Origin of the sequence: Streptomyces sp. A1136 (genome assembly GCF_004795055.1) — a bacterium.
In the GTDB taxonomy this organism is placed as follows: domain Bacteria; phylum Actinomycetota; class Actinomycetes; order Streptomycetales; family Streptomycetaceae; genus Streptomyces.
This window is the reverse complement of sequence record NZ_SSBJ01000022.1, coordinates 56686-114356: the sequence shown is the minus strand read 5'-3', so window position 1 is coordinate 114356 and position 57671 is coordinate 56686. Positions and strand designations below refer to the sequence as shown.

Genomic DNA, 57671 nt, shown 5'->3' with positions numbered 1-57671 from the left:
CTCCAGGCTCGGCGTGGCCAGGGTGAAGTCGTCGAGGGCGGCGAAGGCCGGCCCGCCGGTCACGGCGGCCACGGCGGCGCGCGCCCGGTCGGGGCTGAGCCGCAGCACCCATCGCCGCCCGGACACGGCGGCGGCGGGGGCCAGCTCCGCGACCTCCGGCACCTCCAGCGGCGCGGCGGTCCGCCACACCAGCTCCAACCGGACCTCGCCGGACACCGTCGTCTTGAGGCCGGCGGGAGTGTCGCAGGCGATGACCTTGCCGTGGTCGATGACGGCGACCCGGTCGAGTACGGTCTCGGCCTCGATGACGTTGTGCGTGACCAACAGGACGGTGGCTCCCTGGCGGGCGCGACGCCGGTCGACGGCGCTCCACACGGCGCGCCGGGCGACCGGGTCCATTCCGGTGGTGGGTTCGTCGAGGACCAGGACGGGCCGCTCGCCGACCAGCGCGGCGGCGAAGCAGGCCAGGCGCCGCTGGCCGCCGGAGAGCTTCTTCAGGGGACGACCGGCGAGCGCGGTAAGACCCAGCTCCTCCAGTACCGAGTCCCGTGCGGCGCGCGCCGCACGGGCGTCGAGCCCGCGCAGCCGGCCGGTGGTCTCGGCGGCGAGCGCCACGGTGAGCTCGTCCAGGGCCGTGGACTCCTGCCCCAGGTACGCCAGGAGCCGCGAGGCCCGCTCGGGGTGGCGTACGAGGTCGTGACCGAGCAGCGACACGCTTCCGGCGTCGGGCCGCATCAGGCCGGTGAGCTGTCGTACGAGGGTGGACTTGCCGGCGCCGTTGGGGCCGAGCAGCCCGAAGATCTCGCCGCGCCGGATGTCCAGGCAGATCCCGTCGTTGGCGCGGGTCTCGGGCAGGGCGGGGGCCCCGCGCCGGCCGCGCACGGCCGGGTAGGTCTTGACGAGGTCGCGCACCGCGCAGACGACGTCGCGGGCACCCGCCTCGGAGGTCACAGCCGCGGCCGGTGCCGTGTCCTGTTTCGCGCCTGCTGTGCCCGTGCTCACGAGGGAGCAGCCTACGCGGCTTTCATCCCTCGTCGGCCGCCGGGGTCACCGGCGCCCCCGATGCGGCGGCGCCCGGGGCCGCGACGTGCTCGGCGGCGGCGCGCACGTCGATCTCGCGCCAGAAGCCGGCGCGGATGGCGTAACGGTCGTGCTCGTCGATCTGATCGTCCTTGTGCGCGAGGAGGCCGAACCGGGCGGCGTAGCGCAGCAGCTCCCCGTCGATGCGGTGCGGGATGCGCGGGTACATGGTGGCGAGTTTCTGCAGGTGGACGGTTTCCGGGAGTCGTTCCATCCAGCGCCGGGCGAACACCTGGCCGACCTCGAAGGGGTCGCCGCCGACGGTGGTGATGTCCTCCTCCCGGTCCGCCCAGCGCTGCTCGGCGCTGGTGAGCTGCGCGAGCGTGGGCAGGGAGGCGGTCTCGGCGGGCTCTCCGAGCGGTCCGGCCCGGTCGATCCATCCCTTGTCGGAGGACCAGCGAAGGGCGCTGCCGGCCGGGCCGGCCGCCGAGCCGGACGCGTTCTGCGGGGCGGCGACGGCGCCGGGGGCGCGCAGGGCGGCGAGGTCCTTGGGGGTGGGTACGGGTCTGGCCCCCTCGGCGGCGCTCTCGGCGGCGGGCGCCGGTACGGGTGCGGGGCGCTCGGCGGTGTCGGCGGGCGCGGCGGGCGCGCCGTTGCGGGCGGCTTCGGCGAGCGCCGCCTCGGGCAGCGGGGCGGAGAGGATGGCGGCGATCTCCGGGCGCGGCGCGGGCGCCGGGGAGCACAGGCCGGTGAGGTCCTTGGCGCGGACGGCCCGGGTGATCCACGCCCGGTCCAGCACGCGGCGTTCGTCGGCTTCGGCGACGAGGTCCTCGGACTGGTTGTAGTCCCCGTCGGCCGCCTGGACGGCCCACAGGTGGACGGCGACCCCGTGTTCCTTGGCGGACATCAGTCCGGGCAGCAGGTCGCCGTCGCCGGTCACCAGGACGACGTCCGAGCAGGCCCGGTTGCGGGCCAGCTCGGTGAGTTCGGCGTGCATGGCCGCGTCGACGCCCTTCTGTGCCCAGCGGCCGTCGCTTCGGGTCAGGGCGCCGAGGCGGACGGTGACCCGGGGCATCACGCGCAGCCGCCGGTGCTCGGGTTGGGGGACCCGGTCGGGGGCGCCGTCGAACCAGTAGATCCGCAGCAGCGGCTGCTGGGTGTCGGCCTCGGCGCGTTCGCGCAGGCCCTGGATGAGGGCGGCGTGGTCGACGGTGATGCGGGAACGGGACGGCTCCCCCGCGAGAAGGCTGGCGGCGGCGCCCAGCAGATAGCCGGCGTCCACCAGGACGACGCAGCGGTCCACGCGTTCCACCCTCTTCCCTGGGGGTCCTTGACAGGTTTTCCCCGAGTCTGCCCGACCGCAAGGGTGTTGAAGGCCGGAACTCGATCATCGGCGTGGCGTATCTCACTCCGGACCCGCCGCCGGTCCTCGCCGGCGCACGGTGATGATCCAAAATGCGCGGTTTCCGGTGCTGTGTGAGTGTGAAGGCGGCCCTGGCCCCTACACCCCTCACGGAGGCTTCCCATGGCCAAGAACAAGAACACCCGGCAGCCCGCCAAGACCTCGGACCGCGCCCAGGCCCAGGATCAGTCGAAGAGCTCGGTGCAGTCCTCTCCCGAGCCGTCGTCGGCGCCGAGCCCGATGCACATGGCGGGCAAGCGCAAGGAGAAGAAGTTCGGCCACAACTGACGGTCCCCACGACCGACGGTTCCCCGCACCCGCGGGAAAGGCGCGCCCGGAGCACCGGGCGCGCCCTCGCGCGTGTGGACCGCTCCCCCTAGCCGGCCAGGCAGGACGGTCCGAGGAGCACCTTGAGGTCGCCGAAGAGCGCCGGGTCGGGCTGGACCCGGTGCTTGTCGAGGCGCAGGACGGTGGTGGTGCGCGGCCCCTGGAGCTTGATCCGTACCTCGGTGTTGCCCCTGTGGTGGCGCAGGATCTCCCCCAGACGGGTCACCATCGGCGGGGTGACCTTGACGGTCGGGATGGTCAGGACGACGGGGGCGTTGGTCCCGGCGGAGGACAGGTCGGGGACCATCATCTCCATCGCGACCAGGCGGGGCACGTCCTCGCGCTTGTCGAGGCGGCCCTTGACGAAGACGACCGTGTCCTCGACCAGCTGGGTGGAGACGAGCTGGTAGGTGGCCGGGAAGAACATGCACTCGATGGAGCCGGCCAGGTCCTCGACGGTGGCGATGGCCCAGGCGTTGCCCTGCTTGGTCATCTTGCGCTGGAGACCGGAGATGATGCCGCCGATGGTGACGACCGCGCCGTCGGAGTGCTCGCCTCCGGTGAGCTGGGAGATGCCGGCGTCCGTCTTGTCGGACAGCACGTGCTCCAAGCCGAAGAGCGGGTGGTCGGAGACGTAGAGGCCGAGCATCTCGCGCTCTTGGGCGAGCAGGTACGACTTCTCCCACTCCACGTCCGAGAACTCGACGTCGAGGCCGAAGCCGGGCTCGTCGCCGGCGTTCTCGTCACCCATTCCGCCGAAGAGGTCGAACTGGCCCTCGGCCTCCTTGCGCTTGACCGCGACCACGTTGTCGATCATGGATTCGTGGTGGGCGACCAGGCCCTTGCGGGTGTGGCCCATCTCGTCGAAGGCACCGGCCTTGATCAGCGACTCGACGGTCCGCTTGTTGCAGACGACGGCCTCGACCTTGTCCAGGAAGTCGGGGAAGGAGGAGAACTTCCCCTTGGCCTTCCTGGTCTTGATGATCGAGTCCACGACGTTCTGGCCGACGTTGCGGACGGCGGTGAGGCCGAAGAGGATCACGTCGTCGCCCTGGGCCGCGAAGTTCGGCTCGGACTCGTTGACGTTCGGCGGGAGCACCTTGATGCCCATGCGCCGGCACTCGTTCAGGTAGATCGCGGACTTGTCCTTGTCGTCCTTGACCGAGGTGAGGAGCCCTGCCATGTACTCGGCCGGGAAGTTCGCCTTGAGGTAGGCGGTCCAGTAGGAGACGAGGCCGTAGGCGGCGGAGTGCGCCTTGTTGAAGGCGTAGCCGGCGAAGGGGACCAGCACGTCCCACAGGGCCTGGATCGCCTGGTCGCTGTAGCCGTTCTTGCGGGCACCGGCCTGGAAGATGGTGAAGTTCTTCGCCAGTTCCTCGGGCTTCTTCTTGCCCATCACGCGGCGCAGGATGTCGGCTTCGCCGAGCGAGTACCCGGCGATGATCTGGGCGGCCTTCTGGACCTGCTCCTGGTAGACGATCAGGCCGTAGGTGACCGCGAGCACCTCTTCGAGCGGCTCTTCCAGCTCGGGGTGGATCGGGGTGATCTCCTGCTGCTTGTTCTTGCGCAGGGCGTAGTTGGTGTGCGAGTTCATGCCCATCGGGCCCGGCCGGTACAGGGCGGACACGGCGGAGATGTCTTCGAAGTTGTCGGGCTTCATCAGGCGCAGCAGCGAGCGCATGGGGCCGCCGTCGAACTGGAAGACGCCGAGGGTGTCGCCGCGGCCGAGGAGCTCGAAGGTCTTCGGGTCGTCGAGCGGGAGGGCCAGGAGATCGATGTCGATCCCCTTGTTGGCCTTCACCATCTTGACGGCGTCGTCCATGATCGTGAGGTTGCGCAGGCCGAGGAAGTCCATCTTCAGCAGGCCGAGCGACTCGCAGCTCGGGTAGTCCCACTGGGTGATGGTGACGCCGTCGGTGTGCCGCACCCAGACGGGTACGTGGTCGGTGATCGTCTCGCTGGACATGATCACGCCGGCGGCGTGCACGCCCATCTGGCGGACGAGGCCCTCGACGCCCATGGCGGTGTCGATGACCTTCTTCACGTCCGGTTCGTTCTCGTACATGCCCCGGATCTCGCCGGCCTCGCCGTAGCGCGGGTGCTTCGGGTCGAGGATGCCGGAGAGCGGGATGCCCTTGCCGAGGACGTCGGCGGGCATGGCCTTGGTGAGCCGGTCGCCCATCGCGTACGGGTAGCCGAGGACGCGCGCGGAGTCCTTGATCGCGTTCTTGGCCTTGATGGTGCCGTAGGTGCCGATCATGGCGACCTTGTCGGCGCCGTACTTCTCGGTCACGTACCGGATCACCTCGACGCGCCTGCGCTCGTCGAAGTCGATGTCGACGTCGGGCATGGAGACGCGCTCGGGGTTCAGGAAGCGCTCGAAGATCAGACCGTGGGTGAGCGGGTCGAGGTCGGTGATGCCCATGGCGTACGCGACGATCGAACCGGCCGCCGAGCCTCGGCCCGGGCCCACCGCGATGCCCTGGTTCTTGGCCCACATGATGAAGTCGGCGACGACGAGGAAGTAGCCCGGGAAGCCCATCGAGATGATCGTGTCCATCTCGTACTCGGCCTGCTTCATCCGGTCCTCCGGGATGCCTCCCGGGTAGCGGCGGTGCATGCCGCGCATGGTCTCCTCGCGGAACCAGGTGACCTCGGTGTAGCCGTCCGGGATGTCGAACTTCGGCATCAGGTTCCGGAACTGGAACATGCCCTCGGTGTCGATCTGGTCCGCGACCAGCTTCGTGTTGGCACACCCCTCCTGCCAGGCGTCCGAGGAGTCGATCGCGTACATCTCGTCGGTCGACTTCAGGTAGTAGCCGGTGCCGTCGAAGCGGAAGCGGTCCGGGTCGGAGAGGTTCTTGCCGGTCTGGATGCACAGCAGGGCGTCGTGGGCGGTGGCCTCGTGCGCGTACGTGTAGTGCGAGTCGTTCGTGACCAGCGGCGGGATGCCGAGCTTCTTGCCGATCTCCAGCAGTCCGTCGCGGACGCGGCGCTCGATCTCGATGCCGTGGTCCATCAGCTCCAGGAAGTACCGGTCCTTGCCGAAGATGTCCTGGTACTCGGAGGCCGACTTCAGGGCCTCGTCGAACTGGCCGAGGCGCAGCCGGGTCTGGAGTTCGCCGGAGGGACAGCCGGTGGAGGCGATGAGCCCCTCGGACCACTTGGAGATGGTCTCCTTGTCCATGCGCGGCCACTTCGTGAGCCAGCCCTCGGCGTACGCGTCGGAGGACAGCCGGAAGAGGTTGTGCAGGCCGGTGGCGTTCGCCGCCCAGATCGTCTTGTGGGTGTAACCACCGGAGCCGGAGACGTCGTCCCGCTTCTGGTGGGGCTGGCCCCACTGGATGCGGCGCTTGTTGCGCCGGGACTCGGGGGCGACGTACGCCTCGATGCCGATGATCGGTGTGACCCCGGCCTTCTTCGCCGAGTGGAAGAAGTCGTAGGCGCCGTGCAGGTTGCCGTGGTCGGACATCGCGATGTGCGTCATGCCCATCTCGTTGCAGGCGTTGAACATGTCCTTGAGCCGCGCGGCACCGTCCAGCAGCGAGTACTGGGTGTGGACGTGCAGGTGCGTGAACGGCGGCTTGGTCACGGTGGGGGTCCTCCGGCGACGGGAGTGGGGGGCGACTTCGAATCCTACGTCGGCCCGATGACACTTCCGGGGCACCGACCGGTACGGTCAGGCGTTGCACCGGCCAGGAGCACCTGTCCGAAAACCGATTGGCACACGCGCCACCAGGAGGAACCCGCCATGGCGGTCCCCGAGACGACGAACGAGCAGCGCGCCGAGCAGATACTCGACGTGTTCGACACCGCTTTCGGTGAGCTGCTCGCCGCCGACCCCGCTGCCTTCCAGGTGAAATTCCGGAAGATGGCGGCCTCCGCCTTCGCCTTCTACCGCGGAACGGCCTGCCTGTTCTACGCCGACCTGGAGCGGGACCGGCACGGCGGCCCGTACCTGGACGAGCGCACCGGCCGTGTGTGGATCCACGGCGACCTGCACGCCGAGAACTTCGGCACGTACATGGACTCCAACGGCCGGCTGATCTTCAACATCAACGACTTCGACGAGGCGTACGTCGGCCCCTTCACCTGGGACCTCAAGCGGTTCGCGGCCTCCGTCGCCCTGCTCGGCTACACCAAGGCGCTCAGCGACGGGCAGATCAGCGAGCTGGTGCGGACCTACGCGGGCGCCTACCGCGAGCGCATCCACCGGCTGGCGACCGGCGCGAAGCACGAGGAGGTCCCCTCCTTCACCCTGGACACCGCGGAGGGGCCGCTGCTGGGGGCCCTGCGCGCGGCCCGGTCGCGGACCCGGTTCGAGCTGCTCGCGTCGATGACCGAGATCAGGGACTACGAGCGCCGCTTCACCTCCGGTCCCGGCACGCTGGAGCTGGACGCGGCCACCCGCTACAAGGTGCTGGCCGCCTTCGACGGATACCTGGAGACCCTGCCGGAGGAGTCCCTCGTGCGGCCGGACTCCTACCGGGTCAAGGACGTGGTGGGTCGGCGCGGTGTGGGGATCGGCTCGGCCGGGCTGCCCTCGTACAACATCCTGCTGGAGGGGCACAGCGACGCCCTGGAGAACGACGTCGTGATCTACCTCAAGCAGGCGCAGACCCCGGCGGTGTCGCGGCACATCACCGAGCGGGCCGTACGGGAGTACTTCCTGCACGAGGGGCACCGCACGGTGATCTCCCAGCGGGCCCTCCAGGCGCACGCCGACCCGTGGCTGGGCTGGACCGAGCTGGACGGCGCCGGGCAGCTGGTGGCGGAGGTCTCCCCGTACGCGGTGGACCTGGACTGGTCGGACCTCGACGACCCCGAGGAGATCGCGGCCGTCGTCGCGGACCTGGGCCGGGCGACGGCGACCATGCACGCGTCGGCGGACGAGGCGGAGAGCGGCCACTCCCTGGTCCCCTTCTCCACCGAGCGCGCCATCGACGCGGCGATCGCCGCCGACGAGGAGGGCTTCGCCGAGCTCCTCGTCGACTTCGCCCACGCCTACGGGGCCCGGGCGCGAGCGGACCACCAGATCTTCGTGGACCTGTTCCGCAACGGCCGTCTCACCCCCTGACCGGCCCGCCCACGCCGCGGCCGGTGCTCTTCGGCCAAGGCGTGGGTCCCGTGCCGGCCCCGGACCCTGATTCACAGGGAGTCGTGGCAGACTCGCCGGGATGGACATATCCGGTGCAGGACTTAGAGGGCTGCGGGCCGCGCTGTTCAGCGCGCTCGTCGTGCTGCTCTCGACGGGCTCGCACGTCCTGTTGTCCCGGGCGCCGCTGCCGCCGGTGCTGGTGGGCGGGGCCTTCGCCGCCGTGTTCGCGCTCGCCTTCGCGGTGGCCGGCCGGGAGCGGGGCTTCGGTGCGATCGCCGGGCTGCTCGTGCCGCTGGAGCTGGCGGCCGACACCGCCTTCACCGCCGGGCAGCACTTCTGTTACGGCCCGGCGGGCGGTCCGGTCGCCGGGCCGCTGCACGCGCTGGGCCTGGACGGGCTCTGCGGCGGCGCCCCGGTGGGCGGCCCGCTGACCGGGATGACGCCACCGCCCGCCGACCCGGCCGCGCCGCTGGCGACGCCCGGGCCGTGGACGCCCTGGCTGCTGCTGGGCGCGCACGTGTCGGCGGGCCTGCTGGCGGCCGCGTGGCTGCGGTACGGGGAGCGGGCGCTCGGCCGGCTGCTGCGGGCGGTGGGCGTCCTGGCCTTCCGGCCGCTGCTGCTGGCGGTGGCCTCGGTGGTCGCGGCCGCAGGGCCGGCGCGGCGGCCGGTGCCCCCGGCTCCCGGGGACGCGGGCGCCCGTACCCGGTTCCCGGCGCATTCCGTGGGACGGAGGGGACCTCCCGTACGTCGTGGGGCGCTCGCGAGCGCCTGACCCGTACGGCAGACCCCCTTTCCTTTCGCACCACGGCATACCCACGGAGATCGACATGAGTGCACGCAACAACCAGGCGAACAAGGCGGCCGCCCGCGAGCGGCTGCGCGTCGAACGCGAGAAGCAGGCCAAGAAGGCCAGGGCCCGCCGCCAGGCGCTCGTGGCCTGCGCCGTCGTCGGCGTCCTCGCGGTCGCGGGCGGCGTCGGCTACCTGGTCGTGCAGAACACCAAGCCCTCCCACTGGGAGAAGGCCGCCACGGCGGAACTGGTGAAGCCGAAGAACACCGCGGGCGACGACGGCCTGACGGTCGTCGTCGGCAAGGCGGACGCGAAGAAGACCCTGGAGCTCTACGAGGACCCGCGCTGCCCGGCGTGCGCCGCCTTCGAGCAGTCGGTCGGCGCCCAGGTCCGCAAGGACGTCGACGCGGGCAAGTACAAGCTCCGCTACATCGGCGCCACCTTCATCGACAACGGCGCCAAGGGCGAGGGCTCGAAGAACGCGCTGAGCGCGTTGGGCGCGGCGCTGAACGTCAGCCCCGAGGCCTTCCTCGACTACAAGGCCGCGCTGTACTCCAAGGAGCTGCACCCGGACGAGACGGTCGACAGCTTCGCCAAGGACGACTACCTGATCAAGGTCGCGGACACGGTTCCGGCGCTCAAGGGCAACGCCGAGTTCAAGAAGGCCGTCGAGGACGGCACGTACGACCGGTGGGCCATGGACATGGCCAAGTCCTTCAACGACTCCGGGGTGAAGGGCACGCCGACGCTCAAGATGGACGGCAAGAAGATCGACACCCCGTCGACGCCCGAGGCGTACACGGCGGCGATCGACAAGGCCCTGGCGGGCTGACCTCCCTGCGGGCAACGGGCGGGCGAACTCCTGGAGTTCGCCCGCCCGTTGCCTTACCGAGGGTATCTTCGAAGCCATACCGGTCAGTAATATGATCGGCCGTGACCAGTCATCTCTCTTCTGCCGCCTCGGCACATCCCCGCCGCCGTACGGTCGTCAAGGCCGCGGCCGCCACGGCCGCGCTGGCGCCGATCGTGACGCTGGGCGCCACCGCCGCCCACGCGGCGGAGCCCGCCCCCGCCTTCCTGCACGGCGTCGCCTCCGGCGACCCGCTGCCCGACGGGATCCTGTTGTGGACCCGCGTCACCCCGACCGCCGACGCCGTGCCCGGCTCCGGCGTGGGCCCGGACACCCGGGTCGGCTGGGAGGTCGCGGAGGACAAGTCCTTCTCCCGCGTCGTCGCGAGCGGGTCCGTCACCGCGACCGCCGCCGCCGACCACACCGTCAAGGCGGACGTGCGCGGCCTGCGCCCCAAGACCGTGTACTGGTACCGGTTCACGGCCGGCGCCGCCGTCTCCCCCGTGGGCCGGGCCCTGACCGCCCCGGCCGCCGACACGAGCACGCAGGGCGTCCGCTTCGGCGTGGTCTCCTGCGCCAACTGGGAGTCCGGCTACTTCTCCGCCTACCGCCACCTGGCCGCCCGGGCCGACCTCGACGCGGTCCTGCACCTCGGCGACTACATCTACGAGTACGAGAGCGGGGGTTACCCGGAGGCCAAGTACGTCGTACGCCCACACGTGCCGAAGCACGAGATCGTCGACCTCGCCGACTACCGCACCCGGCACGGCACGTACAAGACGGACGTCGACCTCCAGGCGCTGCACGCCGCGCACACGATCATCGCGATCTGGGACGACCACGAGTTCGCCAACGACTCCTGGTCGGGCGGGGCGCAGAACCACACGCCGGGCACCGAGGGCGACTGGTCGGCCCGCGCGGCCGCCGCGAAGCAGGCCTACTTCGAGTGGATGCCCGTGCGCCCCTCCATCGCCGGCACCGTCTACCGTCGGCTGCGCTTCGGCACCCTCGCCGATCTGCACCTGCTGGACCTGCGCACCTTCCGCTCCCAGCAGGCCTCGATCGGCAGCGGCGCGGTCGACGACCCGGAGCGCACCATCACCGGGCGCGCCCAACTGGACTGGCTCAAGTCGGGGCTCTCGGCCTCGCGCGCTACCTGGCAGCTGGTCGGCACGTCGGTGATGATCTCACCGGTGGCCTTCGGCTCGCTGCCCGCGCACCTGCTGCAGCCGCTCACCAAGCTGCTCGGGCTGCCCGAGGGCGGGATAGCGGTCAATGTGGATCAGTGGGACGGCTACACCGACGACCGCAGGGAACTCCTGGGCCACTTGAAGGACCGGGGCATCAAGAACACGGTGTTCCTGACCGGCGACATCCACATGGCGTGGGCGAACGACGTCCCGGTGGAGAAGGCGACCTACCCGGCTTCCGGCTCGGCGGCGACCGAGTTCGTGGTGACGTCGGTGACTTCCGACAACATCGACGATCTGCTGCACGTGCCGGCCGACACCGCCTCGCTGGTCGCCGAAGCGGCCATCAAGGCGGCGAACTGGCACGTCAAGTGGCTGGACATGGACGCGCACGGGTACGGCGTCCTGGACGTGACGGCCGAGCGCGCGCAGATGGACTACTACATCGTTTCGGACAAGCGGCGCCAGGACGCCACCTCGGCGTGGGAGCGCTCGTACCGCACCCTGAACGGCACTCAGAAGGTGGAACGGGCCGACCGCCCGGTTCGCTGACGTAACGTCAAATTTGCGGTCGACGAGGGGGCCTGGCTCATACCAGGCCCCCTTTCCGCGTCATCGGCAACAAATCTTTAACCTACGAGATCTTGCCATTCTGATGACATGCACACGTAAGCTGCGCGTCAGCGTGAGGACGTACCTCACCCCCCACCACGCTTCGCGAGGAGTCAACGTGCGCGCCACCGCCCGCATATCCCCCCTGCTCCGCCGCCGCCTCATGGGTACGGCCGTCCTGGCCGGCACCCTGGCCTTCGCCCCCCTGACGGCTCCCACGACCGTCGCCGCGGCCAAGTCCGCCGAGGCCTGTACGCCCGGCCAGTCCACCGGGGCCCCGGCCGCCGCCCGTGTCGCGCGCCCCAAGGACCACCACGCGGCCGACCCCAACGAGATCTCGGACGCCCAGGTCAAGTCCATGGACGCCGACCTCAAGAAGAAGCTGTCCCAGCTCGGCCCCCAGCAGCTGGAGGGCATGCGCGCGAGCGCCACCACGGCCACCACCATCCCGGTGTACGTGCACGTCATCACCTCCGGCACCGCCGGCAAGCTGACGGCGACCGACATCAACAACCAGCTGTCCGTCCTGAACGCCGCCTACAGCGGCAAGGGCACCGGCAACGTGGACTCCGGCTACCAGTTCAGCCTGGCCGGCACGGACTACACGGACAACGCCGCCTGGTACAACGTCTCCGACGGCACCCAGGCCGAGAAGGACATGAAGAACGCCCTGCGCAAGGGCGGCAAGAACGCGCTGAACCTCTACACCGCCAACCTCGGCGGCGGGCTGCTCGGCTGGGCCACCTTCCCCAGCTCCTACGCCTCGCAGCCGACGATGGACGGCGTGGTCATCCTCAACACCTCGCTGCCCGGCGGCTCCGCCACCAACTACAACGAGGGCGACACCGCGACCCACGAGGTCGGCCACTGGATGGGCCTGTACCACACCTTCCAGGGCGGCTGCTCGGGCAGCGGTGACTCCGTGGCCGACACCCCGGCCGAGCAGAGCGCGGCCTTCGAGTGCCCGACCGGCCGTGACAGCTGCACCAACAAGACCGGTGTCGACCCGATCCACAACTTCATGGACTACACGTACGACTCCTGCATGTACCAGTTCACCGCCGGCCAGGTGGCCCGCATGAAGAGCATGTGGACCGCCTACCGCGCCTGATCAGCACCTACCGTGCCTGATCGGCGCCCGTCGCGGCGGCGGCGGACGGCGGCCACGTGAACAGGGGCCCGGCCCGGCGAAAGCCGGACCGGGCCCCTGCCCGCGCTCTCCCCGGACGCGCCTACAGGCTGTCGAGGAACGCCAGCGCGACCTTCCACGTCTGCTCGGCGGCCTCCGCGTCGTAGTCGTCGAGCCCCGGATCGGTGAACAGGTGCCCGGCGCCCTGGTAGCCGTGGACCTCCACGTCCGCCCCGGCCCGCCGCATCCGCAGGTACCAGGCCGTCAACCAGTCGTGCGGCTCGAACGGATCCGGGTCGGCCACGTGCAGCTGCACCGGCAGGCCGTCGACCGAGGCGTCCTCCTCCAGGTCCGAGGTGCCGTGCAGGAGCAGCAGCCCGCGCGCCTTCTCGTCGTGCAGTGCCAGGTGCTGGGCCAGCGAGGCGCCGAACGAGAAGCCGGCGTAGACCAGCCCTTGGTCGGAATGGGGGGCCGCGGCCAGGACGGCCCGCCTGAGCAGCTCGTCACGGCCGATCTCGTCCTGGTGGGCCATGCCCTCCTCGACGGTCTCGAACGTACGCCCCTCGAAGAGGTCGGGGACCAAGGCCGTGTGTCCCGCCGCGCGCAGCCGGTCGGCCGCAGCGTGCACCGCGGGCCGCAGCCCGTACGTCGAATGGAAGAGCAGGATGTTCATTCCCCCATCGTGCCAGTTTCCGAAAGCGCGATCCGGTTAGGTTGCCCGCATGGAGATGGAGAACGTCCTTCGCCCCGTCGCGGTCATCGGCGGCTCGCTGATCATCACCCTGCTCGCCGGGTGGGTGCTCGACGTGCTGCTGCGCCGGGCCGACGCCCGACACCACGAGACGCCCCTGTGGGACCTGCTGCGCCGCTGCCGGGTGCCGTTCCAGATCGTGCTGTGCTCCGCGCTGCTCAGAGGGTCCTACCGCTCGGCGCGCATCCTGCCGCGGCACGCCGACGGCGTCGGCCGGGCCCTGACCCTGGTCCTCATCGCCTCCACCGCCTGGCTCCTGGTCCGGATCGCGACGGCGATAGTCGACTCCGGCTACGCGCGCTACGCCTCGGGCTCCCGCGACGCGGCCCGGGTACGCCGGGTCCGTACCCAGGTGACGTTGATCCAGCGAGTGGTGACGGCGGTGGTCTCCGTGGTCGCCATCGCGGCCATGCTGCTGACGTTCCCGGCGATGCGGACGGTCGGCACCTCGATGCTGGCCTCGGCGGGTGTGCTGGGCATCGTGGCCGGCGTCGCCGCGCAGTCCTCCCTGGGCAACCTCTTCGCCGGTCTGCAGATCGCCTTCGGCGACACCGTCCGGATCGGGGACACCGTGGTGGTGGACAAGGAGTGGGGCACGGTCGAGGAGATCACCCTCACGTTCCTGATGGTCCGCACCTGGGACGAGCGCCGCATCACGATGCCCGTGTCGTACTTCACCAGCAAGCCGTACGAGAACTGGTCCCGCGGCGGCGCGCAGATGACGGGCACGGTCTTCCTGCACCTGGACCACTCGGCGCCGATCGACCTGATGCGCGAGCAACTCGCGCTGATCCTCAAGGAGACCCCGGAGTGGGACGGCCGCGCGAGCGGCCTGGTGGTGACCGACACCACACCCAACACCATCGAGGTCCGGGCCATGGTCACGGCCAAGGACGCCGACGACGTGTGGACCGTGCGGTGCGCGGTCCGCGAACGCCTCATCGCCTGGCTGGTGGCCGAGCACCCGTACGCCCTCCCGCGCCTGACGACCGTCGACGCGGTCCGCGGGGCCGCCGCCTGAGACGGGTACGGGACCTACGGATTGCGCAGGCTGCGCACGTCCAGGTGGCGCAGGACCCGGTCGACGATCTCCGGATCGGCGCCGGGTTCGCTGCGCGCCGCCAGCACCTCGTGCCGGGCCGCCGACATCATCTCCCGCTGGATGCGTTGGACGTCGCGGATGCGCTCCACCCGCTTCGCGTACGCCTCGCGCCGTTCCTCGTCCACCATGTCGGGGCTGATCCTCGCCCCCACGTCGTACGCCCGGCGGTACAGGACCTCCAGAAGGTCGTCGGGGAGGTCCTCGGCCCCCTCGATCTCCTGCAGCCGCCGCTTGGCGGCCTTGGCGGCGCGGATGGCGAGCCGCCGCTCCGTCTCCCGTTCCAGGTCCTCGTCGGCCTCGACCCCCAGCTTGCGCACGAGCCAGGGCAGCGTCAGCCCCTGACAGAGCAACGTCACCATGATCACCGCGAAGGCGATGAAGACGATCTGGTCCCGCGCCGGGAAGGGATCCCCCGCGTCGGTCTTCAGCGGGATCGCCAGGGCCAGCGCCACGGAGGCCACGCCCCGCATCCCGGCCCACCACATGACGGTGCTCTCCCGCCAGCTCACCGGGATCTCCTCGGCGTAGTCACGACGACTGTGCAGCCGCTTCGCCAGCCAGCCCGCCGGCAGCAGCCACAGCAGCCGGACGCCCACGACCACCAGCACGACGACCGCCGCCCAGAGCGCCATCTGCTCCTCGCGGCCGCGTGCGGTACCGAAGACGTGGTGCAGCTCCAGCCCGATCAGCCCGAACGCGACGCCGGTGACCAGGGTGTCGACGATCTCCCAGAAGGTGTGTCCGGCCAGCCGCCCCAGCACGTCGTCGGCGTCGGTAGCGTATTCGGCGAGGAAGAGGGCGGTCACCAGCACGGCGAGCACGCCCGAGCCCTGGAGCTCCTCCGCCACGGTGTAAGCGACGAACGGAACCAGCAGCGTCAGTCCGATCTGGAGCGTGGCGTCCCCGAGCCGGCCCATGAGCCGGTTGGTGACCCACCCGAGGGCCAGGCCCACCGCCAGGGCGACCACGGCGGACAGCACGAACTCCCCGAGGGCCTCCGGCCAGGAGAAGGTGCCGCTGACGGCGGCGCCGACGGCCACGTGGTAGAGCACGATCGCGGTGACGTCGTTGAACAGGCCCTCGCCCTCCAGGATCGACACCAGTCGGCGCGGCAGTCCCAGCTGCCCGGCCACGGCGGTGGCCGCGACCGGGTCGGGCGGGGCCACGAGCGCGCCGAGGGCGACGGAGGCCGCCAACGGCAGCCCGGGCACCACGGCGTTCGCCACGGCGGCGACGGCCGCGGTGGTCACGAAGACCAGCGCCACGGCCAGCAGCAGGATCGGCCGGACGTTGGCGGCGAACTGGCGCCAGGAGGTGCGCTGCGCGGAGGCGTACAGCAGCGGCGGCAGCACCAGCGGCAGGATGTACTCGGGCGGGATGTCGACGTTCGGCACGACCGGCACGAGCGCCAGCACCACCCCGCCGATGGTCATCAGCACGGGCGCGGGCAGTCCCAGCCGGTCCCCGAGCGGCACGGTGACCACGGCGCCGAGCAACAGTACGAAAAGCAGAGCGAGCTGATCCACTCCCCCACCCTGCCAGGCCGTCGCGTCCGGCCGGTGTGGGCGGTCGGTGTGTCGGCGGTCGGCGGGCCGCGTACCGCGAAGGGGACGCGGGTTACGGCAGGGTGCGCCGCATGGCCCGGTGCGCGATGCCCGCCTCGTGGAACTCCGGTCCGTAGGCCAGGTAGCCCAGGCGCTCGTAGAAGCCGAGGGCGTGCGTCTGGGCCCCCAGGTCCACGGCGGTGAGCCCCAGCCGGCCGGCCTCCGCCTCGATGGCCCGCACCAGGGCGGCCCCGACGCCCAGCCCGCGTGCGGCGGCGCTCACGGCGAGCCGCCCGAGGGAGCCGACCTCCGGGGAGCCCGTCTTGCCGAGGACGTCGGGCCCGTGCAGCAGCCGGCCGGTGCCCAGCGGCTTGCCGTCGGGCCCCTCGGCCAGCACGTGCACGGCGCCCGCGTCGTAGGCGTCGTACTCGATCGACTCCGGCACGGACTGCTCGATCACGAACACCTGGTGGCGCACCGCGAAGCACGCGGCGCGATCCGTCTCGCCGTCCGCGACGCGGACGGTGAAGGCCGTCACTCGCTCTCGGCCCGGATCACGTCCAGGGCGTGCTGGAGGTCCGCCGGGTAGCCGCTCTCGAACTCCACCCACTGCCCGTCTGCGGGGTGCTCGAAGCCCAGCCGAACGGCGTGCAGCCACTGCCGGGTCAGCCCCAGCCGCTTGGCGACGGTCGGGTCGGCGCCGTAGGTCAGGTCGCCGACGCAGGGGTGGCGGTGGGCGGACATGTGCACACGGATCTGGTGCGTACGGCCGGTCTCCAGCTTGATGTCCAGCAGCGAGGCCGCGCGGAAGGCCTCGATCAGGTCGTAGTGGGTGACGGAGGGCTTGCCCTCCTGGGTCACGGCCCACTTGTAGTCCGCGCTGGGGTGCCGGCCGATCGGCGCGTCGATGGTGCCGCTCATCGGGTCCGGGTGGCCCTGGACCAGCGCGTGGTAGCGCTTGTCCACGACGCGCTCCCGGAACTGGTTCTTCAACGAGGTGTACGCGCGCTCGGACTTGGCGACGGCCATCAGGCCGGACGTGCCGACGTCGAGGCGGTGCACGATGCCCTGGCGCTCGGAGGCGCCGGACGTCGAGATCCGGTAGCCGGCGGCGGCGAGGCCGCCGATGACGGTGGTACCGGTCCAGCCGGGGCTCGGGTGGGCCGCGACGCCGACCGGCTTCATGATGACGACGATGTCGTCGTCGTCATGGACGATCTCCATGCCCGGGACCGGCTCGGCGACGAGTTCGACCGGCCGCGGCGGCGCGGGCATCTCGACTTCCAACCAGGCGCCACCGTGCACGCGCTCGGACTTCCCGACGACGCTGCCGTCGACCGCCACCTTCCCCGCGGCCGCGAGTTCGGCCGCCTTCGTCCGGGAAAATCCGAACATACGGGCGATGGCGGCGTCGACGCGCTCGCCCTCAAGGCCATCGGGAACGGGCAGGGTGCGGATCTCGGGAATCGTACTCACCTGTCGAGTATGCAGGACTCGACAGCCGGGCCCTCCCGCGATCAGTCCTCGTGGACGGTGCCGTCCGGGTCCAGGCCCTTGAACGAGAGCAGGACGATCAGGATGCCGCCGCACACGATCGCCGAGTCCGCGAGGTTGAACACGGCGAAGTGGGCGGGCGCGATGAAGTCGACGACGGCACCGCGGAAAACGCCGGGTGAACGGAAGATCCGGTCGGTCAGATTACCCAGGGCGCCGCCCAGCAGCAGGCCCAGCGCGATGGCCCACGGGAGGCTGTAGAGCTTGCGGGCCAGCCGGACGATCACGACGATCACGGTGGCCGCGATGCAGGTGAAGATGATCGTGAAGGCCTCGCCGAAGCCGAACGCGGCCCCGGGGTTGCGGATGGCCTCGAACTTCAGCAGGTCCCCGACGACCTCGATCGGCCGGTGGTGCTCCAGCTTGGCGACGACGACCATCTTGCTGCCGAGGTCGATCAGGTACGCCAGTACCGCCACCACGAGCAGCGCCGCGATCCGCCGACGCCCCTTGGGCGCGGTCGGCTCCGGCTCCGCGCCGTCCCCGACGTCCGGCGTACCGATGATGCGCTCCGCCTCTGCCACGTGAGTCCCTCGAACTAGCACGAACCAGGTTCCCGGCAGGTTCCTGGACCCTGACGAGACACGAGGGTACGTCAGGGTCCCGTGGGCCGCGCCGCCCGGCCGGGCCGGATCAGTGCCGCCGCTCCTGCTTCTGCTTGCAGTCCACGCACAGGGTGGCCCGCGGGAAAGCCTGCATCCTGGCCTTGCCGATGGGCTTCCCGCAGTTCTCGCAGAAGCCGTACGTGCCCGCCTCCAACCGCTCCAGGGCGCGCTCGGTCTGCTCCAGCATCAGAGTGGCGTTCGCCGCGAGGGCCAGCTCGGACTCCCGGGTGATGTTCTTGGTCCCCGTATCGGCCTGGTCGTCGCCCGCGCCGTCGCCCGAGTCCCGCATCAGACCCGAGATGGCCTGCTCGGAGGCCTCCAGTTCGGCGCGCAGTCGCAGCACCTCGCCGGTCAGCTCCGACCGGGCCTCGGACACCTCGTCGGGCGTCCAGGGGTCCTCGCCGGGGCGTACGGGCAGCCGGCCGGGGGCGGCGTGGCCCCCGGCGGTGGCCGCCCTGGGGAGGCCGCTGGTGGCGGCCTCGGCCGTCTTGCGCGTCGCGCCGGTGCTCTTCTTGGCAACCACTGTGCGGGCTCCAGTCTCTTTCGCGGCCTGCGCCGCCCCCTCGACCCCGGCCGGTTTGGCCGCGGCCTTTCTCGCCGTCGTCTTCCTGACGGCGGCCGTCGCCTTGTCCGCGGACGCCGTGGCCGCCTTCTTGGCGGGCGGCTTCTCGGCGGGCGCGGTGGCCGTCTTCTTCGCCGGTGCCTTCTTGGCCGGTGCCTTCTTGGCCGGTGCCTTCTCGACGGCCGGCCCGGTCGCCGGTGCCGTGGTCGAGGGCGGCTTCTGCACGGCTGTCTTGTCCACGGCTGCCTTCTTCACGGGTGCCTTGATCGCGGATGCCTCGGTCGCGGATGCCTTTTCCCCGCCGCTCTTGCGCACGGCGTCCTTCCTCGCGGCGTGCACGGGTTTCCCGGCCGCCTTGGCAGCGGTCTTGGCAGCGGTTCCCTTCCCGGCCGGGGCGTCCGTCTCGGCGCGGGCCTCGGCGACCTTTCCGACAGCCTTTCCGGTAGTCCCGGCGGTCTTCTTCGCCACCATGGCCGCGGCCCCTTCACATACTGTGATAATTGCTCGCGAATCGTGCCGGAACGATAAATCGGCTCCGGCGCCACGGCAACGGGGCGCGCATCCGTCGTGGTGAACCTGCATCCGTTGTGCCCAGCCCGAAGCCCGGTAATCCGCCCCTCCCAGCCCGACAGGGCCCGGACCGGCCGCGTCGGCCCATCCGGGTCACGCGCGGGGCACCCGCCGGGGGCGCCCCGCGGCGCCGCCCCCGGCGGGTAAACCGGTCGGCCGGGCGCCGCCCGGCCCCGTACACTGGGCCCAGCGAAAGGCATGGATGGGGACGAGTAGCGTCGGACGCAGCCAGGAGCGACCCGGGGACGGTGAGAGCCCGGGGGCGAGCGCGATGTGAAGGATCACCCCGGAGCCGCCGGAAGAAAGCCGTCACCACGGCGAGTAGAACCGGCTTCGCACCCCAATGAGGGGGCCACCGGCGCCGCCGGCGGCCAAGGAGGGTGGTACCGCGGGAGCAGCAGACGGCTCTCGTCCCTCCGGACGGAAGTCGCATCCCGCCGGAGGAAGAGTTCAGCCTCATGACCACACCGCCGCAGTACCGCCCGGTACCCGCCCAGGTCGACCTGCCTGCCCTTGAGCACGCCGTCCTCGACTTCTGGCGCGAGAACAAGACCTTCGACAAGACCCTGGCCCAGTCCGAGGGCCGCCCCGAGTGGGTCTTCTACGAGGGCCCGCCCACGGCGAACGGCATGCCCGGCGCCCACCACATCGAGGCCCGCGTCTTCAAGGACGTCTTCCCGCGCTTCCGCACCATGCGCGGCTACCACGTCGCCCGCAAGGCCGGCTGGGACTGCCACGGCCTGCCCGTCGAGCTCGCCGTCGAGAAGGAACTCGGCTTCAACGGCAAGCAGGACATCGAGGCGTACGGGATCGCCGAGTTCAACGCCAAGTGCCGCGACTCGGTGACCCGTCACACCGACGCCTTCGCGGAGCTCACGACCCGGATGGGCTACTGGGTCGACCTGGACGACGCCTACCGCACCATGGACCCCGAGTACGTGGAGTCCGTGTGGTGGTCGCTCAAGGAGATCTTCAACAAGGGTCTGCTCACCCAGGACCACCGTGTCGCCCCCTGGTGCCCGCGCTGCGGCACCGGCCTCTCCGACCACGAGCTGGCGCAGGGCTACGAGACGGTCGTCGACCCCTCGGTCTACGTGCGCTTCCCGCTGACCTCCGGCCCCCTCGCCGGTCAGGCCGCGCTGCTGGTCTGGACGACCACCCCCTGGACCCTCGTCTCCAACACCGCCGTGGCCGCGCACCCCGAGGTCACGTACGTCGTGGCGAGCAACGGCGAGGAGAAGCTGGTCGTCGCCGAGCCGCTGCTGGAGAAGGCCCTGGGCGAGGGCTGGGAGGCCACCGGGCAGTCCTTCACGGGCAAGGAGATGGAGCGCTGGACGTACGAGCGCCCCTTCTCGCTCGTGGAGTTCCCCGCGCCCGCCCACTACGTCGTGAACGCCGAGTACGTCACGACCGAGGACGGTACGGGTCTGGTCCACCAGTCCCCCGCCTTCGGCGCCGACGACCTCGCGGTCTGCCGCGCGTACGGCCTGCCGGTCGTGAACCCGGTCCGTCCCGACGGCACCTTCGAGGAGGACGTCCCGCTGGTCGGCGGCGTCTTCTTCAAGAAGGCCGACGAGAAGCTGACCGCCGATCTCGACGCGCGCGGCCTGCTCTTCAAGCACATCGCCTACGAGCACAGCTACCCGCACTGCTGGCGCTGCCACACCGCGCTGCTCTACTACGCGCAGCCGTCCTGGTACATCCGCACCACCGCCGTCAAGGACGCGATGCTGCGGGAGAACGAGAAGACGAACTGGTTCCCGGACTCGGTCAAGCAGGGCCGCTTCGGGGACTGGCTGAAGAACAACATCGACTGGGCGCTGTCCCGCAACCGCTACTGGGGCACCCCGCTGCCGATCTGGCGCTGCGAGGAGAACCACCTCACCTGCGTCGGCTCGCGCGCCGAGCTCTCGGAGCTGTCGGGCACGGACCAGTCGGCCCTGGACCCGCACCGCCCGTACATCGACGACGTCACCTTCACCTGCACCCACGAGGGCTGCTCCCTCGAAGCGGTCCGCGTCCCGGAGGTCATCGACGCCTGGTACGACTCGGGTTCGATGCCGTTCGCGCAGTGGGGATACCCGTACAAGAACAAGGAGATCTTCGAGAAGCGCTACCCGGCGCAGTTCATCTCGGAGGCCATCGACCAGACGCGCGGGTGGTTCTACACCCTGATGGCGGTCGGCACGCTGGTGTTCGACAAGTCGTCCTACGAGAACGTGGTCTGCCTGGGCCACATCCTCGCCGAGGACGGCCGCAAGATGTCCAAGCACCTGGGCAACATCCTCCAGCCCATCCCGCTCATGGACCAGCACGGCGCGGACGCGGTGCGCTGGTTCATGGCGGCCGGCGGTTCCCCGTGGGCGGCGCGCCGCGTGGGCCACGGCACGATCCAGGAGGTCGTCCGCAAGACGCTCCTCACGTACTGGAACACCGTCGCCTTCCAGGCGCTGTACGCCCGCACCGCCGACTGGGCGCCCTCGGCGACCGATCCGGCCCCGGCGGACCGCACGGTCCTGGACCGCTGGCTCCTGTCCGAACTGCACACGCTGACCGCCGAGGTCACGGAGGCGATGGAGTCCTACGACACCCAGCGCGCCGGCAAGCTGCTGTCCTCCTTCGTCGACGACCTGTCCAACTGGTACGTCCGTCGTTCGCGCCGCCGCTTCTGGCAGGGCGACGCGGCCGCGCTGCGCACGCTGCACGACGTGGTGGAGACGGTGACCCGGCTGATGGCCCCGCTGACCCCGTTCATCACGGAGCGGGTCTGGCAGGACATGATCGTGCCGGTGACCCCGGAGGCCCCGGAGTCCGTGCACCTGTCGTCGTGGCCGGTCGCGGACGCCTCGGCGGTCGACCCGGTGCTGTCGCAGCAGATGCAGTTGGTCCGCCGCCTGGTGGAGCTGGGTCGCGCGACGCGTGCGGAGTCCGGGGTCAAGACCCGTCAGCCCCTGTCGCGGGCGCTGGTCGGGGCGGTCGGCTTCGACGCCCTGTCCCCCGAGCTCCAGGCCCAGATCACGGAGGAGCTCAACGTCTCCTCGCTGGCCTCCCTGTCGGAGGTCGGCGGTTCGCTGGTGGACACCACGGCGAAGGCCAACTTCCGTGCGCTGGGCAAGCGTTTCGGCAAGGGCGTGCAGGACGTCGCCAAGGCGGTGGCCGCGGCCGACGCGGCGGCCCTGTCCCTGGCGCTGCGTTCGGGCGAGGCCTCGGTGGAGGTGAACGGCGAGACGGTCACCCTCACCCCGGAGGAGGTCATCATCACGGAGACCCCGCGTGAAGGCTGGTCGGTGGCGTCCGACTCGGGTGCGACGGTCGCGCTGGACCTGGAGATCACTCCGGAACTGCGGCTGGCGGGCCTCGCGCGGGACGCGATCCGCCTGATCCAGGAGGCCCGGAAGAACTCCGGCCTGGACGTGGCGGACCGGATCGCCCTGCGGTGGTCCGCCTCGGACCCGGAGGTCGTGACGGCCCTGACGGACCACGCGGCGCTGATCGCGGACGAGGTCCTGGCGACGGACTTCGCCTCCGGCGAGGCGGACGCGGCGTACGGCGCCCCGTTCACGGACGAACCCCTCGGCCTGACGTTCCGCCTCCGCAAGGCATAGCCACCCCGACCACCTGTGGCCCGGTCTCCCCCGCGGGGGGGGCCGGGCCACACCCGTATCTCCCGTGGCCCGGGGAGGCCCCGAACCAAGCCGCCCAGGACCGGCCCCGCCCGCCCAGACCAGCCGCGCCCGCCCGGGACCGGCCCCGCCGGCGTTTGAGGCGCGGGGTCCGGGTGGAGCCCCGGCAACGGCGCCGCGCCCGAATGCCGGACCGCGCCCGACCCGACCCGACCACCCCAGCCCCCGCCGGGGGTCGAGGCGCGTGGTGGGCCGGGTAGCGAAACGGGCCGGGCCCGGTGCCCCCGAAGGGGAACCGGGCCCGGCCCGAACTGCTGCTGCCGACAGACAGGCGGCGGCCTAGTTGTCGTCCTCGTCGATCAGGAAGCCCCGCATGGGAGACGGCGCCTGCATCGGCTGCGGTGCGGCCGGCCGCACCGGAGCCATCGGCTGCGTCATCGCCGGGGACATCTGCTGCTGACCGCCGTAGGACGGACCGCCGCTCATCGGGGAGGGACCGCCCATGGGGGACGGGCCGCCCATGGAGTGGCCCATCGCACCGGCCGGAGCCATCGACGGGGACGGCGACGGCGGCAGCGCCGGACCGGCCGGACCCCGCGGCGGGGCGAGGGAGTCGTCGGCCTGGGTCTCCAGCTGGCGCAGCTGCGACTCCAGGTAGGACTTGAGGCGCGTACGGTACTCGCGCTCGAAGCCCCGCAGGTCCTCGACCTTGCGCTCCAGCGTGGCGCGGGCGGACTCCAGGGAGCCCATCGCGACGCGGTGCTTCTCCTGCGCGTCCCGCTCCAGCGCGTCGGCCTTGGCGCGGGCGTCCCGCTCCAGGCCCTCGGCGCGGCTACGGGCCTCGCCGACGATCTTGTTGGCCTCGGAGCGGGCCTCCGCGATCGCCTGGTCGGCGGTCTGCTGCGCGAGCGACAGGACGCGGGCGGCGCTGTCGCCACCGGGGCCCTGCTGCGGGAGCTGCGGCTGCTGCTGCTGGTGCATGGGCTGGCCCATCTGCTGCATCTGCTGCCCCATCGGCTGCATCTGCTGGCCCATCGGCTGCCCCATGGGCTGGCCGAGCGGGTTCTGGCCACCCATGGACTGCTGCTGCATGGGCTGCTGGCCCATCTGCTGCTGCTGGCCCATCTGCTGCTGGCCACCCATGGTGTGCTGCTGCATGGGGCCGCCCATCGGGCCGGGGCCCTGCGGACCGTGGCCGCCGGGGCCGGCGGGCAGCTGCGGCTGGCCCCCGGGCAGCTGGGGCGGGCCCATCTGCGGCTGCTGCTGCTGCGGCGGGCCGGATATGGCCGCCGGGACGGGGCCGCCGGGGCCTCGCTGGTCCTGGGGCTCGGGCTTGCGCATGCCCTGCTGCTGCTGGTTCTGCGCGGCGGCTCGCGTGGCGGCGGCCAGCTTCGCGCGCAGGTCCTCGTTCTCGCGCAGCAGGCGCGTCAGTTCGGACTCGACCTCGTCGAGGAAGGCATCGACCTCGTCCTCGTCATAGCCTTCTCGCAGGCGGACGGTCGTGAACTGCTTGTTCCGCACGTCCTCGGGAGTCAGCGGCATGTCTTCTTCACCTCTACGTAGTCGTCGGCAGTCGGCAAGACCGTATCGGGATCGTCCCCGCGCGCGCGGAGAAGCTCATCGTTCACACGCTTCTCGCAGCGGTGCTCACGAAACTGATGAGGATGTAAACGATGATCATCAGAACGAAGAAGGACAGGTCGAGTGCCACGCCCCCGAGACGCAACGGCGGGATGAAACGCCGGAGAAGCTTGAGCGGTGGATCGGTGACAGTGTAGGTGGCCTCAAGAACGACCACCATCGCCTTGCCGGGTGTCCATGAGCGTGCGAACTGGAACACGTAGTCCATGACCAGTCGGAAGATCAGCACGATAAGGAAGCACATCAGCACGATGTAGACCACCTGCAGTGCGACGCCCATCCCGTGCTTCCCTCTCCCCTGCTCCCGCTCTGTTCCCGGCCCCGTGTCTGACGGATCGGTCTAGCTTTGGTTGAAGAACCCGCCCTCCGCGATGCGGGCCTTGTCCTCCGCCGTGACATCGACGTTAGCAGGCGACAGCAGGAACACCTTCTGTGTCACGCGTTCAATACTGCCGTGCAGACCGAAGACGAGGCCGGCTGCGAAGTCGACCAGACGCTTCGCGTCGGTGTCGTCCATCTCCGTGAGATTCATGATCACCGGAGTGCCCTCACGGAAGTGTTCCCCGATGGTACGGGCCTCGTTGTAGGTCCGGGGGTGCAGCGTCGTGATGCGGTACGGCTCCCGCTCGGAGACGACCTTGGGCATGATCACGGGGGCGTTCTTCTCCATGCTGGTGCGGTCAGGTGTGATGGATGCCACGGGTGCGATTCGCGCCGGACGTCCGTTTTCCGCCGGTGCCGGGGTGGGTTCCCGTGGCGCCGGGGGCTGTACGACCCGTACCGGTTCGTCCGGTTCGGGCGTTTGGTGCGCGGGTGGCTGACGCCGGCGATCCCGTTCCGGCTCCGGCTCGGGCTCGAACTCGTCATCGGGGTCGTACCCCGGGTTGTCGTACCGGTCGTCCTCCACGAGGCCGAGGTAGACCGCCATCTTGCGCATCGCGCCGGCCATTCTCCGAGTCCTCCGCTCTGTGGTGGATCGCCCTGTCGCAGGTGCCGCCGTACCGGCGAAGGCATTGTCGGTGATGTCACCAACTGCCCGCGATCCACGTGGCCTGTCCGCTCATCGGCGGAAATGACCATATTTTCTGCTGTGGTCCGACTTTCTTCGCGACGTTACCCGAGCCGGGGTCTCGCGCCGAGTACCGCAGTGCCGACGCGCACATGTGTCGCACCGGCCAACACGGCCTGTTCCAAGTCCGCGCTCATTCCGGCCGACACCATCGTGGCAGTCGGATGGTCGGCGCGCAGGCCGGATGACAATTCCATCAGCCGCTCGAAGGCCGCCTGTTCGCGCCCCGCGTAGGGGCCTGCCAGCGGGGCCACGGTCATGACGCCGTCCAGCCGCAGTCCCGGTGCGGCGGCCACGAGGTCCGCCAGTTCCGCGAGCAGGTCGGGCGCCGCCCCTCCCCGCGCACCCCGTTCGCCCGACTCGGCGTCGAGGGCGATCTGTACGAGGCAGCCGATCTCACGCCCCGCGTTCCCCGCGGCCGCGGACAGCGCCGTGACGAGCCTCGGCCGGTCGACCGACTGCACCACGTGCGCGTATCCCGCCACGGAGCGGACTTTGTTCGTCTGCAACTGGCCCACGAAGTGCCAGTCGAGCGGCAGATCCGCGCAGGCCGCGGCCTTGGGGGCGGCGTCCTGGTCGCGATTTTCCGCAACATGACGGACACCCAGGTCCGCCAGGAGTCGTACGTCGCTCGCCGGATACGTCTTGGTGACCACGATCAGGGTCACTTCGTCCCGCGCGCGGCCGGCCGCGGCGCACGCGGAGGCGATCCGCCCCTCCACCCGCGCGAGGTTCTCCGCGAGTTCCGACTTACGGTCCATCATATTTCAGTCCAACCAGACATATCCGGCCAACCGGCCGGTCACCCGGTCACGGCGGTACGAGAAGTGGTCCCGCGACTCCAGTGTGCAGACCGGTGATCGCCGGCTGTCGACCACCCCCGCCTCGGCCAGTTGCGCGTGCACCCCGGCTACCACGTCGACGGAGGGCGTCCCCCAACCGGTCTCGGCCCAGGCGGCCGGAACCACCTCCGCGACCGCCGCCCGCATCTCGGCGGGTACTTCGTAGCAGCGTCCGCAAACGGCCGGTCCGGTACGGGCGATCACGCGGGCCGGGTCGGCGCCGAGAGCGGTCATCGCCTCGACGACGGCGGGCACCACGCCCGCGACCAGCCCGGGCCGTCCGGCGTGGGCGGCGCCCGCGACCCCGGCGACCGGGTCGGCGAGCAGGACGGGCACGCAGTCGGCGGTGAGTACGGCGAGGGCGAGCCCCCGACGGCCGGTCACCACCGCGTCCACCGAGGGGATGTCGGAATCGGCACCCCACGGTCCGTCGACCACCGCCACGTCCCGGCCGTGCACCTGGTTCATCCAGACCACCAGCTCGGGCGCGACACCGAGGGATTCGGCGGCCCGCGTCCGGTTCGCACGAACGGCGGCCGGGTCGTCTCCGACCGCGCCGCCGAGATTGAGCTCCTCGTACGGAACGGCGCTCACCCCGCCCCACCTGTCGGTGAAGGCGAAGTGCGCGCCGTTCTCGCTGTGGTGTGCCAGCGTCACTTCAAGAAGTCCGGTACGTCCAGCTCCTCGGCCGGGCTGTCCGCGTAGGGACGGGCCGTCGGGACCTGGGGCGCCGGGGCCGCGGGCTCGACCGGGACCTCGACCGGGGCCGGCGGGTCCTCACGAGGGGTGACCGTGCCGAGCCCGCCGAAGGCCGGACGGACCGGCTCGGGGGCGGCGCGGACCGGCGCCGGGGCCGGCTCCTCGCGCTTGGTGGACGCGGCGCCGATGACGTTGTCCCGGCGGGCCGGGGGCTGTCCGCCGTCGAACCCGGCGGCGATGACGGTGACCCGCACCTCGTCGCCGAGCGCGTCGTCGATGACGGCGCCGAAGATGATGTTCGCCTCGGGGTGGGCCGCCTCGCTGACCAGCTGCGCGGCCTCGTTGATCTCGAAGAGACCGAGGTCCGAGCCGCCGGAGATGGAGAGCAGGACGCCGCGTGCGCCATCGATGGAGGCTTCGAGGAGCGGCGAGGAGATCGCCATCTCCGCCGCCGCGACCGCGCGGTCGTCGCCGCGGGCCGAGCCGATGCCCATCAGCGCCGAGCCCGCCTCGGACATGACGGACTTGACGTCCGCGAAGTCGAGGTTGATCAGGCCGGGGGTGGTGATCAGGTCGGTGATGCCCTGCACGCCCGAGAGCAGGACCTGGTCGGCCGACTTGAACGCGTCGAGGACGCTGACCTGGCGGTCCGAGATGGACAGCAGGCGGTCGTTGGGGATGACGATGAGGGTGTCGACCTCTTCGCGGAGTTCGGCGATGCCGTCCTCCGCCTGGTTCGCGCGACGACGGCCCTCGAAGGTGAACGGCCGGGTGACCACACCGATCGTCAGGGCGCCCAGCGAACGCGCGATGTTGGCGACGACGGGTGCGCCGCCCGTTCCGGTGCCGCCGCCCTCACCGGCGGTGACGAAGACCATGTCGGCCCCCTTGAGGACCTCCTCGATCTCCTCGCGGTGGTCCTCTGCCGCCTTGCGGCCGACGGCCGGGTTGGCGCCGGCGCCGAGGCCCCGGGTGAGTTCGCGGCCGACGTCGAGCTTGACGTCGGCGTCGCTCATCAACAGCGCTTGGGCGTCCGTGTTGATGGCGATGAACTCGACGCCCTTGAGACCGACCTCGATCATTCGGTTGATGGCATTGACACCACCGCCGCCGACACCGATGACCTTGATGACTGCGAGGTAGTTCTGCGGTGCTGCCACGTCGAAGGCCTCTCGCCTCGAGTTACGTGTCGCCGCCTCGCGGGCCTGCGTTGCGACGACTGATGCCGAAATGGGGCGGTCCGTACGCGCCGACCCGAACCCTAACCCTGAAGTTTAGGGTTAGGGGTGTGTCTGTTCCTTGGACTCTTCCGAACAGGACACTAAGTCGACAAGTAGCGAGTGTTCAACGAACACGCCGAACCTCCCGTTTTTCTTTTCACCCTATGTGATCACCCGTATCGCTGGCCAACCAGGGTGCGTCGTCGTTCGACCGGACGTCAACTCCCGGACACCGCAGGCGCGGTGGGGACGCTCACGTCGAAGTGCCCGGCTCCCGGGGCGGCTTTCAGCAGAGCGGTCAACGCCCGCCCCTTGGCCTCGCCGAGTTCACCGCTCCCCCACACCACCGTCCGGCCCCGCGTCAGCTGGAGCACGACCGAATCGTAGGACTCCACCTTGACCTGCACGGCTTCCTTGGCGACGGCTTCGGGGAGGCTTCCCGCGATGCCCACGGCCTCGTGCAGCAGCCGGTCGGAGTCGAAGCGCCGGCCGCTCGGCGAACGCTCCGCGGCCAATTCGAGGACCGGCACGCCGGCAGGTGCTTTCGCCACCGTGTCGAATCGCACACCCGATGCGTCCACTTCGACGAACTTCGCGTCCTTCTTGATGAGCAGGACCGGTTTGCGTTCCTTCACTTTCAGACCGATTCCGTGCGGCCAGGCCCGCACCACATCGACCGAATCGATACGGGGCAGCCGACGGAGCAACCGGCCCTCGATCTCGTCGCTGTCGACGCTCACCAAGGGCGCGCCGACGGGCACGGCCGCCGCCGCGAGCACCTGCTGCTCGGTGAGCACCTCGGTGCCCGCGGCCGTGACCTTCTCGACGCGGAGCCAGGACGATCCGTAGAGCACCCAGGCGCCGCCGCCCGCGAGGAGCACCGCGGCGACCAGCGAGGCCAGGACGAGGACCCGGCGCGGCCTGACGCCGGGCCCCCGCGGGCCATTCGGTTTCGACGACTTCGGGCCGCCGGGCGGCTTGGGAGCGCCGGAGCCCCCGCCCTCGGGGCGGGGCCGGCCGGGGCCGGGATTGCCTCGCTGTGCGGTCGTCGCTCCGGCCACTCCTGTGCCTCCCGGGTCAGTGCTTCCCGCCTCAGCGGGTCCTGCGTGCGGCGATCGCCTCGTAGACCAGGCCGACGAGCAGGTCGTCGGCGTCCCGGCGCCCGAACTCGGCGGCGGCGCGGGACATCTCGTAGAGACGGTGCGGATCGGACAGCACCGGGAGGACCTGGCCGAGCACCCACTCGGGGGTCAGCTCCGCGTCGTCGACGAGCAGGCCGCCGCCGGCCTTGACCACCGGCTGGGCGTTGAGCCGCTGCTCACCGTTGCCGATCGGCAGCGGTACGTAGGCGGCGGGCAGCCCGACGGCGGAGAGTTCGGCGACGGTCATCGCGCCCGCCCGGCACAGCATCATGTCGGCGGCGGCGTACGCGAGGTCCATCCGGTCCACGTACGGTACCGGGACATACGGCGGCATCCCGGGCATGTTGTCGACACGCGGCAGTTCGTTCTTCGGACCGACCGCGTGCAGGATCTGGATTCCTGAGCGCTGAAGGGTCGGGGCGACCGCCTGGATCGTCTCGTTGAGGCGACGGGCGCCCTGCGAACCGCCGGAGACCAGCAGGGTCGGCAGGTTGGGGTCCAGCCCGAAGGCGGCACGCGCCTCGGGACGGACGGCGGCCCGGTCCAGCGTCGAGATCGAGCGACGCAGCGGGATGCCCACGTAGCGGGCGCCGCGCAGCTTGCTGTCCGGGGTCGACACCGCCACGGCGTGCGCGTAGCGGGAGCCGATCTTGTTGGCCAGTCCGGGCCGGGCGTTGGCCTCGTGGACGATGATCGGCACCCCGAGGCGCTTGGCCGCGAGGTAGCCGGGCAGGGCCACGTAGCCGCCGAAGCCGACGACGCAGTCGGCCTTGGTGCGCTCCAGGATCTCCTCGGCCGCCTTGATCGTGCCGCGCAGCCGTCCGGGGACGGTGATCAGCTCGGGGGTGGGTTTGCGGGGCAACGGGACGGCGGGGATCAACCCCAGCTCGTAACCGCGCTCGGGCACGAGGCGGGTTTCGAGTCCGCGTTCCGTGCCGAGGGCGGTGATGCCCACGGAAGGGTCCTGCCTGCGCAGGGCGTCCGCGAGGGCGAGCGCCGGCTCGATGTGGCCGGCGGTCCCCCCACCGGCGAGTACGACATGCACCGAAATTCACCGCTCTCCGGACGGACGCCTTGTGACGCGCCGTCTCATCGACTTCCATCTCAGCCCGGTCAGCAGCCGGCCGTTCTTCGGCTGCCGCATCGCGAGCGCCGCGCGCGCCGCCGGCTCCTCCCGCGCGAAGGCGATGAGCAGTCCGACCGCGAACATGGTCGGCAGCAGGGCGGACCCCCCGTAGGAGAACAGCGGGAGCGGGACCCCGGCGATCGGCAACAGACCGAGCACCGCGCCGATGTTGATCACGGCCTGGGCCGTGATCCACGTGGTCACGCCTCCCGCGGCATACCGTACGAAGGAGTCCTCCGTGCGTCCGGCCACGCGGATACCCGCATAGCCTAGAGCCGCGAACAGGGCGAGCACCGACAGCGTCCCCGCCAGACCCAGTTCCTCACCGGTGATGGCAAAGATGAAGTCCGTGTGGGCTTCGGGTAGTTGCCCCCATTTTTCCACACTCGCACCCAGGCCGGAACCGAACCATCCGCCGGACGCGAGAGCGTAGATCCCGTGGACGGCCTGCCAGCAAAGGTCGTTCTTGCCCGGTTCTGTCGCGCCGATGCACGCCAGCCGGTCCATCCGGTGCGGGCTGGTCTTGATCAGCAGTACGACGATCACACCCGCGAAGGTCAGCACGCCCGCGAACATCCGGGTGGGCGCCCCGGCGAGCCAGAGCAACCCGAACAGGATCGCCCCGAGGATCACGGCCGTTCCCATGTCCCCGCCGAGCATGATCAGTCCGAGCAGCAGGAAGGCCACCGGCACGAGCGGCACCAGCAGGTGCTTCCACTGGCTCAGGAGCCCCTTCTCGCCCTTGCGTGCCAGCAGGTCGGCGCCCCACAGGATCAGTGCCAGCTTGCCGAACTCACTGGGCTGGAGCATGAACGGGCCGCCAAGGGAAATCCAATTCTGGTTACCGTTGATCGAGACCCCTATCCCGGGGACCTGGACCAGGACCATCAGGAAGAGCGTCCCGGCGAGCACCGGATAGGAGAGCGCCCGGTGGAGCTTGACCGGCATCCGGGAGGCGATCATCAGCAGGCCGGCGCCGATCAGGGCGGCGAGGAACTGCTTCTTGAAGAAGTAGGCGTCGCCCAGGCCCAGCTGGAGCGCCTTGATCATGGAGGCGGAGTAGACCATCACCAGTCCCAGGACGGTGATGAGCAGCGAGCTGCCGAAAATCAGGTAATACGCGGTGAGCGGACGGTCCCAGGCCTTGCGCACCTGCCACTGCGTACGCCGGAACCCGGCCAGCGGCCCGCGCCCCGCGGGGCCGCCGGGGCGGGCCGCAGGGCGTTTTCGGCCCTGCGCCCTGACCGCCTTCACGGACGTGACGGCCCTGACCGCCTTCGCGGCCTTCGCGGCCTTCGTGGCGGACGGCCGCCGCCCCGGCAGGACTTGTCTGGCCGGCATCTGTGATCTTCCCCTCCACTCGTACGAGGCGAGCAGCCGGTCGGGGAGGGACACCTGCCCTGGGTCGACCTAGGCGCTCTCGGCGGCCAGTTCGCGTACCGCGTCGGCGAACGCGTCCCCACGCTTGTTGTAGTTCGCGAACATGTCCATCGAGGCACAGGCAGGTGCCAGCAGGACCGTGTCGCCGCGCTCGGCGAGCCGGGCCGCTTCCCGGACCGCTGCGAGCATCGCCCCAGTGTCGGTCCGGTCGAGGTCCACGACCGGGACCTGCGGGGCGTGTCGCGCCAGCGCCTGCGCGATCAGGGCCCGGTCGGCGCCCATCAGCACCACGGCGCGCAGCCGCTCCGCCGACTTCCGCACGAGTTCGTCGAAGGTCGCGCCCTTGGCGAGACCTCCGGCGATCCAGACGACGGGCTCGAAGGCGGCGAGGGAGGCCTCCGCCGCGTGGGTGTTGGTGGCCTTGGAGTCGTCGACGTACGTGACCCCGTCCACCTCGGCCACGTGCGCGACCCGGTGGGCGTCCGGCCGGAAGTCGCGCAGTCCGTCGCGGACGGCGCGGGGCGGGACGCCGAAGGCGCGGGCGAGGGCCGCCGCGGCCAGCGCGTTGGCGATGTTGTGCGGGGCCGGCGGGTTGACGTCCCCGACCTCGGCGAGTTCCTGGGCGTTCTTCTGCCGGTTCTCGACGAACGCGCGGTCCACGAGGATGCCGTCGACGACGCCGAGCATGGAGGGACCGGGGGCGCCGAGGGTGAACCCGATGGCCCGGCAGCCTTCTTCGACGTCGGCCTTCTCGACCAGTTCCTCGGTGGCCCGGTCGGCGACGTTGTAGACGCAGGCGACGGTGTTGCCCTCGTAGATCCGGCCCTTGTCGGCGGCGTACGCCTCCATGGAGCCGTGCCAGTCGAGGTGGTCGGGGGCCAGGTTGAGCACGGCCGCGGAGTGGGCGCGCACCGAGGGCGCCCAGTGCAGCTGGTAGCTGGAGAGTTCGACGGCGAGTACGTCGTAGCGCTCGCCGCCGGTCACCACGTCGATGATGGGGGTGCCGATGTTGCCGACGGCCGCCGTCTTGAGCCCGGCGGCCCGCAGGATCGAGGCAAGCATCTGCGTGGTGGTGGTCTTGCCGTTGGTACCGGTGATCGCCAGCCAGGGGGCCGCGTCGGGGCCGCGCAGCAGCCAGGCGATCTCCACGTCCCCGACGACCTCGACGCCCGCTCGCGCGGCCGCCTCGAACAGCGGGCTGTCGGGCTTCCAGCCGGGCGAGGTGACGACCAGGTCGGTGCCCTCGGGGAGCGTCTCGGCGTCCGCGAGGCGCACGGAGATCCCCGCCGCCTCCAGCTCCGCCGCGCGGGCCCGGTGTCCCTCGCCGTCGCCGCCGTCCACGACGGTCACGACCGCGCCGAGGCCGGCCAGGGCGCGGGCGGCGCTGACGCCGCTCACGCCCAGACCGGCGACGGTGATGTTCTTGTCCTGCCAGGACGTCACTTGTCCGCTGCCCATCCCGCGTAGAAGAGTCCGAGGCCCACGATCACGCACATGCCCTGGATGATCCAGAAGCGGACCACCACAAGGACTTCGGACCACCCCTTGAGTTCGAAGTGGTGTTGCAGCGGGGCCATCCGGAAGACGCGCTTCCCGGTCAGCTTGAAGGAGCCGACCTGGATGACGACCGACATGGTGATGAGGACGAAGAGGCCGCCGAGCAGGGCGATCAGGAACTCCGTGCGGGAGCAGATCGCGAGGCCGGCCAGGGCGCCGCCGAGCGCGAGCGAGCCGGTGTCACCCATGAAGATCTTGGCTGGTGAGGTGTTCCACCACAGGAAGCCGAAGCAGGCGCCCATCAGGGCGGAGGCGACGACCGCGAGGTCCAGCGGGTCGCGGACCTCGAAGCAGGCCGCCGGGTTGGTCAGGTCCTGCGCGTTCACGCAGGACTCCTGGTGCTGCCAGACACCGATGAAGGTGTACGCGCCGAAGACCATCACCGCGGCGCCCGTGGCCAGGCCGTCCAGGCCGTCCGTCAGGTTCACGCCGTTGGACATGGCCAGGATCATGAACAGCGCCCAGACCACGAACAGCACCGGGCCGATGGCCCAGCCGAAGTCCGTGACGAACGACAGTTTGGTGGAGGCCGGGGTCAGCCCGCGCGAGTCCTTGAACTGGAGCGCGAGCACCGCGAAGGCGATGCCGACGATCAGCTGGCCGGCCATCTTGGCCTTCGCCCGCAGACCGAGCGAGCGCCTCTTGACGATCTTGATGTAGTCGTCCAGGTAGCCGACCAGACCCATGCCCGCCATCAGGAACAGGACCAGCAGACCCGAGAAGCTCGGCTCCTCGCCGGTGATCACCTTGGTGAGGGCGTACGCGATGAGGGTGGCCAGGATGAAGGAGATGCCACCCATGGTGGGCGTCCCCTTCTTCCCGGCGTGGCCGCGCGGGCCGTCGTCGCGGATGAACTGGCCGTAGCCCTTGCGGGCCAGCAGCTTGATCAGCAGCGGGGTGCCGATGACGGTGAGGAACATGCCGATGACACCGGCGAACAGGATCTGCCTCATCGGTCGGAGGCCTCGCCTTCGAGCAGAGCCTGTGCGACCCGCTCCAGACCGGCCGACCTGGAAGCCTTCACCAGCACGACGTCCCCCGGGCGCAGTTCACTGCGCAACAGGTCGACCGCCGCCTGCGCGTCGGACACGAGCACCGACTCCTCACCCCACGAACCCTCGTTATATGCGCCCAGTTGCAACCAGGACGCTTCCCTGCCCCCGACTGCGACGAGCTTGCTCACGTTGAGCCGGACGGCAAGCCGTCCCACCGCGTCGTGTTCGGCCAGCGCGTCGTCACCGAGCTCGGCCATGGGGCCGAGCACCGCCCACGTGCGGCCCCCGTCCGCCTGTGCGGCGGAGCCCATCGCGACGAGCGCTCGCAGAGCGGCCCGCATGGACTCGGGGTTCGCGTTGTAGGCGTCGTTGACGATCGTGACGCCGTCCGCGCGCTCGGTGACCTCCATCCGCCACCGGGACAACGTGCCCGCCCCGGAGAGCGCGGTGGCGATCTCCTCGGCGGACATGCCCAGTACATGGGCGACCGCGGCCGCGCCGAGCGCGTTCGACACGTGGTGCTCACCGTACAGGCGCAAGGTCACGTCACTGCACCCGGTGGGTGTGTGGAGTGTGAAGGACGGCCGTCCCTGGGGCGTCATCCGGACATCCGTGGCCCGGACGTCGGCTTCCTCCGACTCCCCGAACAGGACCGTGCGGGCCTTCGTGCGGGAGGACATGGCACGGACCAGCGGGTCGTCGGCGTTCAGGACGGCGACGCCGCCCTCCGCCTCGGACGGCAGCGCCTCCACCAGCTCGCCCTTGGCCTGGGCGATGGCCTCGCGACCGCCGAACTCGCCGATGTGGGCGGTGCCCACGTTCAGCACGAGTCCGATGCGGGGCGGGGTGAGCCCCGTGAGGTAGCGGATGTGGCCGATGCCGCGGGCGCCCATCTCCAGCACCAGGTGCCGGGTCTCCTCGGTGGCGCGCAGGGTGGTGATCGGCAGCCCGATCTCGTTGTTGAGGTTGCCCGGCGTCCACACCGTCGGCGCGTGGTGCTGGAGGACCTGGGCGATGAGGTCCTTGGTGGAGGTCTTCCCGGCCGAACCGGTCAGGGCCACCACGTCGGTGCCGATCCGGGCGACGACCGCGCCGGCCAGCGCCCCGAGGGCCGCCACGACGTCGGGGACGACGATGGCGGGCACGTCGACGGGTCGGGTGGCGAGGACGGCGCGGGCGCCCGCCTCGACGGCCGTGGCGGCGTAGTCGTGGCCGTCGACGCGTTCGCCGACGAAGGCGGCGAACAGGCTGCCGTCCTCCACCTGGCGGGAGTCGAACACGACGGGGCCGGTGACCAGGACGGACGCATCCGGTATGTCGTGGAGCTGCCCGCCGGTGATGTCGGCGATCTCGGCGAGGGAGAGGGGGATCACGGGGTCACCTCGGCCTGGGGGGCCTGCTGTTGGCGTTCGATGGCGGCGCGCAGCACCGCGCGGTCGTCGAAGGGACGGACGACGCCCGCGGTGTCCTGGCCCTGCTCGTGGCCCTTGCCGGCCACGAGGACGGTGTCGCCCGGCCGGGCGCGCGCCACGGCGGCGGCGATGGCCGCGGCCCGGTCGGCGTCGACCAGGACGGAGCCCCGCTCGGCGGGCGGCACGGAGACGGCGCCCTCGAACATCGCGGCGAGGATCGCGAGCGGGTCCTCGGAGCGCGGGTTGTCGGAGGTCAGGATCGCGGTGTCGGCGAAGCGGGCGGCGGCGGCGCCCATCGGGGCGCGCTTGGTGGTGTCGCGGTCGCCGCCGCAGCCGAGCACGATGTGCACCTTGCCCTCGGTGACCTCGCGCAGGGCCCGCAGCACCGATTCGACGGCGTCCGTCTTGTGCGCGTAGTCGACGACGGCCAGGTACGGCTGGCCCGCCTCGACCCGCTCCAGCCGACCGGGCACCCCGGGGACCGCGGCGACGCCGTCGGCGGCGGTCTGCGGGTCGATGCCGGCGGTGGCGAGCGTGACGATCGCGGCGACCGTGTTGGCGACGTTGAACGGGCCGGGCAGCGGTGCGGTGGCCCGTACACGCTGTCCGTCCGGGCCCAGCAGGGTCAGCGTGGAGTCGGCGGCGCCGAGCACCACGTCCTCGGCGCGCCAGTCGGCGCCGGGGTCGCCCGCCGCGGAGAAGGTGACGACCGGGATCGCCGCCTCCTTGGCCAGGCGGCGGCCGTACTCGTCGTCGACGTTGACCACCCCGAGGCGGGCGCGGCGCTCGGTGAAGAGCTGCGCCTTGGCCTGGAAGTAGTCCTCCATGTCGGAGTGGAACTCCATGTGTTCGGGGCTCAGGTTGTTGAAGACCGCGACGTCGAAGACGCAGCCGTCGACCCGGCCGAGCACCAGGGCGTGGCTGGAGACCTCCATGGTCACGGCTTCGACGCCGCGTTCGCGCATGAGGGCGAAGAGGGCCTGGAGGTCGGTGGCCTCGGGGGTGGTGCGCTCGGACTTGATGCGCTCGTCCCCGATGCGCATCTCGACCGTGCCGACCAGGCCCGTCGCGCGTCCGGTGCCGCGCAGGCCGCCGTCGACGAGGTAGGCCGTGGTGGTCTTCCCCGAGGTGCCGGTGATGCCGAGCTGGAGCAGGGACTCGCCCGGGCGGCCGTAGATCCGCGCGGCGAGCTCGCCCATCCGGGCGCGCGGGTCGTCGACGGCGAGCACCGGCAGTCCCGTCGCGGCGGCGCGTTCGGCGCCCGCCGGGTCGGTCAGCACGGCGGCTGCGCCGAGGGCGGCGGCCTGGGCGGCGAAGTCCGCCCCGTGCAGCTTGGCGCCGGGCAGCGCCGCGTACAGGTCGCCGGGGCGCACGGCGCGGGAGTCGTGCGTGATGCCGGTGATCCGCGTCGTCTGCGACTCCGGGTCGGCGCCTGCCGCTCGCACGCCCAGCAGCTCCGCCAGCTCGCCCAACGGGGTCGGGCGGACGGACTCGGGCCGGGGCGCTCCCGGCGGCGCTGCCGGGGCGTCTTTCTGTGGCGTTCTGGGCTGATCAGCGTGGGACACGGCGGTGAGCGTACCGGGCGTGGCGGGCCGCTCGCGAAGTGAGGGCCCGGCCGGGGTGTCGGAGGGCGACTGGTTCCCGGGTTTCGGGGTGATCGTTGTCACTGATGGTGCCTCACGCGTCTGTGGCTGGGCGGTCGGTTCACTGGCCGGGCTGCGGGCCGGTCCGAGGTGCGGGTTGTGGGGCCGGCGGGGGTGCGACGTCGTAGGTGACGGGCAGCCCGGCGGGGGCGGTTCCGGTAGGGGCGATCCGCAGGGTCTTGAGCGCGAACTCCATGACCTTCTTGTAGATCGGTCCGCAGATCTGGCCGCCGAAGTAGCTGCCCTTGGTGGGGTTCTGGATGGCGCAGTAGACGGTGATCCGGGGGTCGTCGGCGGGCGCGAAACCGGCGAACGAGGCGGTGTAGCCCTTGTAGCGGCCGGTGGCCGGATCCACCCGGTTGGAGGTGCCGGTCTTGCCGCCGACCCGGTAGCCGGGGATCCGCGCCTTGGTGCCGGTGCCCTCCTGGTCGTCGACAACGGATTCGAGCATCTGCGCGAGGGCCTTGGCGGTCTCGTGGCTGACGACGCGGGTCTGCGCGGGTGCCTTGGCCGGGGTGAAGCGGCCGTCGGGGCCCTTGGTGCCGCGGACCAGGGTCGGCTCGATCCGGACGCCTCCGTTGGCGATCGTGGAGTACACCGAGGCCGCCTGCATGGCGTTGAGGGAGAGGCCTTGGCCGAAGGGGATCGTGAACTGCTGGGAGGTGGACCAGTTTTCGGGTTTGGCGAGGATGCCCCGGGACTCCCCCGGGTAGTTCAGGCCGGTGGGCTGCCCGATCCCGAACTTGTTCAGGTAGGAGTAGAGGACCTTGTTGGCCTCGGCCTGGGTGTTGCCCAGCTGGCCGGTGGCGAGGATCGTGCCGATGTTCGAGGACTTGGCGAGGACCCCGTTGAGGGTCAGGTACCAGGTGGGGTGGTCGATGTCGTCCTTGAAGAGCCGGTCGCCCCGGTGCAGCCGGTTGGGGACCTCGACATGGGTCTCCGGGGTGGCCTTCTTCTCCTCCAGTACGGCGGCCATCGACATCACCTTCGCGGTGGAGCCGGGCTCGTAGACGTCCTGGAGGGCCGCGTTGCCCATGGCGGCCGAGCCGGCCTTGCCGAGGTCGTTGGGGTCGAAGCCGGGGGCGTTGGCCATGGCCAGCACCTCGCCGGTGCGGGTGTCCTGGACGATGACGTAGCCGCGGTCGGCGCCGGACTTCTCGACCTGCTCGCTGATCGCGCTCTGCGCGGCCCACTGGATGTCGCGGTCGATGGTCAGTTCGATGTCCGCGCCGGGTACGGCGGGCTTCTCGCTGGAGCCGGCGGTGGGGACGCGGCGCCCGCCGGACTGGGCGTAGGTCAGTTCGCCGTCCTTGCCCGCCAGCTTCTTGTCGAGCGCGGACTCCAGGCCGCCGCCGCCCTTGCCGTCGGCGTTGACGTAACCCAGTATCCCGGCGGCCAGGTCGCCGTTCGGGTACACGCGCTTGCTGCTGTCCTCCTTGAACACGCCGGCCAGGACGTTGGCGCCGGGCCCGTTGTTCTTCCGGTCGACTGCCGCCTTGTCGGCGAAGACCTTCTGGAGGTCCTTGATCTGGTTCCAGACCTGGGGGGTCTGGCGGCGCGCGAGGACGACGTAGCGGGTGTTCTTGGTCGCCAGGCGGGACGCGATCTCCTTGGCGTCCTTGCCGAGGATCGGCGCGAGGAGGGCGGCGGCCTGCGCGGGGGCGTCGGGGGCCTTGCTCTCCTGCGGGGTGAACATCTTCGGGTCGGCGGTGATGTCGTACGCGTCGACGCTGGTGGCCAGGGCCACGCCCTTGCGGTCGGTGATCTCCCCGCGCTCGGCGGCCAGGGTGTAGCTGGCGAAGCGGTTCTCGGAGGCCTTGGCGGAGTAGGCGGAGGCGTCGACGGCCTGGACCTGGAGGAGCCGTACGACGAAGGCGGCCATCACCAGGGTGAGGGCGACGCTGACCAGACGCAGCCGGGGTTTAGGGCTGCCGAGGCGGATGGTGTGCGGGGTGCGCGCGGGGGCGGGGCGGCCGGTGGTCCGCGCCCGCGCCGGGCCGGGCACCCTGCGCCGCGGCACCTGCGGGCTCACGTGCCCGCCCCGTGCCGCCGGCCCGCCGTGGTCGTCCGCGGCGCCGTTGCCGGGGCCGCGCGTCCGACCCCGTGCCTCGATGGCCGGCGGGGCTGCGTTCCGTTCACGACGTCACCTTCCGGAGGAGGGCGAGCCCGCCGGGCTCGGGGTGGGTGAGGCGGCCACGGCCGGCGGGGCGGAAGCCGCGGCCGGGCTCGGGGACACCGGCGGCGCGGAGGGCGGGGGCGCGGGCGCGGGCGGCGCCTCGGCCGCCGCCGGGGTACCCGCGACCTTCCCGTCCGGGCCGATGAAGACGGGGCTTCCGCCGGGCACCAGGCCCAGCTCGTGCGCCCGGCGCTGGAGCGCGTCGGGAGCCGAGTAGCCGTCCACGTCCCGCTGGAGCTCCTGCTGCTCGTCCCGCAGGACGGTGGTCTCCTTCTTGAGCTTGCTCAGCTGGAAGGAGCCCTGGTTCAACGCCGAGTTCAACAGCAGCAGGCTGATCAGCCCGCCGCCGAGCAGGGCCACGACCAGCAGGACGAACGGCATCCGCGCCGCCTGCCCGGACGTGCCCTGGCCGGACGGGCCCTGACCGGCCCCCGCCCCGCCCCCGCCCCGCAGCAGCCCGCGTTTCGTCACAGTCGCGCCTCCCGGATGCGCTCGACCCCGCGGAAGCGCGCCGGGGCGGCCCGCCGGTTCTCGGCGATCTCCTCCTCCGTCGGGAGCTCCGCGCCGCGGGTGAGCAGCTTCAGCTTCGGCTGGTAGCGCTCGGGCACCACCGGCAGGCCCGGCGGAGCGGTGGAGGCGGCGCCGGCCGCGAACACCTGCTTCACGAGGCGGTCCTCCAGCGAGTGGTAGGACAGCACCGCGATCCGGCCGCCGACCGCGATCCGGTCCACGGCCGCGGGGATGGCCCGCTCCAGCCCGGCCAGCTCGGCGTTGACCTCGATCCGCAGGGCCTGGAAGGTCCGCTTCGCCGGGTTGCCGCCCGTCCGCTTCGCCGCCTGCGGCAGCGCCTCGCGGATCACCTCGACCAGCCGGGCGCTGTTCGAGAACGGTTCCCGCTCGCGCTCGCGCACGATCGCCGACACGATGCGCTTGGCCTGCTTCTCCTCGCCGTACTGGCGCAGGATGCGGACCAGCTCGCCGGGCGCGTACGTGTTGAGCACCTCGGCGGCGCCGATGCCGGTGGTCTGGTCCATCCGCATGTCCAGCGGCGCGTCCTGCGCGTAGGCGAAGCCGCGGTCGGCCTCGTCGAGCTGCATGGAGGACACGCCCAGGTCGAAGAGGATGCCCTGGACGGTGGGGATGCCCAGGCTGTCCAGCACCTCGGCGAGGTCGGCGTAGATGGCGTGCACGAGGGTGGCCCGCTCGCCGAAGGGCGCGAGCCGCTCGCCGGAGAGCCGCAGGGCCTCCTTGTCGCGGTCCAGGCCGATCAGACGGGCCTCGGGGAACCGGGTCAGCAGGGCCTCGCTGTGGCCGCCGAGGCCGAGGGTGCAGTCGACGACGACGGCGCCGGGCCTCTCCAGCGCCGGGGCCAACAGGTCCAGGCACCGCTGGAGCATTACCGGGACATGTCGGGACTCGCTAGTCAAAGCGCCCTCTCAGATAACGGCGCGGCAGGCATACGCCGCGCCGCGCACGCGGAGTGTTACCAGGGGGCCGGGCGGCCGGTGAGGGCCGGGCTCCGGCCGGTTCGCGTCACTTTAGTGCAACGGTCGCCACGGTCAACGAACCGCCCCGCGCGCGGTGCGCCCCGCTGTCGGCCAACCCGCAAAAGCCGCCAATCACCCGAACGGGCTACCCCGCCCCACCCCTGTGGATTAGCTCACAACAACTGCGGTTGACGTTCTTTGTCCACCCTCACTCGCTGCCACGACGAGCTGTGACCATTAACGTCGTACCCATGACGACTTCCGCATCGCTGCCCGCAGACCCGGCAACCCAGGCATCCGGCGACCGCTCCGTCACCGACCGGCTGGTCGAGGCGAACCGGCGTTACGCCGCGGACTTCACCGACCCCGGCATGGACGCGCGTCCCGTACTGCAGGTCGCCGTGGTGGCTTGTATGGACGCCCGCCTCGACCTGCACAAGGCCCTCGGACTGGAACTCGGCGACTGCCACACCATCCGCAACGCGGGCGGCGTGGTCACCGACGACACCATCCGCTCGCTCACCATCAGCCAGCGGGCGCTCGGCACCCGCACGGTGATACTGATCCACCACACCGGCTGCGGCCTCGAAAGCCTGACCGAGGACTTCCGGCACGAACTGGAGGACGAGGTGGGCCAGCGTCCCGCATGGGCCGTGGAGGCCTTCCGGGACGTGGACCAGGACGTCCGCCAGTCGATGCAGCGGGTCCGCACGAACCCCTTCCTGCCTTTCAAGGACGATGTGCGAGGCTTCGTCTTCGACGTACACACCGGGCTCCTGCGGGAGATCGATCCCGTCTCCTGAGTGACACGACGCCACAACGCCGTCAAGAATGCGGGGTGACGCCACCCGGGAGCCGTCGGGCCCGGCGTTCACCCCCGCGCGTTCGGGGGTTTCGGGGTGGGCCGGTCATGCGCCAAGGGGCGTCGGCCCTGGGAAAGGGCCGAGGAGAACCAGGTGACCACGTACGACGATCGAGCGAGCCTCGCGGATCTGACCAGCACGGCGGAGCGGGTGCGCCACTCGGTCGAGAGCGTCATCGAGGGCAAGCCCGAGGTCGTCCGCCTCGCGCTGACCGTCTTGCTCGCGGAGGGGCACCTGCTGATCGAGGACGTCCCGGGCGTGGGCAAGACGATGCTCGCCAAGGCGCTCGCCAAGTCCATCGACTGCTCGGTCCAGCGCATCCAGTTCACCCCGGACCTGCTGCCCTCCGACATCACCGGCGTCAGCATCTACGACCAGCAGCGCCACGAGTTCGAGTTCAAGCCGGGCGCGATCTTCGCGCAGATCGTCATCGGCGACGAGATCAACCGCGCCTCTCCGAAGACCCAGTCGGCGCTGCTGGAGTCGATGGAGGAGCGGCAGGTCACCACCGACGGCACCACCTACGCGCTGCCCACCCCCTTCATGGTCGTCGCCACCCAGAACCCGGTGGAGATGGAGGGGACCTACCCGCTGCCCGAGGCGCAGCGTGACCGCTTCATGGCGCGCGTCTCGGTCGGCTACCCGAGCCGCGAGGCCGAGCTCCAGATGCTCGACGTGCACGGCGGGGCCTCCCCGCTCGACGACTTCCAGGCCGTCGCCCACGCCCACGACATCGTCAAGTTGATCGACGCCGTCCGCGAGGTGTACGTGGCCGAGCCCGTCCGCCGGTACGTGGTCGACCTCGTCTCCGCCACCCGCGGCCACCCGGACCTGCGCCTGGGCGCCTCGCCCCGCGCCACCTTGCACCTGCTGCGCGCGGTGAAGGCGTCCGCCGCGCTGTCGGGGCGCGATTACGTCCTGCCCGACGACGTCCAGCAACTGGCCGGACCCGTCCTCGCCCACCGGCTGCTGCCCACCGCGCAGGCGCAGCTGAACCGGCGCACCGCCGAGCAGGTCGTCGTCGACATCCTCCAGCGCACCCCCGTACCCGCCGCGCACGCCCGCGGCGAGATGCCGCCCGGCGCGGGCATCCGGGGCTTCTGATGGGCGCCGGTGCCCCGCACGGCGCCGGCGGGACGGCCCAGGGTGCCGGCGGGCTGCGGGCCTCGCTTTCCGGGCTCACCACCCGCGGCCGGTCCTTCCTCGCCGCCGGGGCCGCCGCCGCCGTGTGCGCCTACGTCCTGGGCCAGAGCGAACTGCTCCGGGTCGGGCTGCTGCTCGCCCTGCTGCCGCTGATCTGCGTCGCGGCCCTGCACCGCACCCGCTACCGGGTCTCCGGCAGCCGCCGGTTGACCCCGGCCCGGGTACCCGCCGGAGGCGAGGCCCGGGTGCGACTGCGCATGGACAACGTCTCCCGGATGCCCACCGGACTGCTGATGCTCCAGGACCGGGTGCCCTACGTACTGGGGCCGCGGCCCCGTTTCGTGCTGGACCGGGTCGAGCCGGGAGGCCGCCGCGAGGTGTCCTATCGGGTCCGCTCCGACCTGCGCGGACGCTACCCGCTGGGCCCGCTCCAACTGCGTCTGACCGACCCGTTCGGGATGGTCGAGCTGACCCGCTCCTTCAGCGCGTACGACACCCTGACCGTCATCCCGCGCACCGAGGCCCTGCCCCCGGTGCGGCTGAGCGGGGAGTCCTCCGGCTACGGCGACGGCAGCCGCCGCTCGCTGGCCCTGGCCGGGGACGACGACGTCATCCCGCGCACCTACCGGCGCGGCGACGACCTGCGCCGGGTGCACTGGCGTTCCACCGCCCGCTACGGCGAGCTGATGGTGCGCCGCGAGGAGCAGCCCCAGCGCAGCAAGGCCACCGTCCTGCTGGACACCCGGCGGGGCGCGTACGAGGGCGCGGGACCCGGTTCCGCCTTCGAGTGGGCCGTCTCGGGGGCCGCCTCCACCCTGCTGCACCTGCTGGAGCACGGCTTCTCGGTGCGGCTGGTGACCGACACGGGCGACTCGGTGCCCGGTGAGGCGGGCGGCGGGTTCTCCTCCGGCTCCCAGGAGTCCGCCGAGGCGGCCGGGCTGATGATGGACACCCTCGCGGTCGTCGGCCACTCCGACGGCGCCGGCCTCGGTCGCGCCTACGAGGCGATGCGCGGCAGCGGGGGCGGCTTCGCCGGGACCGGCTCCGACGGACTCCTCGTCGCCTTCTTCGGGGATCTGGACGACGCGCAGACCGAACTGGCGGCCCGGATGCGCCAACGCAGCGGGTACGCGGTGGCGTTCGTGCTGGACGCCGCGGCCTGGACCGGGCTGCCCTCGCGGGTGGAGGAACCCCTGCGCCGGCTGCGCGACGCGGGCTGGACGGCGCTGGCCGCGCCGCCCGGCGCCGCCTTCGCGGAGCTGTGGCGCCAGTCCGGTACCGCCGGCCTTGGCACGACCGCCACCGGAGGCCGCGGATGAGCGGGCACGCACGGCTGACGCTCTTCGCACTGCTCGCGACGCTGCTCACCTCGTGGTCGCTGACGCCGTTGGTGGAGTCCCCCGGCTGGCTGGTGCAGGCGGCGGGGCTGCTGGCCGTACAGAGCCTGGTGGGCGCCGGCGCCCGGCGGGTGCCGCTGGCCCGTGCGCTGACGGTCGGCGCGCAGTTCCTGGTGTCCCTGCTGCTCCTCGCGTTCCTGTTCGCGGGGAAGGCGGAGAACCCCTCGGGCGGGGTCCTGGGCTACCTCGTCACGGACTTCGGCTCGCTGTTCGGGCAGGGCGTGCGGGACGTCGGCGAGTTCGCCATACCGGCCCCGACGACCGACGGCATCCGGCTGCTGCTGCTGTCCGGGGTGCTGCTGATCGGGCTGGCGGTGGACCTGCTGGCCGTGACGGCGCGCTCCGCCGCCGCGGCCGGGCTCCCGCTGCTCGCGCTGTACTCGGTGGCCGCCGGGCTGTCGGCGGGCCGCGGCGGCGCCTGGCTCGATTTCCTGCTGGCCGGCTGCGGCTACCTGTTGCTGCTGCTCTCGGAGAGCCGTGACCGGCTCGCCCAGTGGGGCCGGGTGTTCGGCGGGGCCGCCCCGGGGACCGGAGGCGTCGGGAGCGGCGGCGGTCAGGCCGTGGCCCCGGTACGGACGGGGCGGCGGATCGGCGCGGTCGCGCTGGGCCTGGCGCTGGTCGCGCCGGTGGCGCTGCCGGCGATGGGCGGCGGGATGCTCGGGACCGGCGGCGACGGCGGCTCCGGCGGGTCGGGCGGCGGCACGATCTCGGCGGTGAACCCACTGGTCTCCCTGCAGAGCAGCCTGAACGCGCAGGACAACCGGGTGGTGCTGCGCTACCGCACGGACAGTCCGCAGCTCTCCGAGCAGTACCTGCGCATCCTGGCGCTCGACGAGTTCGACGGGGTCAAGTGGGAGGCCTCCGGGCGGCCCCTGACGGATGTGCCGCCGCGGCTGCCGAACCCGCAGGGGCTCAGCGACCTGGAGATCCGGCGGACCGCGTCCGAGGTGCGGACGACCGTCTCGGCCGCCGAGACGTACGCCCAGCGCTACCTGCCGATGCCCTACCCGGCGACCCAGGTGGACATCGGCGGCAAGTGGCGGTTCGAACCGGTCGGCCGGACCCTGGTCGGCGACCAGCTCGGCAAGGACACCTACCAGAACGTGCAGGGCGCGCAGTACACGGTCCGGAGCCTGCTGCTCCAGCCGACGGCGGAGCAGCTCCGGCACGCCCCGCCGACCGACCCGCTGGTGATGAACGAGTACACGAAACTGCCGGACAACCTTCCGGCGGTCGTCGGCGACACGGCCCGGCGGGTCACCCGCGGCGCCAAGGACAACTACACGCGGGCCGTGATGCTCCAGGACTTCTTCGCGGTCAGCGGCGGGTTCCGCTACGACACGACGGTGTCCTCGGGTACGGGCTCGCAGGCCATCGTCCGCTTCCTGAACGACAAGGAGGGCTTCTGCATCCACTTCTCGTTCTCGATGGCGGCGATGGCCCGCTCGCTGGGCATCCCGGCGCGGGTCGCGGTCGGTTTCACCCCGGGCACCAAGCAGTCGGACGGCAGCGTGAACGTGACGATGCGCGACGCCCACGCCTGGCCCGAGCTGTACTTCGAGGGCGCGGGCTGGACCCGGTTCGAGCCGACCCCGCGGTCCGGGATCTCGCTGCCGGACTACGGCCGCGCCGACACCCCGCAGACCCAGCCGTCCGCGCCGACCTCCCTGCCGTCGCCGGACGCGTCGCAGCCGACGGCCGCCCCGTCGCAGTCGGACGCCTGCCCGCCGGACCTCAAGAAGCTCGGCGAGTGCGGGGCTCCGGTCGCCGGACAGGACGCCGGAGCGGGTTCCGGCGGTGTGTCGGTCCTCGCCGTACTGGGCTGGACGGCCGGCGGGCTGTCGCTGCTGTCGCTGCCCCTGCTTCCGCTGGTGTGGCGCAGGCGGCTGCGGGAGCGGCGGCTCGCCGCACGGGACGTGCTGCTCGCCTGGCGGGAGCTGGGCGACTGTGCCTGGGACGTGGGCATCGAGCCGGACGACGCGCTGTCGCCCCGGCGGGCGGCCGGACGCGTCGTCGAGCGAGGAGGGCTGGAGGGTGCGGCCGCCCAGGCCGTGCACCGGGTCGCGGGCGCGGTGGAGCGGGCGCTGTACGCACCGCCGGGAGCCGGACCGTCCGACGAGGACACGGCGGGCGACGTCCTGACGGCGCGGGCCGGGCTGCTGGCGGCGGTGTCCCGCAGGGCACGCCTGCGGGCCCTGCTGCTGCCGCGTTCGGCCGCCCGGGTGGGCTGGGCGGTCTCGGCCCGGTGGTCGGCGTTCGTCCAGGTGCTCTCCGCCCGTCTGGCGGCCGTCCGCCTCCCGCTGCGCGATCGCGGCTGACGACCCGGTACGCGCCGCCGCGGCGAGGCTCGATCCCCCCGAGCCCCGCCGCGGTGGCCCGCACACCGGGTTTCCCCTCCCGGCGCCGGCCGAGGACCCGGTCCCGCTCCGCGGCCCCGTGTCCGCGGTGCGGGCCGAGCGGCCCCGTCCGTAGCCCCCAGTCTGCTGTTCGCGCAGGTGGGAGCCCATCCGTACGCGTACTCATTTCGAGGCCCGGGGACGTCTGGGTACGGATACTCAGTTCTACGCCGCCGCCCCCGCCGGGCGGCACCGCCGACCGGGGGTACCCCCGGGTGTCACCGGCTCCCGCTGACCCGGCCCCGCAGCAGCAGGGACAGCGCCGAGTGCACGTCGTCCAGCGAGCGTTCGCTCTGGAAGGACTGCCAGTCCAGGGCGGCCACCAGCACCATGCCGACCATCGCCGCCGCCGTGAGCGGCACGTCGATCTCCGCGCTGAGTTCCCCGCGCTCCACCCCCTCGCGCAGCACGGTCTCCACCACGGCCACCGCCTCCCGGCGGACCACCATCAGGGTGGACTGCCACGCACGGTTGGTGCGCCACAGCTCGGCCACGTACAGCTGGGTGAAGGCCGGGTAGCGGTCGATGAAGACCAGGCCGGCGCGGATCATCTCGTCCAGCGCCTCGACCCGGGTACCGCCCCGGGCCTCGGTGGACTCCGCCGCTTCCCGCAGCGAGGCGGTCAGCAGCCCCACCCCGTGGCGCAGCAGCTCCTCGAAGAGGTCCGTCTTGCTGGCGAAGTTGTAGTAGACGGTGCCCTTGGCCACGCCCGCCCGCTCGGCGATCTCGTCGACCGTCGTCGCGGAGAAACCCTGCTCGGCGATGAGCGTGACGGCCGCTTCGTAGAGCTTCTGTCGGGTCGCCCGCCGCCGGCCGCTGCCGGCACCCGTACCGGTGCTGCTGCTTTCCATGGCGCTGATTCTCACAGGTCACCGGCTCCCTACAGGCTCAGTTCCGGGTGCAGCCGGTCCATCGTCCACACCTGCTTGCCGCGGGCGGCGAGCGCGGTGAGGGCGAGCGCCCCGACCGTGAAGGCCGACAGTACGGCGCAGCCCGTCCACACCGGTGTGAGGTCGCCGCCGGTGATGAGCCGGCGCAGGCCCTCGACGACGTACGACATCGGCAGGTAGGGGTGGATCGCGTTGAAGAAGCCGGGGCTGGTCTGGACGGGGTACGTGCCGCCCGCGGAGGTCAGCTGGAGCATCAGGAAGGCGAGGACCAGGATGCGTCCGGCCGCGCCGAACTTGGCGTTCAACCACTGGACGATCGCGGCGAAGCAGGCGGTCACCAGCGCCAGGAAGGCGATGGTCAGCGCCGGGCGGGACATCTCCAGGCCGAGGCCCCAGTGCAGTACGGACATCAGCGCGGCGACCTGTGCGACGCCGATCCCGGCTACGGGCAGCCAGCCCGCGAAGGCGATCCGCCACGGCGAGGCGCCGGTGGCCAAGGCCCGCTTGTTGAGAGGCGCGATCAGCATGTAGCCGACCATCGCGCCGACCCAGAGGGACAGCGGGATGAAGTAGGGGGCGAAGCCGGTGCCGTAGTTGGGTGCCCGGTGCAGGGACTGGTTGGCGAGCCGGACCGGGTCGGCCATGACCTGGGTGCGGGCGTCGCGCGCCTGCTGGTCGTAGTCGGGGATCTTGCCGGCGCCGTCGTGCAGGCCGCCGGCAAGCTCACCGGTGCCGTCGACCAGTTTGTACATGCCGCCGTCGAGGGTGTGGGCGCCGTCCCCGAGCTTGCCGACGCCCTCGCCGAGGGCGCCGGAGCCGCCGGCGGCGGTGCCGAGGCCGGTGTGCAGCTTGGCCATGCCCGTGGCGACCTGGTGGGCACCGTCGTTGAGGGCGTTGACCTTCGTGACGGCGGTTTCGAGGTCGGAGGAGAGGCCGGGGGCGGCGGCGACGAGCGCGTTGGCCTTGGTCTCCAGGTCGGTGAGTTGACCGCGCAGGGTGGTCAGGTCGCCCTTCGTGTCCTTGACGACATCGTTCACGTCACCGGCGAGCAGGGCGCCCTCCGCCGCGTCGTCCCTGATCTTCTTCAGGGCGGGGCAGGAGGCGAGGTGCGGCTCGGTTCCCGGGGTGACGCAGTGGTCGGTGTAGTAGGTGGCGGTGCCGGTGGCGACCCGCTTGGTGACGACCGCCGCGGCGGGGGCCTTCTCGGCGAAGGTGTCGAGGTGGTTGTTGACCACCTTGGCGGTGTCGGCGACCAGACGGGCGGTGTCGGCGAGGGACTTGGGGTCCTTGACGAAGGGGCGTGCCTTGGCGGCGGCGCCGTTGACCTGGTCGGCGACCATCTGGGTGCCGTCGGCCACCTCCTTGGCCCCGGTCTCCAGCTGCCCGGCGGCCGAGTTCAGCTTCTTGAGGCCACCGGTGAGTTCCCCGGACTTCTCCTTGGCCGTGTCGAGGCCCTCGGCGAGCTCCTTGGCGCCCTCCTGGGCCTTGCCCGCGCCGTCCTTGAGCTTGTCGGCGCCGTCGGCGGCCTCCGCCGTCTTGTCGTGCAGGTCGGAGAAGCTGACAAAGATCTTGTCGAGGAACCCCCGGGAGGCGTTGGTCGACGCCGCCGCGCGGACCTCGGAGAAGACCGTCTTGGAGATCGATCCGACGATGTAGTTGTTGGCGTCGTTGGTGCGCACCTGGAGGGCGCCGGTGGTGGGGTCCGCGCCGGAGCTGGAGGCGATCTTCGTGCTGAAGTCGGCGGGCATGGTCAGCGAGAGGTAGTACTTCCCGTGTTCCAGCCCCTTGGCGGCCTCATCGGCGTTCACCTCGCGCCAGTCGAAGGTCTTGCTGGTGTGGAGCTTCTTCGTGATCTCGTCGCCCGCGGCGATGCGCTTGCCGTCGACGGTGGCGCCCCGGTCCGCGTTGACGAGCGCGACGGGGATCTTGTCGAGGCGGCTGTACGGGTCCCAGAAGGAGCACAGGTACAGCGCGCCGTAGAGCAGCGGCAGGAGGAGCAGCGCGACGAGGGCGGCGGCGGGGAGCTTGCCCCGGCCGAAGCGCTTGAGCTCAAGCGCGGCGAGCTTGGGTGAGCGCATCGTCGGTCCCCTTCGTGTCGGCGTCTGCGGTGTCGGCGTCGGCGGTGTCTTCATCGGCGTGGTGGTCGGTGGCCTCGGCGGCGGTCTCGGACCGGGTGGCCCCGTCGGCGGGGGCCTCGGGCTCGGCGGCGTCGGGCTCGGTGGCGTCGGGCTCGGTGGCGTCGGGTGTGGCCGCGGCGGGCGTGGCCTCGTCGGCCTCGGTCCCGGCCTCGCCGTCGCCCTTGCCCTTGGCGGCGGCCGCGGAGTCGGCGGCGGTCTCGGTGGGCTCGGCGCCCCAGGTGATCTTGGAGTCCCGGTCGGGCCGGAGGGCCCGGGTGGCGGGCGGCTCGGGCTGTTCCCGCGCCTCGTCGGCGACGCCCAGGCGCAGGACCGTCGCCTCCTCGGGCGCCTCGCTGCACGCCGCGACGACGGTGGTGCCGCGTTCGGCGAGCGAGCGGAGCAGGGCCCAGGCCTCGGCGCGTTCGGCGGCCGGGAGCTTGAGGTCGACGTCGTCGAGGGCCAGCAGCCGGGGGGTGGCCAAGAGGGCGATGGCCACCGAGAGCCGCAGGGACTCCAACCGTTCGAGGTCGCGCACCGCGGTGCGCGGGCCCTTGGGCAGGGTGTCCGGGTCCAGCCCCGCGGCGGCGAGCGCCTCCTCGATCCGGGCGGAGGCGGAGAGCCGGCGCTCGCCGCGCGGGCGCAGCAGGGCTCGTACGGGGCCCTCGTAGCGCCGCTGGAGCAGGACGCCCTCCCGCAATTGTTCGGCGACGGTGAGGGCGGGGTCGAGGTCGTTGACTCCGGGTACATGGGCGAGAGCGGAGATCCGGCGGACCGCGGCCATCTTCTTCGGCAGTCGGTGGCGGCCGATGTCGGCATGCCCCTCGGAGGGCTTCATCCGACCGGTGAGGGCGAGCAGGAGGCAGGTGCGACCGCTGCCCGAGGGGCCCGCGATCGCGATGAGCGAGCCGGGCTCCGCGTCGATCGCCACCCCGCGGAACACCCAGCCGCGCGGGCCCTTGAGTCCGAAGCCCTCGGCCCTGACGGCCGCGCCTTGTGGGCTTTCCACGCCGTCCCCCTTCTTTTGAACTGACCGGTCAGTTCAAAAACTACCAGGCTTAGTTGTCGTTCGCCTCCCGAGGGGACCGAAAGGACCGACCGGTGAACAAACGCGCAGGTCAGCGCGATTGTCAGTGGGGCACGTCACGATGGGAACCAGGTAGCCGGGCGGTTGCCCGGCGCCATCCGCGGTTCGCAGCAGTACGCATCGACAGGAGGTTCGTCATGGCCACACCGTCCCCGTCCCCTGTCCACCCCGTCCCGAGGAAGTCGGCGGCCCCACCGGCCGCCCTCGACCTGCTCGCCAAGGCCCACGACGGCCTGGCCGAGGCTGTCCGTCTGCCCCGGCCCAACGAGCGGTACGCCACCGCCCACCTCGCCGCCCTGCGCGCGGCCGCGGCGGTGCTCGCCGCCCGCGGGAGGCCCGAGCCGGTGAACCCTCGGCGGCGGCCACGCATCCGCAGCGCGTGGGAGGTACTGCCGGAGATAGCGCCGGAGCTGACGGAGTGGAGTGCGCTGTTCGCCTCGGGGGCCGCGCGTCGGGCCAGGGCCGAGGCGGGCATACCGGACGCGGCGACCGGCCGGGACGCCGACGACCTGGTCCGCGAGGTGGGCATGTTCCTGCGCCTGGTCGAGCGGACGCTGGCGCTGCGGCCGACCGCTCCGGACGGCCGGCAGGGCCTGCCGCAACCCCGGTCGGAGCGTCCACAGGCGGGGTGACCTGCCCGGCTGCGGGAGGCAATAGGGTGGGGCCTGCACCGCTCGCCCTCCCCCGGCTACCGCCGGGAGGTGCCCCCTACGCCGAGGAGTCATCAGTCGTGTCGGACACTTCCCGCCCCCGCGCCTCGCTCCGCACCGCCGTGGTGTGGGAGGTCCTCAAGGAGGTCCTCGACCGCCGGGTGAAGGCGACCGGCCGGGACGTGCTGGACGTACTGGACACCGGCGGCGGCACCGGCAAGTTCGCCGTACCGGTGGCCCGCCTGGGCCACCGCGTCACCGTGGTCGACCCCAGCCCGAACGCGCTGTTCGGGCTGGAGCGCCGGGTCGCCGAGGCCGGCGTCGCCGACCTGGTGCGCGGTGTCCAGGGTGATGCCCAGGGCCTGCTCGACGTGGTCGAGCGCGACGCGTACGACGTCGTGCTCTGCCACGGCGTGCTGGAGTACGTGGACGACCCGGCCGAGGGCGTGGCCAACGCGGTCGCCGCCCTGCGTCCCGGCGGCGTGCTCAGCCTCCTCGCCGCCGGCCTCGGCGGAGCCGTGCTGGCGCGCGCGCTGGCCGGGCACTTCACCGAGGCCCGTACGGCCCTGACCGACCCGGCGGGCCGCTGGGGCGCGGGCGACCCCGTGCCGCGCCGCTTCACCGCCGAGCAGCTGGCCGAGGTCGTCGGTGGAGCCGGACTCGACGTCGGCTCGGTGCACGGCGTCCGGATCTTCGCCGACCTGGTGCCCGGGGTGCTCGTGGACACCGAACCGGGGGCGGTGGAGGCGCTGCTGCGCCTGGAGGAGGCCGCCGCGGAGCTGCCCGCCTTCCACGCGGTGGCCACGCAGTTGCACGTCCTGGGCGAGAAGCCCGCCTGATCTGCGAAGCTCCCGTGCGCGGGGTTCGCCGGACACCCTCCGAACGTGCCGCCGTCACCGTATGATCGAGTGCACCGGTCGGCATGGCGGGCCGGTCATCGGGGAATAAGCGCCTCAATGACCACGCCCGCCGCGGTGCGGTCTGGCGCTGCGCTCCTTCGAGGCGACGCCATTCCGGTGGTGCTTTTCCAGGCGGTGCTTTTTCGAACCTGGCGTAGAGGGCGGGTGTCACGGGGGCGATTCCCCGCCTATCCTGAAAGGGACCCCTGGTCGCTCCCCCCGCGACCGACGGATGAGGAGGACTCCCGTGCCGCTCTCGGAGCACGAGCAGCGAATGCTCGAGCAGATGGAGCGAGCGCTGTACGCCGAAGATCCCAAGTTCGCGACAGCGCTTGAGGGAAGCGGACTGCGTACGTACACCCGGCGACGGGTCTACCAGGCAGTCGCAGGCATTGTGGTGGGTATCGCGCTCCTCATGACCGGTGTGATCTGGCAGAGCGTGCTCTGGATCAGCGTGGTGGGATTTCTCGTCATGCTGGCCTGCACGGTCCTCGTCGTCACCGGTTGGCGCAGAGCACCCAAGCCTGGCGAGCAGCCCGTCTCCGGCAGTGCAGGTGGTTCGGCCCGCGGGCAGAGCCGGCAGCATCGGTCGATGATGAACCGCATCGAGGAACGGTGGCAGCGCCGCCGGGACGAACAGGGACAGTGATCCCGCACGACTTCGAGAGGGACGGCCGCCGCACGGCGGCCGTCCCTCTCTCGTACCGCCCTGCGGCATGATGGCCCGATGACAGTCCTCCCCCTGGTCTTCACCAGCGGCTGGGCCAGCGGGATCAACGCCTACGCGGTGGTCCTGCTGCTCGGCGTCTTCGGCGCGACCGGGCTGAGCGACGACGTCCCGGCCTCCCTCCAGCGCACCGACGTCATGATCGTCGCGGCCCTGCTCTTCCTCTGCGAGGCGGTGGCCGACAAGATCCCGTACCTGGACTCCGTGTGGGACTCCGTCCACACGGTGATCCGCCCGATCGCCGGAGCGGTCGTCGGCGCCCTGCTGGCCGGGCAGAGCGGCTCGCTCTCCCACATCGCGGCCGGTGCGATCGGCGGCTCCACGGCACTGGCCAGCCACCTCGTCAAGGCGGGCACCCGCATGGCGGTCAACACCTCGCCGGAGCCCTTCAGCAACATCGTGCTCAGCACCGCCGAGGACCTCGGGGTGGCCGGCCTCGTCACCTTCGCGATGTTCAACCCACAGGCCGCGGCGATCATCGCCGCCCTCCTGCTCGTGGCCGGCCTGGCCCTGGTGATCTACCTCTGGACCCGCATCCGCCGCTTCCTGCGCCGCCGGGCCCAGCGCCGCGAGGAGAGGCGGTTGGCGGCCGAAAGCGGCCGGATCACCGGCGCCCCGCCCTACTGACCTCGGTCGATCCGCTCCCCGTTCCGCTCGGTAGGCTCCACCGCATGGCACGAATTGCGGTGATCGGCGCCGGCATGGGCGCGATGGCGACGGCGGCCCGGTTGGCCGTGGCGGGCCACCGGGTGACGGTGTACGAGCGCGGCTCCACCTACGGCGGCGCCGTCGGGCGCCACGAACGCGACGGCTTCGCCTTCGACACCGGACCGGGTCTCCTGCACCTGCCCGCCGTCTACCGCGACCTCTTCGTGAAGACCGGCAAGCGGCCCCTCGAACAGTGCGTCGAGCTGGTCCAGGTCGATCCGGCCGTGCGGCACGTACTGCCCGACGGCACGACGGTGACCCTGCCCAACGCCTCGCGCGGCGGCGCCGCCGCCGTCCTGGACCAGGCCTTCGGGCCCGGAGCCGGGGACCGCTGGAGCGAGGTGCTCGGCCGCGCCCGGGACGCCTGGAACGCCACCCGGCGTCCGCTGCTGGAGGAGCCGCTGTGGCCGAACTGGCAGGTGCTCGGCGAGGACCCCTACCCCGCGCTGCGCAAGAGCGGCCTGCTGCGCCGCCGGCCTCCCACCCTCGCCGAGGTCGCCGCGCGGGAACTGGGCGGCCCGCTCGCCGGGCTGCTCGCCGAGCGGGTCCTCGCCCACGGACTGGACCCCGCGACCGCGCCCGCCTCCGCGGCGGTGCTGCCGTACATGGAGCAGACCTTCGGGAGCTGGTACGTGCGCGGCGGGATGCGGGCGCTGGCCACCGCCGTCCACGAGCGGTGCCGGGAGCGGAAGGTCGACTTCGTCTTCGGCGCCGGGGTCCGGGAGGTCGTGGAGCGCGACGGCCGGGCCGCCGGGCTGCTGCTGGCCGACGGCGAGGCGGTGGAGGCCGACGCGGTGGTGTGCGGGGTGGACCCGAGGGCGCTGGCGATCCCGCTCGCGCCGGGTTCCACGCCAGCCCGGAGCACGGGCCTCAGCACCCGGTACACCCTGTTCCTCGCGCTGCGCGGGGCCCGTCCGGCGGACGCCGTGCACCGGACCCTGGCGGGGGGCGGAGTCACCGTGCTGCGCCCGGACGACCCGGCCGCGGTACCCGACGCCGAGCACGAGGCCGTCACCGTACAGGCCGTCGTGGGCCCCGGCGCGGCGCCTTCGGCCGAGGACCTGTTGGCGGCGGCGGAAGGCGCCGTGCCGGGGCTGCGGGAGCGGCTGTTGTGGCACGAGGAGCGCACCCCGGCCGACGTCCTCGAAGCCACGGGGGCGGTGGACGGCACGGTCCCGGCGCCCGCGCTGGCGGGTTCCGGCGGTCGGCTGCTCTACCCCGCGAACACCACCGCGCTGCCCGGCCTGTACCTCGCCGGGGGCTGGGCGCACCCGGGCGGCGGCCTCCCGCACGCCGGGATGACCGGCGCGCTGGTGGCCGGCCTGATCGTGGAGGGCGCCGACTTCCGCGGCTCTCGCTAGGACGGGGTCCCGGAACGCCCCCGGAAGGCCCCTGGGAGCGCCCTCAGGGGCTCAGCAGCGGTACTAGTAGCGGTACTGCCCGTACTCGCCGGGATCGCCCTGGTACGGGTAGCCCTGCGGCTGTTGCGGGGGCTGCTGGTCCTCCGGCGGGTAGGGCTGCGCGGCGTCCCGCTGCTGCGGGACCCACACCCCGCCGGGCGGGGTGTCCGTGGAGTACTGCTGCCGGCCGTAATCGCCGTACGCGGTGTAGTCGTACTCCTGCGCCGGGGCGACCCCGCCGCCGGTGCCGATGTACGGGTCCGAGTAGGCGGCGTAGACCTGCTGTTGGGCTCCCGGGTAGCCGGCGGAGTAGTCGTAACCCCCCTGGCCCTGCTGGTCGTAGTAGGCCGCGAACTGGTGGGCGTCCTGCTCGGGCGTGGTGAACGGCGGGGCGAAGGCGGCCGTTCCGGCGGGGTGTTCGGAGTACCCCGAGGACTGGGGGGCGCCCTGCGGGGCCTGAGGGGCGAAACTCTGTATCCCGTAGGAGCCGGTCTCCTCGGGCACGGGCAGCGGGGTGAAGACGTCCTCGTCCCCCGCGTCCGGCTCGTCGAAGTCCCCCGCGCGGCGCCCGGACGACGCCTCGTACTCCGGCAGGTCGTGATCGGCCCCGTATTCCAGCGCCGTGACCTCCAGCGCGGGTTCCTGACGCGGCGGTCGGGGAGCGCTGCCGCTGCGGCGCCGGCCGCCCTTGCGCACCGGCTCCCCGCCCCGACGCAACGCCCAACCGGCGATGAAGCCCTTGCGGAAGGAGAGCGTGACCAGGGTCTGACCCACCGCGAACGCGCTCGCGCCGACGGCGATGACCGGCACCGACGGCAGCACCACCCCGGCGACCACGCCGACGAACCCGGCGAAGGCGAGCAGGCGCCAGCGGAGCCGGGCCTTGTACTGCATCAGGACCTCGGCAAGCAGCCACAACGCGACGAAACCGAACGCGATGTAGAGGACCGTCATTCCCATGCATGGCCCCTCTCGTACGGCAGACCGCGCGGGAAACGGGGGCCGGCCGATCAGGCCCGCTGGTGCAGACCCAGGTTTTCGTAGATCTCGAGAGTCGCCGTCGAATTGTTCAGCGTGATGAAGTGCAGCCCCGGGACACCCTCGGACAGCAGCCGCGCGCAGAACTCCGTGGCGAACTCGATGCCAATGGAGCGTACAGCGGCCGCGTCGTCCTTGACCGCGAGCATCCGGTCTTTTACCGCCTCGGGGAAGACGGCGTTGCTGAGCTGGGGCAGTCGGTCGAGCTGCTTGATCCCCACAACGGGCATGACCTCGGGGATGATCGGGGTCTCGCAACCCGCCTTCTGGACGCTGTCGCGCAGCCTCAGATAATTCTCCGGGTCGAAGAACATCTGCGTGATGGCGTAGTCCGCGCCCGCACGGCACTTGTCCACGAAGTGCCGGATGTCCGTGTCCCAGTCCTCGGAGCGGGGGTGCATCTCGGGGAAGGCCGCGACGCCCACGCAGAAGTCGCCGGACTCCTTGAGCAGGCGCACGAGGTCGGCGGCGTAGTCCACGCCCTCGGGGTGCTTGACCCAGGGACCCATGGGGTCGCCCGGCGGGTCACCGCGCAGCGCGAGCATGTTGCGGATTCCCGCGTCCGCGAACTGCCCGATGACGTGGCGCAGCTCCGCGACGGAGTGGTCCACGGCGGTGAGGTGGGCGACCGGGGTCAAGGTGGTGTTCGCGGCGATCTGCTCGGTGGCGCGGACGGTGCCGCCGCGGGTGGAGCCGCCGGCCCCGTACGTGACGGAGACGAAGCTCGGGGCCACCGCCTCGATCCGGCGCAGGGCGTTCCAGAGGTTGCGCTCGCCCTTCTCGGTCTTGGGGGCCCAGAACTCGAATGAGTACGAGCTCCCGGACGCGAGGAGGTCGCGGACCGTGTGTGCACGGTCCGACCAGGTGGAAGCGGTACCAAGGGCCATACGGGCAGGTTAGACGGGGGTGCGCCCGGGCCGTAGCGCGGTCCGCCCATTGGACAGCTTTTTGGACACTCCCCGCCGGGCGACTGCCGGCGGCCGGTCACACGCGTTCGCGGACCCGCTTGGCGAGTTCGTTCGCGGCGGCGCCGGGGTCGCTCGCCTCGGTGATGGCGCGCACGACCACGATCCGGGTGGCGCCGGCGTCGAGCACCTCGTCCAGGTTGCCGGCGTCGATACCGCCGATCGCGAACCAGGGGCGGTCCTGGCGCAGTGATGCGGCGTACCGGACCAGGCCGAGGCCCGGCGCGTGGCGGCCGGGCTTGGTGGGGGTGGGCCAGCAGGGGCCGGTGCAGAAGT

The 57671-nt window shown here is 71.7% G+C and carries 48 protein-coding genes (2 of these 48 only partly in view); 17 read left to right on the top strand and 31 right to left on the bottom strand.

The genetic code is table 11. The features are described 5' to 3' along the window. Positions 1-951, bottom strand: partial view of an ABC transporter ATP-binding protein gene (locus tag E6R62_RS22115; protein ID WP_136215285.1) — the 5' portion only. Its footprint begins 54 nt before the window's first position; 951 of the gene's 1005 nt are visible here — the first part of the coding sequence; it begins with the start codon at positions 949-951; its stop codon lies beyond the left edge, outside the window. A gap of 73 nt (positions 952-1024) precedes the next feature. Beyond that, positions 1025-2332 (bottom strand): NYN domain-containing protein, encoded by a 1308-nt coding sequence (locus tag E6R62_RS22110; protein ID WP_206308803.1) that lies wholly within the window; start codon positions 2330-2332, stop codon positions 1025-1027. Positions 2333-2545: 213 nt separating this feature from the next. On the opposite strand from E6R62_RS22110, the gene E6R62_RS39660 reads away from it, so the two are divergent. After that, positions 2546-2710: a hypothetical protein gene (locus E6R62_RS39660; RefSeq protein ID WP_168714130.1), complete on the top strand. Its 165-nt coding sequence runs from the start codon at positions 2546-2548 to the stop codon at positions 2708-2710. Between the two features lie 88 nt (positions 2711-2798). On the opposite strand, the gene dnaE is transcribed toward E6R62_RS39660, so the two are convergent. Further along, positions 2799-6341 (bottom strand): DNA polymerase III subunit alpha, encoded by a 3543-nt coding sequence (gene dnaE / locus E6R62_RS22105; protein ID WP_136215247.1) that lies wholly within the window; start codon positions 6339-6341, stop codon positions 2799-2801. Positions 6342-6500: 159 nt separating this feature from the next. Here dnaE and E6R62_RS22100 point away from each other — a divergent pair, with 159 nt between their 5' ends. From E6R62_RS22100 to E6R62_RS22080, 5 genes are all read left to right on the top strand, one after another. Then, entirely contained in the window at positions 6501-7826 is a 1326-nt protein-coding gene (locus E6R62_RS22100) for a DUF2252 domain-containing protein (RefSeq protein ID WP_136215246.1), read from the top strand. A 100-nt stretch (positions 7827-7926) separates the two neighbouring features. Beyond that, positions 7927-8619: a hypothetical protein gene (locus tag E6R62_RS22095; RefSeq protein ID WP_136215245.1), complete on the top strand. Its 693-nt coding sequence runs from the start codon at positions 7927-7929 to the stop codon at positions 8617-8619. 55 nt (positions 8620-8674) lie between these two features. After that, positions 8675-9469 (top strand): DsbA family protein, encoded by a 795-nt coding sequence (locus E6R62_RS22090; protein ID WP_136215244.1) that lies wholly within the window; start codon positions 8675-8677, stop codon positions 9467-9469. A gap of 101 nt (positions 9470-9570) precedes the next feature. Beyond that, positions 9571-11229, top strand: coding sequence for an alkaline phosphatase (locus tag E6R62_RS22085; RefSeq protein ID WP_136215243.1), 1659 nt, complete (start codon positions 9571-9573; stop codon positions 11227-11229). Between the two features lie 223 nt (positions 11230-11452). After that, on the top strand, positions 11453-12400 hold the full coding sequence (locus E6R62_RS22080; protein ID WP_136215284.1) for a zinc metalloprotease: 948 nt from the start codon (positions 11453-11455) through the stop codon (positions 12398-12400). A 121-nt stretch (positions 12401-12521) separates the two neighbouring features. Here E6R62_RS22080 and E6R62_RS22075 read toward each other — a convergent pair whose 3' ends face one another. Further along, positions 12522-13091 (bottom strand): dienelactone hydrolase family protein, encoded by a 570-nt coding sequence (locus E6R62_RS22075; protein WP_136215242.1) that lies wholly within the window; start codon positions 13089-13091, stop codon positions 12522-12524. Positions 13092-13146: 55 nt separating this feature from the next. On the opposite strand from E6R62_RS22075, the gene E6R62_RS22070 reads away from it, so the two are divergent. Next, a complete protein-coding gene (locus E6R62_RS22070; RefSeq protein ID WP_136215283.1) occupies positions 13147-14190 on the top strand; it encodes a mechanosensitive ion channel family protein in 1044 nt (347 codons plus the stop codon). A gap of 14 nt (positions 14191-14204) precedes the next feature. Here E6R62_RS22070 and E6R62_RS22065 read toward each other — a convergent pair whose 3' ends face one another. The 5 genes from E6R62_RS22065 to E6R62_RS22045 all read right to left on the bottom strand — a co-directional run bounded on the left by E6R62_RS22065 (position 14205) and on the right by E6R62_RS22045 (position 19007). Next, positions 14205-15797: a Na+/H+ antiporter gene (locus tag E6R62_RS22065; RefSeq protein ID WP_136215241.1), complete on the bottom strand. Its 1593-nt coding sequence runs from the start codon at positions 15795-15797 to the stop codon at positions 14205-14207. A gap of 91 nt (positions 15798-15888) precedes the next feature. Next, entirely contained in the window at positions 15889-16353 is a 465-nt protein-coding gene (locus E6R62_RS22060; RefSeq protein ID WP_136215240.1) for a GNAT family N-acetyltransferase, read from the bottom strand. Then, entirely contained in the window at positions 16350-17291 is a 942-nt protein-coding gene (locus tag E6R62_RS22055) for an RluA family pseudouridine synthase (protein WP_136215239.1), read from the bottom strand. Before E6R62_RS22055 ends, E6R62_RS22060 begins: the two co-directional genes overlap by 4 nt. A 41-nt stretch (positions 17292-17332) precedes the next feature. Continuing rightward, a complete protein-coding gene (gene lspA, locus E6R62_RS22050) occupies positions 17333-17893 on the bottom strand; it encodes a signal peptidase II (RefSeq protein WP_136215238.1) in 561 nt (186 codons plus the stop codon). 109 nt (positions 17894-18002) lie between these two features. Next, positions 18003-19007, bottom strand: a complete 1005-nt coding sequence (locus E6R62_RS22045) for a TraR/DksA C4-type zinc finger protein (RefSeq protein ID WP_240801809.1) — start codon at positions 19005-19007, stop codon at positions 18003-18005. Between the two features lie 557 nt (positions 19008-19564). On the opposite strand from E6R62_RS22045, the gene ileS reads away from it, so the two are divergent. After that, positions 19565-22711, top strand: a complete 3147-nt coding sequence (gene ileS / locus E6R62_RS22035; RefSeq protein ID WP_136215237.1) for an isoleucine--tRNA ligase — start codon at positions 19565-19567, stop codon at positions 22709-22711. 357 nt (positions 22712-23068) lie between these two features. Here the strand turns inward: ileS and E6R62_RS22030 are convergent, their stop codons facing one another. The 16 genes from E6R62_RS22030 to rsmH form a co-directional block, all read right to left on the bottom strand. Further along, positions 23069-24271 (bottom strand): DivIVA domain-containing protein, encoded by a 1203-nt coding sequence (locus E6R62_RS22030; protein ID WP_136215236.1) that lies wholly within the window; start codon positions 24269-24271, stop codon positions 23069-23071. Positions 24272-24353: 82 nt separating this feature from the next. Next, positions 24354-24650 (bottom strand): YggT family protein, encoded by a 297-nt coding sequence (locus tag E6R62_RS22025; RefSeq protein WP_053689581.1) that lies wholly within the window; start codon positions 24648-24650, stop codon positions 24354-24356. Between the two features lie 60 nt (positions 24651-24710). Further along, the gene (locus tag E6R62_RS22020) at positions 24711-25319 is read right to left on the bottom strand and encodes a cell division protein SepF (RefSeq protein WP_136215235.1); all 609 of its coding nucleotides are present in this window, start codon (positions 25317-25319) and stop codon (positions 24711-24713) included. 164 nt (positions 25320-25483) lie between these two features. Further along, the gene (locus E6R62_RS22015; protein ID WP_136215234.1) at positions 25484-26203 is read right to left on the bottom strand and encodes a YggS family pyridoxal phosphate-dependent enzyme; all 720 of its coding nucleotides are present in this window, start codon (positions 26201-26203) and stop codon (positions 25484-25486) included. A gap of 3 nt (positions 26204-26206) precedes the next feature. Continuing rightward, positions 26207-26938: a peptidoglycan editing factor PgeF gene (gene pgeF / locus E6R62_RS22010; protein ID WP_206308802.1), complete on the bottom strand. Its 732-nt coding sequence runs from the start codon at positions 26936-26938 to the stop codon at positions 26207-26209. Continuing rightward, positions 26935-28140 carry a cell division protein FtsZ gene (ftsZ, locus tag E6R62_RS22005; RefSeq protein ID WP_136215233.1) on the bottom strand — a complete coding sequence of 402 codons (1206 nt, stop codon included), beginning with the start codon at positions 28138-28140 and terminating at the stop codon, positions 26935-26937. Before ftsZ ends, pgeF begins: the two co-directional genes overlap by 4 nt. Positions 28141-28418: 278 nt before the next feature. After that, positions 28419-29102, bottom strand: coding sequence for a cell division protein FtsQ/DivIB (locus E6R62_RS22000; protein WP_136215280.1), 684 nt, complete (start codon positions 29100-29102; stop codon positions 28419-28421). A 190-nt stretch (positions 29103-29292) separates the two neighbouring features. After that, complete coding sequence (gene murG / locus E6R62_RS21995; protein WP_136215232.1) at positions 29293-30387, bottom strand: undecaprenyldiphospho-muramoylpentapeptide beta-N-acetylglucosaminyltransferase; 1095 nt, start codon at positions 30385-30387, stop codon at positions 29293-29295. Between the two features lie 6 nt (positions 30388-30393). Beyond that, positions 30394-31809, bottom strand: a complete 1416-nt coding sequence (gene ftsW / locus E6R62_RS21990; RefSeq protein ID WP_136215231.1) for a putative lipid II flippase FtsW — start codon at positions 31807-31809, stop codon at positions 30394-30396. Positions 31810-31878: 69 nt separating this feature from the next. Beyond that, positions 31879-33306, bottom strand: a complete 1428-nt coding sequence (gene murD, locus E6R62_RS21985) for a UDP-N-acetylmuramoyl-L-alanine--D-glutamate ligase (protein ID WP_136215230.1) — start codon at positions 33304-33306, stop codon at positions 31879-31881. Further along, the gene (mraY, locus tag E6R62_RS21980) at positions 33288-34358 is read right to left on the bottom strand and encodes a phospho-N-acetylmuramoyl-pentapeptide-transferase (protein ID WP_136215229.1); all 1071 of its coding nucleotides are present in this window, start codon (positions 34356-34358) and stop codon (positions 33288-33290) included. Before mraY ends, murD begins: the two co-directional genes overlap by 19 nt. Continuing rightward, a complete protein-coding gene (gene murF, locus E6R62_RS21975; protein ID WP_136215228.1) occupies positions 34355-35773 on the bottom strand; it encodes a UDP-N-acetylmuramoyl-tripeptide--D-alanyl-D-alanine ligase in 1419 nt (472 codons plus the stop codon). Before murF ends, mraY begins: the two co-directional genes overlap by 4 nt. After that, the gene (locus tag E6R62_RS21970; RefSeq protein WP_136215227.1) at positions 35770-37479 is read right to left on the bottom strand and encodes a UDP-N-acetylmuramoyl-L-alanyl-D-glutamate--2,6-diaminopimelate ligase; all 1710 of its coding nucleotides are present in this window, start codon (positions 37477-37479) and stop codon (positions 35770-35772) included. Before E6R62_RS21970 ends, murF begins: the two co-directional genes overlap by 4 nt. 37 nt (positions 37480-37516) lie before the next feature. After that, a complete protein-coding gene (locus E6R62_RS21965; RefSeq protein ID WP_136215226.1) occupies positions 37517-39487 on the bottom strand; it encodes a penicillin-binding protein 2 in 1971 nt (656 codons plus the stop codon). 111 nt (positions 39488-39598) lie between these two features. Next, positions 39599-40012 (bottom strand): hypothetical protein, encoded by a 414-nt coding sequence (locus E6R62_RS21960; protein ID WP_136215279.1) that lies wholly within the window; start codon positions 40010-40012, stop codon positions 39599-39601. An 86-nt stretch (positions 40013-40098) separates the two neighbouring features. Beyond that, positions 40099-41058 (bottom strand): 16S rRNA (cytosine(1402)-N(4))-methyltransferase RsmH, encoded by a 960-nt coding sequence (rsmH, locus tag E6R62_RS21955; RefSeq protein WP_136215225.1) that lies wholly within the window; start codon positions 41056-41058, stop codon positions 40099-40101. A gap of 311 nt (positions 41059-41369) precedes the next feature. Between rsmH and E6R62_RS21950 the strand changes: the two genes are divergently transcribed. From E6R62_RS21950 to E6R62_RS21935, 4 genes are all read left to right on the top strand, one after another. Then, positions 41370-41921 (top strand): carbonic anhydrase, encoded by a 552-nt coding sequence (locus E6R62_RS21950; RefSeq protein ID WP_240801807.1) that lies wholly within the window; start codon positions 41370-41372, stop codon positions 41919-41921. A gap of 153 nt (positions 41922-42074) precedes the next feature. Next, entirely contained in the window at positions 42075-43085 is a 1011-nt protein-coding gene (locus E6R62_RS21945; protein WP_136215223.1) for a MoxR family ATPase, read from the top strand. Beyond that, entirely contained in the window at positions 43085-44443 is a 1359-nt protein-coding gene (locus E6R62_RS21940; RefSeq protein WP_136215222.1) for a DUF58 domain-containing protein, read from the top strand. The genes E6R62_RS21945 and E6R62_RS21940 overlap by 1 nt, the downstream gene beginning before the upstream one ends. Continuing rightward, positions 44440-46839, top strand: a complete 2400-nt coding sequence (locus E6R62_RS21935) for a DUF3488 and transglutaminase-like domain-containing protein (RefSeq protein ID WP_136215221.1) — start codon at positions 44440-44442, stop codon at positions 46837-46839. The genes E6R62_RS21940 and E6R62_RS21935 overlap by 4 nt, the downstream gene beginning before the upstream one ends. A gap of 296 nt (positions 46840-47135) precedes the next feature. Here E6R62_RS21935 and E6R62_RS21930 read toward each other — a convergent pair whose 3' ends face one another. From E6R62_RS21930 to E6R62_RS21920, 3 genes are read right to left on the bottom strand one after another with little or no spacing between them, the layout of a single operon-like run. Continuing rightward, a complete protein-coding gene (locus E6R62_RS21930) occupies positions 47136-47768 on the bottom strand; it encodes a TetR/AcrR family transcriptional regulator (protein WP_136215220.1) in 633 nt (210 codons plus the stop codon). Between the two features lie 29 nt (positions 47769-47797). Further along, on the bottom strand, positions 47798-49885 hold the full coding sequence (locus tag E6R62_RS21925; RefSeq protein WP_136215219.1) for a YhgE/Pip family protein: 2088 nt from the start codon (positions 49883-49885) through the stop codon (positions 47798-47800). After that, on the bottom strand, positions 49857-50930 hold the full coding sequence (locus tag E6R62_RS21920; RefSeq protein WP_136215218.1) for an ATP-binding cassette domain-containing protein: 1074 nt from the start codon (positions 50928-50930) through the stop codon (positions 49857-49859). The genes E6R62_RS21925 and E6R62_RS21920 overlap by 29 nt, the downstream gene beginning before the upstream one ends. Before the next feature lie 215 nt (positions 50931-51145). On the opposite strand from E6R62_RS21920, the gene E6R62_RS21915 reads away from it, so the two are divergent. From E6R62_RS21915 to E6R62_RS21895, 5 genes are all read left to right on the top strand, one after another. Then, positions 51146-51640: an SAV_6107 family HEPN domain-containing protein gene (locus E6R62_RS21915; protein WP_136215217.1), complete on the top strand. Its 495-nt coding sequence runs from the start codon at positions 51146-51148 to the stop codon at positions 51638-51640. Positions 51641-51738: 98 nt separating this feature from the next. Next, positions 51739-52497 (top strand): methyltransferase, encoded by a 759-nt coding sequence (locus E6R62_RS21910; RefSeq protein ID WP_136215216.1) that lies wholly within the window; start codon positions 51739-51741, stop codon positions 52495-52497. Between the two features lie 307 nt (positions 52498-52804). Beyond that, positions 52805-53206, top strand: a complete 402-nt coding sequence (locus E6R62_RS21905; RefSeq protein ID WP_136215215.1) for a DUF3040 domain-containing protein — start codon at positions 52805-52807, stop codon at positions 53204-53206. Positions 53207-53284: 78 nt separating this feature from the next. Next, on the top strand, positions 53285-53911 hold the full coding sequence (locus E6R62_RS21900; RefSeq protein ID WP_136215214.1) for a DUF4126 domain-containing protein: 627 nt from the start codon (positions 53285-53287) through the stop codon (positions 53909-53911). A 44-nt stretch (positions 53912-53955) separates the two neighbouring features. Next, complete coding sequence (locus E6R62_RS21895) at positions 53956-55353, top strand: NAD(P)/FAD-dependent oxidoreductase (protein WP_136215213.1); 1398 nt, start codon at positions 53956-53958, stop codon at positions 55351-55353. Positions 55354-55416: 63 nt separating this feature from the next. On the opposite strand, the gene E6R62_RS21890 is transcribed toward E6R62_RS21895, so the two are convergent. The 3 genes from E6R62_RS21890 to thiE all read right to left on the bottom strand — a co-directional run. After that, positions 55417-56352, bottom strand: a complete 936-nt coding sequence (locus tag E6R62_RS21890) for a hypothetical protein (RefSeq protein WP_136215212.1) — start codon at positions 56350-56352, stop codon at positions 55417-55419. Positions 56353-56402: 50 nt separating this feature from the next. After that, positions 56403-57317, bottom strand: a complete 915-nt coding sequence (metF, locus tag E6R62_RS21885; RefSeq protein ID WP_136215211.1) for a methylenetetrahydrofolate reductase [NAD(P)H] — start codon at positions 57315-57317, stop codon at positions 56403-56405. A 97-nt stretch (positions 57318-57414) separates the two neighbouring features. After that, positions 57415-57671 carry the end of a thiamine phosphate synthase gene (thiE, locus tag E6R62_RS21880; RefSeq protein ID WP_136215210.1) on the bottom strand. The gene runs 376 nt beyond the window's last position, so the window shows 257 of its 633 coding nt (coding positions 377-633); the start codon falls outside the window, past its right edge; the stop codon is at positions 57415-57417.

Coding starts and splice junctions, on each gene's coding strand:
- E6R62_RS39660 (WP_168714130.1), top strand. CDS start 2,546: ATGGCCAAGAACAAGAACACCCGGCAGCCCGCCAAGACCTCGGACCGC.
- E6R62_RS22100 (WP_136215246.1), top strand. CDS start 6,501: ATGGCGGTCCCCGAGACGACGAACGAGCAGCGCGCCGAGCAGATACTC.
- E6R62_RS22095 (WP_136215245.1), top strand. CDS start 7,927: ATGGACATATCCGGTGCAGGACTTAGAGGGCTGCGGGCCGCGCTGTTC.
- E6R62_RS22090 (WP_136215244.1), top strand. CDS start 8,675: ATGAGTGCACGCAACAACCAGGCGAACAAGGCGGCCGCCCGCGAGCGG.
- E6R62_RS22080 (WP_136215284.1), top strand. CDS start 11,453: ATGGGTACGGCCGTCCTGGCCGGCACCCTGGCCTTCGCCCCCCTGACG.
- E6R62_RS22075 (WP_136215242.1), bottom strand. CDS start 13,091: ATGAACATCCTGCTCTTCCATTCGACGTACGGGCTGCGGCCCGCGGTG.
- E6R62_RS22070 (WP_136215283.1), top strand. CDS start 13,147: ATGGAGAACGTCCTTCGCCCCGTCGCGGTCATCGGCGGCTCGCTGATC.
- E6R62_RS22045 (WP_240801809.1), bottom strand. CDS start 19,007: ATGGTGGCGAAGAAGACCGCCGGGACTACCGGAAAGGCTGTCGGAAAG.
- ileS (WP_136215237.1), top strand. CDS start 19,565: ATGACCACACCGCCGCAGTACCGCCCGGTACCCGCCCAGGTCGACCTG.
- E6R62_RS22030 (WP_136215236.1), bottom strand. CDS start 24,271: ATGCCGCTGACTCCCGAGGACGTGCGGAACAAGCAGTTCACGACCGTC.
- E6R62_RS22025 (WP_053689581.1), bottom strand. CDS start 24,650: ATGGGCGTCGCACTGCAGGTGGTCTACATCGTGCTGATGTGCTTCCTT.
- E6R62_RS22020 (WP_136215235.1), bottom strand. CDS start 25,319: ATGGCCGGCGCGATGCGCAAGATGGCGGTCTACCTCGGCCTCGTGGAG.
- E6R62_RS22015 (WP_136215234.1), bottom strand. CDS start 26,203: ATGATGGACCGTAAGTCGGAACTCGCGGAGAACCTCGCGCGGGTGGAG.
- ftsW (WP_136215231.1), bottom strand. CDS start 31,809: ATGCCGGCCAGACAAGTCCTGCCGGGGCGGCGGCCGTCCGCCACGAAG.
- murD (WP_136215230.1), bottom strand. CDS start 33,306: ATGGGCAGCGGACAAGTGACGTCCTGGCAGGACAAGAACATCACCGTC.
- mraY (WP_136215229.1), bottom strand. CDS start 34,358: ATGAGGCAGATCCTGTTCGCCGGTGTCATCGGCATGTTCCTCACCGTC.
- E6R62_RS21960 (WP_136215279.1), bottom strand. CDS start 40,012: ATGCCGTTCGTCCTGCTGGTCGTGGCCCTGCTCGGCGGCGGGCTGATC.
- E6R62_RS21950 (WP_240801807.1), top strand. CDS start 41,370: ATGACGACTTCCGCATCGCTGCCCGCAGACCCGGCAACCCAGGCATCC.
- E6R62_RS21940 (WP_136215222.1), top strand. CDS start 43,085: ATGGGCGCCGGTGCCCCGCACGGCGCCGGCGGGACGGCCCAGGGTGCC.
- E6R62_RS21935 (WP_136215221.1), top strand. CDS start 44,440: ATGAGCGGGCACGCACGGCTGACGCTCTTCGCACTGCTCGCGACGCTG.
- E6R62_RS21930 (WP_136215220.1), bottom strand. CDS start 47,768: ATGGAAAGCAGCAGCACCGGTACGGGTGCCGGCAGCGGCCGGCGGCGG.
- E6R62_RS21925 (WP_136215219.1), bottom strand. CDS start 49,885: ATGCGCTCACCCAAGCTCGCCGCGCTTGAGCTCAAGCGCTTCGGCCGG.
- E6R62_RS21915 (WP_136215217.1), top strand. CDS start 51,146: ATGGCCACACCGTCCCCGTCCCCTGTCCACCCCGTCCCGAGGAAGTCG.
- E6R62_RS21900 (WP_136215214.1), top strand. CDS start 53,285: ATGACAGTCCTCCCCCTGGTCTTCACCAGCGGCTGGGCCAGCGGGATC.
- E6R62_RS21895 (WP_136215213.1), top strand. CDS start 53,956: ATGGCACGAATTGCGGTGATCGGCGCCGGCATGGGCGCGATGGCGACG.
- E6R62_RS21890 (WP_136215212.1), bottom strand. CDS start 56,352: ATGGGAATGACGGTCCTCTACATCGCGTTCGGTTTCGTCGCGTTGTGG.
- metF (WP_136215211.1), bottom strand. CDS start 57,317: ATGGCCCTTGGTACCGCTTCCACCTGGTCGGACCGTGCACACACGGTC.